Here is a 57671-nt window from a genome sequence, read left to right on the forward strand (position 1 = left end):
GTTTCTGGTTTCTCTGGATCCGTTGTTTCTGGTTTCTCTGGATCCGTTGTTTCTGGTTTCTCTGGATCCGTTGTTTCTGGTTTCTCTGGGCCTGGTGGTGCTAAAGAAGTCAATTTGTTTAATACTTCTAATTGAACTGGACTTATCATTCCTTTTGTAATTTCAAATGGAATTGGATTAGTTAATTTTTCATAACCCTTTGGTGCTTCTACTTCTACAAGTGTGTAGTGACCTACAGATAAGTCTGAGACTTTCGCTTTTCCTTCTTTATCTGTTGTTACTTTCGTTACTACTTTTCCTTTTTCATCATGAACTTCAAACACTGCCCCTGATAATACATTCTTACTTTCAGCAGCCATTTTTGTAATTTCTACTGAACCTTTATCTAACTGTTCATTCTCTACTTTTAGTAATAAAACTTCTGTCATACCCTTTTTGATTTCAAATAATACTGGTTTTTCTAGCTTTTTATAACCTGGTAAACTTTCTACCTCTACTAATTTGTAACTCCCTACAGATAGATCTGAAACTTTCGCTTTTCCTTCTTTATCTGTCGTTACTTTCGTTACTACTTTTCCTTTTTCATCTTGCACTTCGAAGACTACGCCTTCTAATGCTTTTTGACTGTCTTTATCTACTTTTGCGATTTCTACTGAACCTTTATCTAACTGTTCATTCTCTACTTTTAGTGATAAAACTTCTGTCATACCTTTTTTGATTTCGAATGATACTGGCTCTGTTAGTTTTTTGTAGCCTGGTAAATTTTCTACTTCTACTAATTTGTAACTCCCTACAGATAGGTCTGAAACGTTTGCTTTTCCATCTTTATCTGTTGTTACTTTCGTTACCACTTTGCCTTTTTCATCTTGCACTTCGAAGACTACGCCTTCTAATGCTTTCTGACTGTCTTTATCTACTTTTGTAATTTCTACTGAACCTTTATCTAACTGTTCATTCTCTACTTTTAGTGATAAAACTTCTGTCATACCCTTTTTGATTTCAAATGATACTGGCTCTGTTAGTTTTTTGTAGCCTGGTAAATTTTCTACTTCTACTAATTTGTAACTCCCTACAGATAGGTCTGAAACGTTTGCTTTTCCATCTTTATCTGTTGTTACTTTCGTTACCACTTTGCCTTTTTCATCTTGCACTTCGAAGACTACGCCTTCTAATGCTTTCTGACTGTCTTTATCTACTTTTGTAATTTCTACATTACCCTTGTCTAACATTTCATTTTCGACTGTTAAAGCAAGAGATTTTGTCATACCTTTTTTGATTTGGAAAATAATTGGATCTACTAATTTCTTATATCCTTTTGGTGCTTTCACTTCTACTAACTTATATGCTCCAACTGATAAATTAGTAACTTGTGCTTGTCCTTTTTTATCTGTCGTCATTTTAGCCACTACTTGTCCGGCTTCATCTTGAATGTCAAATACTGCATCAGCTAAAACATCTTTATTTTCTTTGTCTACTTTTGTAATTTCTACATTTCCTGTATCCACTAATTCATTTTCGACTGTTAGCTTTAACGCTGTTACTCTACCCTTTTCAATTTCGAATGAAATTGGTTTTTCAAGTGGTTTGTATCCTGCTGGTGTTTCTACCTCCACCAACTCATACTTCCCAATAGATAAATCTGAAACGTTTGCTTTTCCATCTTTATCTGTTGTTACTTTCGTTACTACTTTTCCTTTTGAATCACGTACTTCAAATACAACATCTTTTAACGGTGCTTTACTATCTTTATCTATTTTTGTTATCTCTACATTCCCTGTATCCATCATTTCATTTTCTACTTTTAATGATAGAATCTCGGTCATACCTTTTTTAATTTCAAATGATACTGGTTCTTTTAGTTTTTTGTAACCTGGTAAACTTTCTACCTCTACCAATCCATACTTGCCTACAGGTAAATCTGAAACATTTGCTTTTCCATCTTTATCTGTTGTTACTTTTTTAACTTCGTTACCTTTCTCGTCTTGGACAACGAACGTTACTCCCGCTAACGGTGCTTTATTATCTTTGTCTACCTTTGTTATCTCTACATTCCCCGTATCTACCATTTCATTTTCTATTTTTAATGATAAGACCTCGGTCATGCCTTTTGTAATTTCAAACGATATCGGCTCTATTAATTTCTTATAACCTGGTAAGCTTTTCGTCTCTACTAATTTGTACTTTCCTACTGATAGATCTGAAACGGTTGCTTTTCCTTCTTTATCTGTCGTTACTTCCTTTACTACTGTTCCAACTTCATCTTGCACTTCAAAGACTACGCCTTTTAATGCTTTTTTGCTGTCTTTATCTACTTTTGTAATTTCTACTGAACCTTTATCTAACTGTTCATTTTCTACTTTCAATGATTGGACTGTTGTCATACCTTTTGTAATTTCGAATAATACTGGATCTGTTAGCTTTTTGTAGCCTGGTAAACTTTTCGTCTCTACTAATTTGTACTTCCCTACTGATAAATCAGAGATTTTTGCTTTACCATCTTTATCTGTTTTTACTTCTGTTACTACTTTGCCTTGCTCATCTTGCACTTCGAAGACTACGCCTTCTAATACTTTTTGACTATCTTTATCTATTTTTGTAATTTCTACTGAGCCTTTGTCTAACTGCTCATTTTCTACTTTTATTGCTAAAGCTTTTGTCATACCTTTTTTTATTTCAAATGGTACTGGTTCTGTTAGCTTTTTATAACCCGGTAAGCTTTTCGTCTCTACTAATTTGTACTTTCCTACTGATAGATCTGAAACGTTTGCTTTTCCATCTTTATCTGTTACTACTTTTCTTACTACTTCATCTTTCTCATCTTGGACTTCAAATTCGACACCCGCTAATACTGCCCCGTTTTCTTTGTCCACTTTTGTGATTTCTATATTACCTTTGTCAACCATTGCATTTTCCACTTGTATTGGGAATATGCCGTCCCCTGTTACATTTACTTCGAACTCTGTTTCTTTTAATTGATAGCCTTCAGGTGCTTTCGTTTCTTTTAAAATATATTTCCCTGGTGCTAACGGTTTAGAGATTGCCTTACCATCTTTATCTGTAACAATATGTTCGACTACTACACCGTCTTTTACTATATCAAACTCTGCATTTGCTAATGGTTTTTCACCATTTTCCGAATCAATTTTCTTTACTTCAATTTGACCCTTTTGCATAGTATTTTTAATTTCAATTGTTTTTGTTTCTCCAGCTTGAAGTGTAACCTCTACTGGGCTTGTTAATTTTTGATATCCTTCTGGTGCTACTGTTTCATAAACTTTATACGTCCCAGGAGCTAAAGTTTGAGGTACTGAAAAGCCTTTTTCGTCCGTTTTCAGTTTTGCAACAACTTCATTTGCACTATTTCGAACTTCAAATTCGGCACCTTTTAACCCTTTATTTGGATTCTCAGAATCTGTTTTATGAAGCGATACTGTACCATCTTTTGGAGCTTCAGGCGGCGTAATAGTTACTTCTTTTGATGTTAATGTTTTATCATCAAAATGTAATTCCGCTTTATTAGGAATCTTCTTATCTACGTAAGAAGATAAGTCTGCATTATTTTTGATTTTCGCCTTGATACTGAGATTAATTATCTGGTCTTCATATGACTTATAGTCAAAACTCTCACCAAACGTAAATGTTACTTCACTTCTTTGTTTATCTATATTTAACGTTCCTTTAGAAGTAATATCTTGGCCATTTTGATCATACACTTTTGCCTCTAATACTTCTAAAACATCTTCTAAATCATCACTAATTACCATAGATGTGTATTTAGGAGGATCGTTCGGTATATGTGTACCAACTTGGTATTGAATAACTTGATCCATTTGTGTTAACTGCTCATTCTCTACAAGCTTGCCATTCTCATCAACTATATTTTTTTCAATGCTAGGTGGATTATCGTCACCTGAACCGGATCCTCCCCCACCACTTACAAATACTTGTCCTACTTTTTCTTCAGTTTTAATATTTTTCCCTTCTAATTTCACTGTATTTTTATGAGGCTTTGCAGCGGGATTTGTCACCTTTGTTTTATATCTTAAAATATAGCCTTTTGAACTGTCTGGAAATTCAATTGTAAATCCAGCCTTTGTTGCATTTATTTTAATGTTAGATAAATCTGCTGGCTTAACATTTGTTGGTGCATAACCATCTTCAAATACAGCCTCTTCTAATACTACACTGTCGGTAATTAACTCATGCCCCGGTCCTAATGTATCTGTTAATTTAAGATCTTGCATTTCTGTTCCAGTTGCATTTACATATACAAGCCAATCAGCAATGGACGGATTTTCTTGATTATAAGAACCCCATTTCAATAGATTATCTGTATTGGGCTGTGGCTTCGGTCTCTCTGTCGTATTACTTACATTTACTTCTTTATTTACGATTTGACCATCAACGTTAAATTCTAATGGAATTTCTTTAACACCATCATATGCTTCTAGACCAAAGTAGAATTCTACGAATAAAGAACCTTTAATGTTATTCTTTCCTTCTACGTAATCACCCATAGTACACGTTAATAGACCCTTTTTCATCTCACATGTACCAACTGTTTTTCCTTCAGCATCTTTTAAAGGAAAACTCATATTCATAAGGTCTTTTCGAAACTCTTTTGGCATATCAATTGTGAATTGATCTCCACTTTTTATTTTTTCTTTAGCTGACCACTTCACTTCTACTTTCATACCATCTGAGGCTTGATATGGTTCAGATGTCGTGCCATCAGTACGGGAAATATTAATTTCGTCCACTGGACTTTTCATCACAGCAGCTTGAATAACTGGAGCCCACACATTTAGCACTGAAAATAATACTAGAAAAACTAATGAAACCATCGAAATATGCCTTTTAGTACTTTTCATTTGCATAATTCCCTCCTATTTTTTATATTTATATAACAAAAAAAGACCGTCCGGTTGCATCAAAAATGTGCAACCAGACGATCTTAGTAACCAATATGTATTACCGTAGACTCTAAGCTTTGCGGCCTATCCTTTCGAATAGTGTGCTAAAAATATTTTTTATTCTTTTTTTGTTTCATTTTCCTCTTAATCCAAATATTACTATACCGTCTGGACGGTTATAATTCAATACTCTATAAAATTGTTCTATTTTTCTAATAAAAAAAATAATTCACCAGTGCATTAAATAAGCAATGGTGAATTATTTTACATTATATAGTTCGTATATTCTATTTATATGAATTACAAATAAGAGCTTGAATTACTTTTTCTCTTAATTCGGGGCTTAGTCTTCCAACCCCTAAATATTCCGAATACCATAATCCATCTGCCGCTAATCTAATAATTGTGGCACAAACTGAATCTATCTCATCATTTTCTATTTTATTTTGCAGTTGCTGAAATGATTGTTGTAACGGTTCAAGTAATTCAGGTTTTAGCATTAATGCTGCCATCATACTACTACCCAGCTCTTCTACTCTTCTCTCATTACTTAATCTTTCCTCTACAAAAGAACGTACCCACCTTCCTTTCTTCTCTAAGTCTTCCGCAACCTTATTGTGAATAGCGTCTTGATACTCCTCCGTCCCTTTGAGTATCATGCCCTCTATTAAAGCTTCTTTAGTTGAAAAGTGATACAACAATCCACCTTTACTTATCCCCGCCTCTTTTGCTACCGCTTCTAAAGTTAACTTAGCAACCCCTTTACATTGCACAATTTGAGAAGCGGCTGCTAAAATCTTTTTCCTTGTTATACTTATACTCATTCCTTTTTAAAACCCCCATTTCTACTAAATTTATATAAATATGTATCTTATTTTTAATATCGCTGAGTAATAATAAATATTTTCTTTATACCACAAAGGCTTCATTACCTTTGAATTGTTCGTTGCTTCTTCTATTAAAAATTTCCATATCATTCAATATGATAACATTAAATACTCAAAGTTGACTATACATCTATACTTTTATATTCATTGAAAATATATCCATAAACACGAAATGTATAAAATTGATTATCCTTATATGTCTAATTTATAATTTAAAGAGGTTTATATTTTCATAAAAATAAAGTGAAATTTTATAAGGATGATTCCATTGAAAAAATTTTCTATTAGTTATTTAATATGCTTACTGGTTTTTTCTATCATTGTGAACGTTTTACAGTATACACTAGTTCCAAATTATGCTGACTCCTGGGGACCGATTTGGGTATCTATTATTATGTTTTCAATTCTTGGAAGCATCCCTGTTCTTATCGGTTGTTTATTTGGTGAATTTTGTTATAGAAAAATAAAAAGAAGTCACGAATTAAAAATTGGGATTCCTTTATTTATATTGTTAGGTATTTCCTACAATCATGTATTCTTTATGTGGTTTAACGACAGAGATTTTCTATCCTTTACTTTAGAAACCTTTCTGAATACTGGCCTTCCTATTACTGTATCATCTTTACTGTTTTATCTTATAAGACGGCGTTAATTCTTTCATCATTGCATAAAAAAATGTTATTACTCCTGTTACATTGATTAATAACATTTTTATTTTAAGCTATTTAACAAATTTGCTTCCAACTAGCATCCTTCACATCTTCACTAGTCGGTTTTCTAACTGATTTCACAAAACACTCCTCGCAAGCACCAAATGCAATGAAGTTTTTCTGTGCTTGTCTTAACGAGACTTCATTCGTCCCGCCTTCAAAGTCAGGATCGTTAAACTGGACCTCATCATCTTCCCAATAACATATATTACAAATTCCATATGTACCTGGTGGTTCTTCTTCTAATGTTTTATACCCGCAGCATGGACATGTGTATTTCATTCTGTCACTCCATTATTCATTTCTTTTTTCTCCCATATATTCCGGCCCACAAAGAATGTAACAGCGCAAATCATAGTTATTCCCATGAAAAAAATATTAGAAGCTTCATATGTAGTTGGAATTCCAACCGTTACGGAAACAATAGTAAAAGCTAAAAGTAAATATAATAATAAAGATATAATATAGCTTAGTTTAAATCGTAAAATGATAAATCTAAACAATAGCTCACCAAGTAGACAGCCGCCTAAAATAATAGGTACTCCGAAATACAATGTAAGGACTCCCATTTGCGCAGTAGATTGAATTATCTTACCAATTATGTTCGGCGAAGTCATCTCATCATTTCTTCCCACCCTATCAAATAAATCAAGTGCCGTTGCTGAAATAAAGAAACTTAATATAGAAAATGAATACGGTATTAAAAATTTGCTCACTCTCATTCACCTCGCTTTTCCTTCCACATATATTATTCATTATTTTCACATAAAAAAATAGCCCGCCTTCCGCAAAAGACGAGCCATTCTATTTAATTCTCACTTAATTTCTTCTTATACCAATCCTGCATTCTCTCCGCATCTTCTACTCTCGTATGCTCTAATTTATAATTCGATGATGCGTTAGAGAACTTATACGTACATAAATTTGCACGGCGCTGGAAATATGATTGTGTCTTTTCCATTGATTGGACGTGTCTTCTTCTAACAAGTCCTGTATATTTGCCGACGCTGCGATATACAAGCGTAATTTGCTCCCCGTTTACACCATAACCATTTGTTTTAAATGTTGCGTATCCAAGTGTAAAGATGAGAATCGCGAGCGGAATTAATGCCCACATGATAAAGTGCTTTTCAGAGTATATACTTATTCCAATAAGCGGGATTGCTAGCATTGCGAAAAAGATGAAACTATCAATGAGATAGCGGCGTAATGCTGCTTTTGGTAATGAAATAATGTTTGTATTCAGTTCGTATGGTAATTGTAAATGCGCGAGTAACTGTTGTACGCGATCTTTTCGAATGATAGGATGCAGTGTAACTTTTTCTTTCTCGTCACCCAGTCCTTTACTTTGAATGACTTCTACTTGCACAGCACAATAACCGAATGGCTGACGTAAAATACTTTCTTTTATCGTAATACCTTGAATACGATGCAATTTTAGTACGAGTTCTTTTTTCTCAAGTAACCCTTGCGAAATGCGGACTTCATCATTTCTTCGATTCACTGTGAAATCTCCATGTTTTAACGCGTAACCAATTGTCGATATAACCCACGAAAGGACGAGCAAAATAGCTATCATAAAAATCCAGCCATATATATCATGTTCCATTACATAAGACTTTACGCCATTCTCTATCCATTTCGGAATGTACTCATCTACTTGGTGATACACAAAAAAGATTAATGAGAATAATAGTCCAAACTGACCAGATGTAACAGAAGCTAATAAAATCTCTTTCCAAGTTAATTTGTACTCTGTCGCTTGCTTTTCTTCTGTAACGATTTCTTTTTCTACTGCATTTTCCGTTGCTTCGCCTAACGTTTCTTCTGCTTTCACTTCTGGAGTTGGCTCATTTAGCATTGCAATAAGCTCTGTTGCTTCTTCTACTGTAATTCCAGCTAAGCTTACTTCTGCATCGTCGCCTCCGCCAGCTGTTTCGATTTGAATTTTCTTTAAGCCAAGCATTTGATATAACACGTTAGAACTTGTATGAATCGTTTGCACACGTTCTTTATTTAAATAGCTCTCCTTCTTCACAAAGAGCCCTTGTTTCACATGTAATACGTTATTTTCAACCCAATATGTTGTGTAATACCACTTTTCAAACGCTGAAAAGACGGTGAGTAAACCGAATCCAGCAGGAATTAAATACCAAAACGGGAACTTTCCGTTTAAACTAAACATGAAAATAATGAGTGGTATAAAATCTGTTATTTTTAATTCTAATAACATCGTGATTGGATGCTGCCTCTTATACATCCTCATCACTCACTTTCGCTAATTCTGCGATTTTCGTTTTCAACATTTCTGCTTCATACATCGTTAAGCCTGGGATGCTGTGAGAAGTTGCCGCTGTTGAAATGTGTAATTCTGCTAATCCATATTTTCTCATAATCGGCCCTTGTTCAATCGTAACGTGCTGTACACGAATCATCGGTACTAATACGCGCTTTACGACGAAAAGACCATGCTGAATTTCAAGTTCTTCTTCATTTAGTTGGTAGCTGTAATAACGCTGACGAAGTTTTGGGAATACAAAGTACGAAAACGGTGCTAGCGCAACTGTTAACCCAACCATCACATACAAAATCCACGCCCACCAATCAAACTTTATCATGAGGAAAAGGTAAGCTAAAATGACAAGAATACCGATCCCTTCTTCAATTACAGCACGAACTTTCCACACCTTGACCATGTCAGGGTGAATTTTATTTTTCAATGGATCCATGTAACCACTCCAAATCTAGTAATCTAATATATGAATACTCTCAATCTATATTTTACATAACTTTACAGAAAATTGTAATTTAATTATCTTTCTTCTCAGGAATAAAATATCCGAACCAAAGTAACCAAATGAAACCGATTAACTTAAGCCAACTTCCATCCGCTTGAAAAGCTTCAATCATACCTGGTATTTTATAAATCCCAATGAATCCGAGAAAACCGAGCCACCAGTTTTTTTGCATTTTCACTTTTATTCCTCCTTCATTACGTTTTTCACATTTCGAATCCAAATTTCTTTATACTTTAACTCGAATCCCATGAGCATGTAATTACTCATATTATCGATCACGAGCGCTAACGTATGAGCATTTTCTTCCGTTGCATGTTGTGACACAACGTCAAGTTCCACACCTTTCTTCAATAAATCGTGGAAACCATTTAAGAAATCTTCTTGTATTTCAAATAAGCGTTTCTGATACTTTTCATTTCGCGATGCAGTTACGATGAATTCATTTATGACGCGTAGTATGCCTTCTTGTCCTTCATACTCAGACAGCATATGTAAACCATCGGCAATTAATTTTTCTGCAAAGTTCTCTTTCGTATATTGCTCTTTATCGAAGTAACTTGCAAAATGGTACCCAGAAAAAATTTCTTCAAATAAAAAATCAACTAACGCTTCTTTAGAAGAAAAATGATAATAAATAGCCGGTTTTGAAATACCTACCTCTTTCGCGATCATGGAAAGGCTCATCTTCTCAATACCGTGCTCTGCCATGAGTTTAAATGATGCCTCGACAATGTTTTGCGATGTTTGTAAATTCTTTGTCATACTGTACCTCACTTATTTTTACTTACCGGTCGGTAAATAAATTATAAAATGAAACGAAATGATTTGCAAGTTAGTTAACGCTGCAGAAGGAATTTATTGGTAAATATAGAAAAGTATAAAGTAAAAGCAACATATAACAATAAGGAGGACATTCCTATGGGACTTGGCGGTAAAGGCGGTAGTGGTGGCACTGGCGGCGGTGAAGCTGGACAAGATGGTAAGAGCGGATTTCCATTCATCATTGTACTCTTTGTCGTATTGATTATAGTCGGAGTTAGCTATATCGGAATTAACTTCTAAAGAAAGCATCCTAAATTACACATTTAGGATGCTTTCTTTTTAATTTCTATTCAGCAATCGCATACGATAACAATTCATCGTCACTTCTCCGAGTCTTTGCAGTAATTGATAGTTCGCATATGCGCCGACCGGGGCACCGATTATTGGTACGAGCTGAAGCATTTTTGCTAAATCGATATAGTCTCGGTACTCTGTTTGGAACTTTTCCCAGTCCATATGATTTTCTTCTTCTGTATCCCACGTTTCAATTGCTTTCCATATTTCTTTTCGGTGGTCGTCACTTGAAAAGGCAAGTTGAAAAACGTGAAGGATAAAAAGGCGCTCCTCTTTGTTACTCGTATCAAATCCGTACAACGTTGCTGCATCGAATAAAAATTTAATTTTAATGCCGAGTAAAAGCGGAAAGTCGGCAAGGCCAAGGAGAATACCACCTGCTCCCGTTCCAGCCCCTTCTGCCGCTGCTATTTTTTTGTACTCATCCATTTTTTTACGTACTTCGTCGTCTCTTCTTTGCAATGACCAGTTCGTCTCTTTTAATTTCGGCTTTATAAAGTTTGATCCGGCACTAATCGTTTGCACCATCATCCGAATCGTTTCCGTTAATACTTTTTGCACTTTCGCCGGAATAAGCTGTTGTACTTTCGTCTGCACTTTCTTAGAGAACCGTGTCATCATAGAAGAATCTTTCATGAATGTAGCTTTCCACTGCTCCAATTCTTTTATAACCTTCTCTTCGTATGTAATCATAGGTTCATTCCCTTCAATTTAAACGCTCAATACGTTTCGCCCCGTATTGATAAACGAAACCGATACTAAATACTATGCTTACGACTAGTAAAATTCCCGTCATCATGAAATCTTTCGTCGCAAGGGCGAATATAACTGTAAATACAACGCTGCCGGTAATAAGGATCGCATTTAATAAGACAAGAAAATCTTTCTTCTTCTCTTCTCCCCCTACCGGATACAAATCAAGCCAAATCTTCATGCGGTTATGTTTCCATAAAGTTAATAACTGATAACCGATTAAGTATAGGAAAATAAGGCTTACGATAAATCGTCCATATAAAAACGGAATGAAGTAAAGAATAACTCCTCCAAGAGCGAGCAAACGCACATATAAGCCGAAATAGTTACCAGATCGTAAAAACGTTCTCGTATATAAGTATAAATATGTACGCTTTTCACCGATCATCGAAAGAATGAAATCAAGCCATTTTCTACGTGCTACTCTTTCTTTTAATGCTGGTACATCAATGAACATATTCGCGATGCGGTACAACAGCATCATTTTCTTACCTTCTTCAGAAATTAAATACTCCCAGTTTAGCGGCTTTCCCTTCACCATTTGATGCAGTACTACGAGGTATAACACCATGAGAAGGACGATTCCGCCAACAAAAATAATGGAAGTACGCTCTACAAGGAAGTACACAAATAAGCCGTTTAAAATAAAACGAATGAACCAATCAGCTCTTTGTATATTTTGATCTGTTAAAAATGATTTTTCCCATGCTACGAATAAGTTCCACGCTTTTACAATGACAAACGCGAGTACAATCCATATGTAAGCCGCTCCTGTTTGCTTCATTTGCTGGAAGTATAACGGAGCAAGCGCTGCCGCTACGATTGCGATTATGTATAACTGAATCATAAACGTAAAGAGAAATGCCTTTGTAAAGTAAGGTTTTAACTTTTCTTCAACTGGCAGTAAGTAAACGAGATCCGCTTCTTTTAATAACGTTTGAATGGATCCGGCCGTTAATACGAGACCGAGCAACACTGCCATAACGAGCGCTGTCGGAAACGAAGGTGTTAACGTTTGTAACCATTGCTGGTAATAATACGCTCCTGCGCCGATGATGAATACGAAAATAAATTTCAAATGATCATTAAATACGTATTTACTATATGTACGAACTTCTTTTAGAAAGTGACGAAATCGTTCTTTCCATAATGCTGTGCTATTCATAATCTTCTTCCTTCGTTAATGCAATATAAATATCATCTAGCGTTGCACCTGGCATATTAAAATCGGATTGCAGCTCAGATAATGTTCCTTTCGCTCTTACTTCGCCTTGATGCAAAATAATAAACGAATCACAATAACGCTCTGCCGTCGCTAAAATATGTGTACTCATTAAGATTCCTGCACCGCTCTTTTTCATTTGATCCATCATTTGAAGTAGGGATTGAATCGCTAACGGATCCAGCCCAACGAACGGTTCGTCCACAATGTACAGAGATGGTTCCACTAAAAACGCACTCATAATCATTACTTTTTGTTTCATCCCTTTTGAGAAATGAGACGGAAACCATTTTAAACGATTTTTCATGCGAAATTCTTGTAATAGTTGTCCTACACGTTCTTCATATTGTTGTTCATCGACACCGTACGCCATCGCCGTTAACTTCAAATGTTCTTCTAGCGTTAGCTCGTCATATAATACTGGTGTTTCTGGGATGAACGAAAAACTAGAACGGTACGCTGTCATATCATCACGAATTGTTTTCCCATTAATCGTGACAGTTCCTTTTTTCGGTTCCATTAAACCGATAATATGTTTAATCGTCGTACTCTTCCCGGCTCCATTTAAACCGATTAAGCCGACAAGTTCGCCTTTATTCACAGAGAACGAAACATCTTTTAGTACAGGTCGTTTCGTATATCCTCCTGTAACATTTTCTACACGCAATAACTCGCTCATACGACACCACTTTCTTCATTAGTATTCATTCTATATTCATCTTACCAAAAATGGCGCTGTACTACATAGTATCGATGCCCTTAAAAAAAATTTAAATTTGTTAGCATATATTTTTACGAAAGCGGACATCATAATTAGTGAAGAAGGAACACATTGAAAAAGCAACCACCAATTGATGAGTACAACAACATAGTGAAGTCATCATGAAATGGGGTGTCCATGTTGGACAAAGAAATTTACACATAACCAGATCATTTGTTTCATTTTAGAAACGGGGTGTCTCCGAAAGAGCATATACTGTTTTAAAAAATAAACAATTTCCTTTTATAAAGATTGCAATTCATTTCACTTGAAAATGGGGTGTCTACGGCAGAAACTTTAGCCGATTTACCGTGCATTTCTTAAATAAATGAGGTGTCTGCGAAACGTAAATTACGATAATGCTTTTTCAATCCCTCTTCAGAAAACAGGAAGCTGAGTCAGCTTCCTGTTTTTCGTGTTTGTTCTCTTATATAATTATGGTAAAATACGGCTAAGGCTACTCGAAAGGATGAGATCAATGAACCATACAGCGGACAATTGTATTTTTTGTAAAATTATTGACGGGCAAATCCCTTGCTCAAAAGTATACGAAGATGAACATGTGCTTGCATTTTTAGATATTAGTCAAGTAACAAAAGGACATACTCTTGTTATTCCAAAAGTTCACAAACAAGACATTTTTGCGTTAACGCCAGAAATCGCATCACACATTTTTTCTGTCGTTCCGAAAATCGCAAATGCGATTAAAGCAGAGTTTAATCCAGTTGGCTTTAACCTACTTAACAATAACGGTGAAAAAGCTGGACAAACTGTGTTCCACTTCCACCTTCATTTAATTCCACGCTACGGTGAAAACGATGGTTTCGGTGCTGTTTGGAAATCACATCAAAATGAATACACAATGGAAAATTTACAAAACATCGCAAGTACAATTGCAAATAGTGTGAAATAATGACACTATAATAAGAAGTAATACATAACAAGCCAATTCCCTAAAGTAATTACATATTGCACGGCTTGTTTCTCCATTCAAGATGCCGGGGACTGTGCACTGCACACTTTTCTTTCCCTTGTCTTAAAGATATGCATATTTCTTCACATCATGAATACGAACAAAAAATAAGGAGGTTTCCTTTTATGTCAAAAGCTAAATCCTTTATTACAGGTGTCATTTGCGGCGGAGCAGTTGCTGGATTAGCCGTTCTTTTCTCTACTCCTTCTTCTGGTAAAGCTATGCGCGGTAAGCTGAAAGAAAAAGGAACTGATATTAAAAAGACTTTAGCTGATATTACAGCTGATACAAAATTATTAAAACGTCAAATCGTTGAAACTGCTTCAGAAGGTAAAGAAGTGTTTCAAGAATTAAAAGACGATATGCAAGACACGCTTTCGAACTGGAAGCAAGATATTTCTCAAAACAAGCGCCATATTGAGAAAGAAATTTTGGACATTCAAAAATCAATTGAGAAACTACAAGAAGCTGTTCCGGAAAAAGCGTAAACAAATTCCTGCTTAGTTTTTTGCATATAACAAATATTTTTTATATAAATTGACCTTAACACGGCATATCACATAGATATGCCGTGTTTTTATGCATTTACAATATATGTTATCACTTAACATGTAAGGACAACACATGTATTCACGACTCATAAAACGCTTCCATAGTTATGCATGATTTGTATAGAATGTCATTTTTCCGAAAAATTTTCACAATTCTCACAAAAAGACTTTATTAATTTTTACTTTACTGGCATAATAGATAGTAATGAAAAAGAATGTTAAAGTGGGTGAGTAAATGAAAAGTGGAGAAAAAGATTACTCGGTAAAAGAAGCGATGATTTTCAGCCAACGCATTGCTCAATTATCGAAAGCGTTATGGAAATGCGTAGAGAAAGATTGGCAACAGTGGATTAAGCCTTACGATTTAAACATTAATGAGCATCATATTTTGTCAATCGCTTATCATTTAAAAGGGGCTTCTATTTCTGAGATTGCTAAGTTTGGAGTTATGCACGTATCAACGGCGTTTAACTTCTCGAAAAAGCTGGAAGAACGCGGCTATCTTGTATTTTCGAAAAAAGAAGATGATAAACGAAATACGTACATTGAGATTACAGACAAAGGGGAAGAATTACTACTTCGCTTAATGGAGGAGTATGATCCTGAAAATAACTCTGTGTTTAATGGGGCTCTTGCACTTCGTAATTTTTACGGTAAGTTCCCAGAAAATATCGAACTTATCGCTATCTTGCGCAACATTTACGGACAAGACTTCATCGATATTTTTGAGAAATCATTAGAGAATATTGAGGAGAATTTTACGGAATCCGATCAGAAGTTAGTTAAGAAGTAATCTATTTATTTTTTCGCAATCATGCTTAAGAATTCATTCATAAGCGGGTTAAATAAACCTTGTTTTGCTAGCGCTTCCGCAGTTTCGTGTACTTCGAGCTGATGTGGAAGCGCTTTTTCAAATTGATCTAACAGCGCATCGAACAAAAGAAGCCCTTCTGCTTTCTCCACTACATATTGCTCGTTCAATATTTCACAAAGATGTAGTATACGTTCAATGTCTTTTTTACGAGCTTTTTTCTTTATGATCAAAGAATAAAATGGACACTTTTCTTCATCAATCATTTTAAATAGTAGGTCTACGTAGTATTCAGCTTGTTCTAATCTTCTAACAACGTCCATTTTCTCCCTCTCTTTCTAACACAAAGTCTTCTATTTCTGAATTTTATAACACGAACAAAATATCGTATGATACAATATATAAAGTATATGTATTTTAGCCAAAAGGAGGTCTCGCCTCATGACACTTATAACAGTTGTTTTTGTCGCATTCGCACTTCTTGTTATATTTTACACGAATTTCATGACACATACACTGTGTGAACGAAAACAAATAGCTGCGAGCCGCCAACCCGGTGTCTTTCGGGTTATTAATGTATGTATAACAATTTTATTAATTTCTAGTTATATAGAAATTATATTTCATGGAAAGTGAGGAAGGAAGCCCCTTCCTCACTTTTTTCCTCTATAAGCAAATTATACCTACTATAACCAATAAAATAAACAGTACAAGTAATAAAATAAGTTGAGAATTCATCCCCATCCCCTCCTCTTTTCTGTATATGCGACATGCGCCCAATATGGAACACCTTCAAAATCTGACACGTACTGGTTAATTTTTCTTTATCAATATGAAATCGAGTCGAAATATGATATATTAAATTTTGTACATATTGCTTATACTATGAAATAAATGACACGCATCTTAACTTTATCCTCAGCCTCGGTAAGCCCTGTTAAGCGCGCTTTACCAATATACAAAGCAAAAGTATCAGTGAGACTTAATCGGGCTCTTATGAACTAAAATTCATTGGTGTAGGATAAATTAAAAATACATAATAGTAGGAGTGTTTATTGAATGAAGAAAGCTATGCTTGCCTTAGCCGCAACAAGTGTAATCGCATTATCAGCATGTGGAACAGGATCATCATCAGACAAAATCGTTACATCTAAAGCTGGTGACATTACAAAAGACGAGTTCTACAATCAAATGAAGACACAAGCTGGTAAACAAGTACTAAACAACATGGTTATGGAAAAAGTACTTATTAAAAACTACAAAGTTGAAGACAAAGAAGTAGACAAAAAGTTCGATGAAATGAAAAAACAATACGGTGATCAATTCGATACACTATTAAAACAACAAGGTATTAAAGAAGAAACTTTAAAAACTGGTGTGCGTGCTCAATTAGCTCAAGAAAAAGCTATCGAAAAAACAATCACTGATAAAGAATTAAAAGATAGCTACAAGCCTGAAATTAAAGCAAGCCACATTCTTGTAAAAGATGAAGCAACTGCTAAAAAGGTGAAAGAAGAACTTGGACAAGGTAAATCTTTCGAAGAGTTAGCGAAACAATACTCTGAAGATACTGGTTCAAAAGAAAAAGGTGGCGACTTAGGATTCTTCGAACGTGGTAAAATGGTTAAAGAATTCGAAGATGCTGCTTATAAACTGAAAAAAGATGAAGTAAGCGAGCCTGTAAAAACACAATTTGGTTACCACATCATTAAAGTAACAGACATTAAAGAACCAGAAAAATCATTTGAGCAATCAAAAGCTGACCTGAAAAAAGAGTTAGTTGCGAAGAAAGCACAAGACGGCGAATTCATGAACGATCTTATGATGAAAGAAATCAAAAAAGCTGACGTAAAAGTTGACGATAAAGATTTAAAAGATCTTTTCAAAGAGCAAAAAGCTGACGCTAAAAAAGACGAAAAGAAATAATGAAAAGCTCGGGATTAGCCCGAGCTTTTTTGTTTGCCCTCTCTTCGTGATACTTTGCGTCTAGATTTGATAAATGAAATTATATGGTTAGTTCCCCTATTTTACAGAATAGATAATGTCTCGTTTTATGGATCGTGTACAATCTTAGTTAACAGAAGTTGATTTTGTCATTCATTTAACTAAAACCATCTTTTATGCATTTCACTTAAAAACTTTTCTGTTATTTTAAATCCAGAACTTTCTCCGATAATAGAGTCAATCCCACAATGCGGACAAACTGCTGTGTTATCATCATCCCACCACTCTGTAATTTTTTCTGGATGGAAAATTTCTAAACAATAGAAACAACCACATATAACATCCTTTTCTAAGTGCTTTCTATTACGAGAACAAAAACGATGTGCTTCCTCAAAATATTTTTCCATCAGTATCCCCTATTCCTGATTTTCTTCTTTGGTTTACTTACATTCTCCTCAATAAAATTACAATTCTCCCTTAAAGAAAAACACAAAAAAACCTTGATTCACGCTACACAGAACCAAGGTTTATCTTATTATCATTGATTAAATTAAAAAACTATGTTAAATTAGTACAGAAACACGTTTTCAAAAATATACAGAGCGTATTTATCCGTATCTTAATTGTACACCAAAATACATCTTCAGTCAACCTCTATTTTTCACTTTTAAAGGAGTGCTTACGTATGAACAAAAAACTTGATTTAGAGCAAAAACGATTGGATACCGTAATAGAAACGATTACGGCGCAAATTGATAAACTGGAAAACGAAACTGGCAGACGCCGGGCAGAAGTAATCCATATTCGTAAACATTTCTGGGATGACGTGAAAGTGAATACTGATACTTTCGATGATTATCTTGAAACAGTTATCAACTTAAGACAACAAGCTCAGTCACTAGCTGTCACACAAATTACCCATAAGCACACCTTTAATCGACTTGCTGCACTAAGACGCATGCATAAAGCACCTTACTTTGGGCGAATTGATTTCAAAGAAGAAGGAGAATCTGCTGCGGAGCAAATTTATATCGGCGTAGCTACACTTACTGATGCAAGCGGAGAAAACTTTCTTATATATGACTGGCGTGCACCCATTTCGAGTGTGTACTACGATTATCCACCAGGACCGGCTGAATACAGTACACCAGGCGGCGTAATTCACGGTAATGTGGAGAAAAAATTACAATACATTATTCAAAATGGCGAGATTGATTCTATGTTCGATACGAGCCTTACAATTGGCGATGAAATTTTGCAACAAGCGCTCGGAAAAGGTACGAACAAACATATGCAAAGCATCGTCGCTACAATTCAGCGCGAGCAAAATGAAATTATCCGTCACGATGAAGGTCGACTACTTATCGTGCAAGGAGCTGCTGGTAGCGGCAAAACGTCAGCTGCCCTGCAACGAATCGCCTACTTACTATATAAATATCGCGAATGGCTAAAAGCTGATCAAATTATTCTCTTCTCCCCTAACTCTATGTTCAACAGCTACGTATCTAACGTACTACCTGAACTCGGTGAAGAAAATATGCAGCAAGTGACATTCCAAGAATATTTAAACCATAGACTAAGCAAGTCATTTGATGTTGAAGACCCTTATGAACAATTAGAATATATGTTAACTGAAACGAATAGCCCTACCTATAAAACGAGAAATGCGAGCATTCGATTTAAAGCTTCTACCCAATTTTTCGAGATGATTAGGGCGTACAGACAATCTCTTGAATCTTCGGGCATGCTATTTAGAGGTATGAAATTTAGAGGAAAATTAATTGTCTCTGCTAAAGAAATTACAGAGCAATTTTACAATACCGACTCCTCCCTCCGTTTCCATAATCGAATTGAAAAGTTAACAGATTGGCTAAATAAACAAATAGATGCAATTGAAAAAACAGAACTGAAAAAGCCTTGGGTAGAAGAGGAAATTGAATTACTGAGTAAAGATGAATACCAAAAGGCTTATAAATATTTACAGAAAAAAGGCGAGTTTGAAGACAACTCCTTTCATGATTTTGAGAAAGAAACGAAAGTACTTGGACGTATGATTGTCCGTAAAAAATTGAAGCCGCTTCGTAAAGGCGTTCAAACATTGCGCTTCATCAATTTCACAGGCATATATAAACAACTCTTCACAGATGCATCATGGGTTACTGAGGAAAAACCGAAAGAATGGGATGACATTTGCTCATTAACAGTAAACACGCTCGATGAAGGAAAGCTATATTACGAAGATGCGACTCCATTTTTACTTTTAAAAGAATTAATTGAAGGCTTCCAAACGAATAGATCGATTAAACATGTACTCGTAGACGAAGCACAAGATTATTCCCCGTTTCAGTTCGAGTTTCTAAAACGTCTCTTCCCTGCCGCAAGAATGACGGTACTCGGAGACTTTAACCAAGCGATATTTGCACATGCGAGTGAAGCAGTGAATTTCAATACACTTACTAGTTTATACGGACCAGATGAAACGAACGGTATTAACTTAACTCGTAGCTATCGCTCAACAAAACCAATTATTGAATTTACACGCGCTCTCGTACCAGAAGGAAAAAATATTCACGCCTTTGAACGTGACGGCGAGAAACCTACAGTGACGAAAGTATCGAATGACAGCGAACTGCACGAGCATATTACTGCCAAAGTTGCTGCACTACAAAAACAACAGCACAATACGATCGCAATTATATGTAAATCTGCAGCTGAAAGCGCCGCTGCCTACGAAGCACTTCGTCATATCGACAATATTAAACTTGTGAAAAGTAACTCAGCCGAGTATGAGCAAGGCATTGTCGTGATTCCTGCTTACTTAGCGAAAGGTATCGAATTTGACGCTGTTATTATTTACGATGCTTCTAAAGATGTGTACAGTGATGAGAGCGTACGTAGATTGTTCTACACTGCTTGTACGCGCGCGATGCATGAGTTACAACTTTATAGCGTTGGCGAGGTTAGTCCTTTTATACTTGGGGCTGATTCGGAGAGTTTTGAGCTTATAACGAAAACACCTTGATGATTCAAGGTGTTTCTTTTTTTGCGCAGGGTTTACACCTTTAAAATAGAATATATCAGTTTAGAAAAAGCTAAGGAGTGACAAGATGAACCATTATTTTATTGCTATTTATGACGGCGTGTTTCCTACCGAAAAATTACATACCATTTTACAATCTACTCCTACTTTTACCGACTTAAACGTCCGCCCTCTCGAAATCTCATCACCAAGACCTTTCACATTATTAGTTGGCGCAGAACACGATGCACTCACAACTGGTCTTACAGATACATACCATTTATTAACGAAAGAATTGCAAAAACTAGAAGAACAAGAAAAGTACTATTACGTATACGATTATAAAATTAGAAAGACTATCGACAATCCTACTGAAAAATGCTTTCCATTAGCCAAAATTAATATAAGTGTTACGAAATTCCATAAGATGATTCAAAAAGTAAAAGACTTAAAACGGCCTGTGTTTGCAGGTTATCACATCATTTCTCATGATGCAGACACACTTACAATTGATGTACTTCTATCTTCACCTTTATTAGATCCTAGTACTTCCGAAAAAAACGCGGAAGAATACGCCTATTTACAGCAACTAGCTGAATCAATTTCTCGTTCTGAATTATGTACTTCTATTAAAGCAAGTTCACTTATTTAAACATAAAAAAGAGGGTTATTTATCATAGCCCTCTTCTACTATCTATTTACGTTTGTACTTGATCATAATAATGAATTCTTTTATACACAACTTATATAATCATCAAAGTGTTTCTTTCCTTCTAAACGAAATATCTTTACGCCGATATACACTCAGCACAATCCCCATTATAAGCGCATGAAATACAGTCGGCGTTAATCCGTAGCTAATAAAAGGTAAGGATATAGCAGCATGCGGCAATAATCCTAGTATCATTCCGACATTATAAATGAACTGGAATACAAAAAGAGTCACTCCACCAACGAGCAGCAATTTACCGTACCGATCATTTATTTTATAGGATATGACTATTAATCTTGCTGCAAAAAGAGAAAAAACGAAGACAAGAATTAGCGCAAGCCAATACCCATAATAGTAAGTCAAACTTGCAAATACAAAATCAGTATCCGGATTAGGGATGGACTTTACATCCCCATATGTCCCAAACCAACCCGCTGACGACATTTTCTCTTTTAAACGTATATACATAAACCCTGTGCCACGTGCATCACTCTCTGGATTTATATACCCTAAAAATCTCTCCAAGTAGTATGTTTTTGCTGAGGTCACGGAAAAGGATACCTTAATAATAAATAAACAAATGGGTACAACCGTAATAATCAATGCCTTTTTCTTTCCTAATTTACTCCACCAAAGCATAACGAATACCATCGTGATATAAATAAACATTGTTGCAATAGCTGATCCAATTAAGAATAAATACAAAGAAAATAAATATAAAACCACAAAGTATCTAACTTTCAACCTACTATTATTGAAAAAAGAAGCCCAAGCTAGAAAGAAGAAAGGTATCGCCATTAAGCGACTAATTGCAACGGGACCAATTTTTATTAACGGTTCTCCAGCCACCGAAACGCTCGGAAAACAATATAATATTAACAAAGTAAGTACACCAATTGTGTAAAACAGCCACCCGAATCTCTCTAACTTCCGGTAATCAGTCAGCATCATCACTGCAACTGTTGCAATACCGAGAATAACAGATATCACCTTATTCATTAGTAAATCATTCATATATCCAAAAGCTATAACCGGCAAAAATCCTAATCCCATCGCAATCACTAATAAACTAATTAAGAACCAATCCACCTTTGGCTTATGAAGTTTATTAAGTTCTTGCCCTAGTTTAATCGGACTCCCCATTTGTTCCACAGCTTTATTTTCAGCAATTTCCTCACTTAATCCTTTTTCTATCCATGTTTTCTTTGCCTGTTTTAAGTGAAAATCTAGTTCAGTTGCTACAAAGCTCTTTGCTTCTTTTGATTTAATATGGTTCGTAACTTCTTTTAAAAAATGCTCCCCTTTTTTGTTCAATTTTTTCTCACTCCTGTACTAAGCCTTTTAATATAAATCGTGCCTTCGTAGCATTTTTTTCTGCCTTTCGCAGCATCTTTCTTCCTTTATCATTTAGTTGATAATATTTCGCTCCTGCCTGATCCCAGCTGGATTGGATAAATCGGTTCTGTTCTAGACGATGTAATACGGTATATAAAAAACCTTCATTTCCTTCGAATTTTCGAATCCCTCTCCCTCGTAGTAGCTGTGACAATTCGTATCCTGTTTTTTCATTACTAAGGAGTTGTAAAATTGCTAACGAGATGTCCTCTTCCTTTTCATTTGAAGCATTGATTTTTTCGCGCACCTGCTTTCGATGTTGATCAGAAAAACTCAAATGTTTAAACGTTGTATTCTCCATTGATTTTCGCAGGCCTTTTAATCGATCTTCCATTTGATTATTCCTCCAATCCTTTCTTCAAAAGCTCCTTCGCTTTTTTCAATCTCGTTTTTATCGTATTTTCCTTCACTTCTATTACCGTAGCAATCTCTTTAATTGATAATTCTTCATAATAAAATAGATAAATGACTTCTCGATATTTTATCGGTAAATTCATTACTGCAGAAGCGAGCTCACGGTCCTCCGCTTTTTGAATGACCGTTTGTTCGACACTATCATTTTGAACCCCGATATAAGCCGATTCATCCTCTGTCACGATCACCTTTTTGTTATACCAACTTTTTATATAGTCCTTACATTGATTTATCGCAATTCTCCATAACCACGTTTTCACATTCGACTTCCCTTTGTATGTATGAAGAGATTTATAACATTTCACAAATATATCTTGCGTTACATCCTCAGCAACCTCTTTATTGTTTACATATGAATACACAAGTTGCAGGACTTCTTGTCCATACTTGTTCATAATTTCATCGATAAGGTCCTCCTTATCTTCTATTTCAAACATCTCTACTGTTAATTCATCCACACCACTTCCTCCTTCCCATATATTAGACGACGCAACCTATGGAAAAGTTTTATACATTCATAAAAAAATACGGCTAGCAATGTCCATACCGTTTTTTATGAATGTTTATTTGCTTATTGTCCCCACGCACTAATGCTCTGCTTAAAGACAGGAATTTTCATCCATATGTCTTGTTCCCTATTTTAAAACATAATACAATTAAAATGTAACTTAATAAGCAATAACTAGTAGGTGTGGTAATCATCTCTTCCATTTTGAAAAAAGGGGGGAGGTGATAAAATGATCGCAATGTTTGTAATCAAATTAGTGTATGGTATCCTAACCGGAGCTGGCGTTGTCATCGGTAGAAGATACGTCGGTCCTTGGCTAATTTTTGTATACAAAAAAGCGAGAACCACCCTGCTTCGTGGAAAAGGTAAGGGCGGTTCTCGGCTAAAACGTTAATGTAATTGTCTTATAACCGCACCTACTACCACCACAATAGCAAGTTAGGTTACACAAGGCAGAAGTTTCTCAGGCTTCTGTCTTCTTTATTTTATGCAAAATTCATACTATATACTCTATCATCATTGTAACACATTTTATTTATTTTTAGTCAAGATAAAAACCACCTAAAGGGCTCCCCTTCAGGTGGTTCTCTATTTTACGCTAACGACGCAGCTGCCTGCTCTTGTTGATCTAGACTTTTTCTAGTTCAGCTGTGCCGCTCTCATCATTTATAGCACCAATAAAGACGGATTATGTACCAGCTTCATAACAGTATGAGTAAACAATGAACAACACCTATTACGAATATAAAAAATCCTCTCACTATATAGTACCTATGTTTTCAGCAATACTCTATTACCATCAAACTAAATTTATATAATTTAAACTACAGAATAGCAAGCTAATTTTCAAATATCTTCTTGCGCATTATCCTAAATTTATTATCTATTTGTATCATGCTTATAAATAAAAGATATCCTACCGACGCACCGAGCATATTTATAGCAATCCGCCACACATCAAAAACATCAGACAAAGTTAGTAAATGTAATATCTCCCAAACAAGAAAGGTCATAACATACCACTTACGAGCTTTCTTATAGTTAGTCACTTTATTAATCAGCACTGGAACGAAAAATCCGAATGGAACTACTAATATTATATGTTGTAAAACGTTTAACCAATAAGTTGAGTTTCCCCAAGGACCTGGATGCGCAATAAAATCTTTAACTTGCCAAAGTGTTATTCCAAAAAGTTGTAATAACGTTTCTAAATCAGATATATGTAAAAATTGCCGCCAAAATTCAATGGGATGATAGACAGTCCCACCTGTCAAACTGCGAACAGAGTCAAATGTAGAAGTTGAAATAAATGTTCCTAAAAAGACAATAAAACAAATGATTATATAAGGAATACATAAAATTTTTGATAATACCTTTAATGGCCTAGGAACTTCGTATACCGATTTATTAATCTCTACGCCAATAACTTTTGATTCTCCAAAACTTTGAATCGCTTTATAAATCGCTTCTTTTTCATTCATACCTTGTTCCATATATTCTTCTTTCAAGCTGTTCAAGTGATCATACATTTCTAGAAATAACTCATCCTGTTCAATATCACTAAGTTCTGAGTAAGCTAAAATAGACTTAATATACTCATCAAATTCACTCATAAATAACTCCTTTCTGACAAGATTGAATTAATGATGTTACACGCTCCCAAGAGTTCACTTTCTTCTGCAATTCTTTTTTCCCTTTATCTGTAATAGTATAGAATTTCCTTTTCATCCCATTCTCAGATTCATTCCAATAAGATTCAAGAAACTCCTTTTTCTCTAATCTCTTTAAAGCAGGATACAAAGTTCCCTGCCCCATACTATACAAATCTTCACTTGCATCCTTTAAACTTTGAGCTATTTCATATCCATATGTATCACGTTTTGCAATGATAGAAAGTAATAAAATATCTATACTTCCCTTCAAGATTTCTTTGTCCAACAATACCACCTCCTTACATACATCGTATAACAACATATATCGTTATGCAACATAGTTAGAAAAATAACCCATAAAAAAACACCTGAAGGGCTTCCCTTCAGGTGTTTCTCTATTTTACGCTAACGCAGCTGCTTGCTCTTGTTGATCTACAGGAATTACAGCATCTGTTAATGCTTTTTCTAGTTCTGCTGTGTATTTCATTTCAACACTGTTATCATTAATAACGCTATAAAGACATATACAGTGGTGAAAGCCTTCTTAGATCTGGAGAATTTTGAGTATGATAAATAATACCTTAATTCGTTCAAAACTTACAATAATGATGGCCTATTATTTATTATCTTGATTTAATTCTATAGAAACCTTTCTTTTCCCTATTCGATTTGCAAAAGGAACAAAAATAATAAACGCCATTCCTAACATAACTCCTACAATAGTATTCACAAAAATGAAATCAATATATACTTTCCCATGATCAATTAAACTAATAGCATATGTTAATAGAATCCCGGCAAAAGTACCGAGTATTAATCCTATAAGGATATATAGAATAACTTGTGTCATTATGACCCTTATGATCCCTCTTTTATCAATACATATCGTCCTTAAAACAGCAAATTCTTTTCTTTTTGAATTTATATTATTAACAAGAGTATTAAATACTCCTAACATAACACTAAACACCATTACTATCATCACTACAATAAAGATGGACCATCTTTCATAAAACATTTGTTTTGCCTTTTTGACCGACTGTTCATAGCTATTGATTTGTAATTCTGGATACTGTTTTTTTAATTCTTCTAATTGTTTCAAGGTATATTGTTCATCGTTGGAGCTAATAAATAAACGACTAAATACAGTGAAATCTGTATTAAATTCTTTATTTCTCCAATCCATATACATTTCTACATTTGAGCCAGATAATTTTTGAACGATTCCCCCCACAACAACTCTTCCATTCTCTTCTATTTTTTGTGAGGATTCTGAGTACATACCAAGAACAATACTATCCCCTACATGAAGATCATGTTGTAGCGCAAAATCTTTAGTAATAACAACCTTATTTTCCACATTTGTAGAAAGAAGTGGAAGTAAATTTTGTTTCTCCATCTCCTTTAAATCAGCTAATGCATAATTAAAAGAAACATATTGATCGCCTTTCTTCAATTCTGCAGAAACAAAATTACTTAGCGTGCTTACTTCCTTAACACTTTTTATTTTTTTTATCTCCGCTTGCAATTCTGCATGCTTAATTGTTGAATTTTTACTCAAATGACTTTTCACAATAATATTTGTTGGATATTCTTGTTTTAAATATGCTTCTTCATTCTTTTGAATAGTTTTTAATAGTGCCGATCCAAAAACAGCAATAATCATCATTGTACTAATAGTCAAAACAACAAATGTATTCTTTTTTACTTGTGGTATAAGATTCTTAATTGCTACAAATGATGTATTACCAATAAGAAATTTAATGATAGGTAAAGTGCGCGTTAATAACGTTGGAAGATAAATAGGAAACAATATAAATATCCCTAATATTAATAACAGTGATCCAATTAATACAAACGCTACTCTTGTATCTTCTCCATAAGTTACAAACCTTCCTATAAGAATTAGAGCTACACTGATAAAAGTTATGAATTTCCCAAATTTCAAATACTTATTTTTATTAGAAAAATCGACTTTTTCATTGTCCTGCATAATTTTAAATGGCAACACTTTTGCACTCTTATAAGAGGGAAACAGCATGAATATTTCAATCAATATTGCGCCAAAAATCATGACCATTACTGCTATTTTATAATCAAATCCTAACGAACTAATTTGAAAAGAAAATAATTTTTCCAGCCATTTTTGCAAGAATTGATTACTTATCACAGCTAGCACAAAGCCCAAGATAGTACCAATAATATTAATCAAGCTACATTGAAATAACACAACTTTAAATATTTGTTTTGTTGTCGCTCCAATAGATCTCATAATAGAAATTTGATTTTTATATTTATATAAAAACAATTCAAAATTAGAAATAATCATCAATGAAGTAACAACAAGCATGAGTACCGACAAAATAATCATAAATATATTTAATGAGGCTAGATTACTCTTTAAAAATTCATCTTCTTCTGTTACATCAATTCGTAAGTCCGAATCAATTTCTCTAATTTGATTAGCTAATGTTAGTATATCTTCATTTTCTTTCATCTTAATTAAAACATAAGTGGCTTCAATATTTTTACTATTCTTTTCCTGCATAAGTCGTTGAACTGTATCTTTAGATAACATAATTATATCAGGAGGCATCCCCGTTGCATCTAAATCTGTCAATAACTCTTTTATCTTATATTGTTTATTTTCTATTAAAATACTATCCCCTATTCGAACCTTCAATACTTGAGCTAATTCTTTATTAATTATCACCTCATTGGATTCTATATTCTCATTAAAATGATATTTACTTTTTGTTAGTACATCATTTTGAACCCCAACTGTATACATATTTGCGTTTAAACTATCTACTTTTAAACGTGTAACCAAGGCACTCGATGATTGTTTAATACTTTTTGAGGATGTAATTTTATCTAATAGGGACTTATCCATGACTTTTGTTTGATCACTACTGTAACCAACTGATAAATCCATATCTCCATATATCTGTTTAACTTTATTTTCTATTGAATGTCTAGCATTTACCGAGAAAGTTCCCATTGTGATAATTAAAGAAATGGACAACATCACACTAACAATTGATGACAATGCAATAAATTTATTCGCTCTAAAAAAACGTAATGCTATTCCCCTAATAGATCTAATCATTGCACTTTCTCCATCAACGCTTTAAACTTCTCTAAAATATTTTCCATATCGATCGGTCCATTATCACATACATAATTGTCCACAATTTTTCCATCATGGAAAAAAATCACGCGATCTGCGTATGTTGCTACATTGGGATCATGTGTAACTAAAACCATACTTTGATTTAATTTTTTTTTCATCTCTACTAACATTTTTAAAAGTTCTGTAGTTCTATTAAAGTCTAAATTCCCAGTTGGTTCATCAGCTAATACGATAGGTGGTGATGTAATTAATGCTCTTCCGATAGCAACACGTTGCTGTTGCCCCCCTGAAAGTTGAACTGGTCGATGATTAGACCAGTTTTCCAAACCAACTAGTTCTATCATCTGCTGTACCTCAGTGTCTATTTCCTCTTTTTTTATATCTTTTAAAATAAGCGGTAATGCAATATTTTCTTTAACTGATAAATCTTTCAATAAATTAAATGATTGAAACACAAACCCTATATTCTCACTCCGGTATTTTGTCGCATATGGTTCAGTAAACATATTATTTTTCACTTCCCCATTTAACAAAATAGTGCCTTCATCTGGACTATCTAAAGCACCTAATATGTTAAGTAATGTACTCTTTCCTGAACCACTTGTTCCCATAACTGCAAGTAACTCACCTCTATATAAATCAAAGGATACATTTTTTAGCGCTTTAACTTCATAGCCAACGCCCTTATAAGTTTTACACAAATTTTTCACAGATAATAAAAACTGACTCTTGTCCATAATACACCTCAATGTCTTAAATCGAATTTTGCGTTATTTGTTCCTCATACCATTTTGCTTGTGATAAATACATTTCATAATACACTCCACGTTTATTCATCAACTCATCGTAGTTTCCCTCTTCAACTATATTCCCATTGTCCATTACAATAATCTCAATTACCCCTGCCTTCTCTAAATTAAAAATAAAATCCATTATTTCATTCTTAATAACTTCTCTTTCGCCATCAAACTCTTGAAATATAGAGTCAATTACCTTTGTTACTTCTGATAGAAGTTCGATTTTCTTCCAAATCTCAGATCCTGTGTGATCTAATGCATAGAAATTATTTTTAATCATATTCACTAGAATAATTTCATTATTTTCTTCATATACAATTACATCTTTATTTACCGAAATATCCAATTAATCAACTCCATTTTCCTGCCATTTATATTTCACAACACAAAACATATTTTTACAAAAAATATGTTTTTTTACTTTTTTATTAGCAACATCTTGATATTACAATACGAACCAAAATTCGCATATAAGTTCCACATAATTTCCAATATGTAATTTTGCATATCGGGATAAATACATTTAAATTCCCTTTAGGGATACATCTATCTAAAGATTCCGACACAAGAGAATACGAATACTCCTACTTAATTATAATTTCCAAATATAAAAATTGTCCTAATCATCTAGTACAAAATAGAAGAGTGTTCTTTGATGGGAATTTATTTAATTTTAACTGTCCCTGTTTGAAACATATGTTTCCTTCTTGTTCTTTGTTACTTCACATATCGTTTTAATGATTTCGTGCGGTACAAAAAGTGAAAAACACCCTGCTTGCGAAAAAGGTAAGGGCGGTTCTCAGTTAAATTGTTGATTTGATTGTTCAATAACCACACCTATTACCACAATAGAAGTTAGATTGTACAAGACAGAAATTTCTCAGGGTTCTGTCTTTTTTATTTTATGCAAAAAAGCTTATAAACCCATTAGAAACCTTAATATTCAAAATAAAATTAATACACTCTATTTACTTATAATCACGGTTTTAGTGCGTGCATAATAAAACAAAAACCACCTGAAGGGCTCCCCTTCAGGTGGTTTTCTATTTTACGCTAACGCAGCTGCCTGTTCTTGTTGATCTACAGGAATTACAGCGTCTGTTAATGCTTTTTCTAGTTCTGCTGTGTATTTCATTTGCTCTTCTTTGCTCCAGCCTAGTTTCGCAGCCATGTAGTTGATTACTGCTTCTTTCCACTCGTATACCCAGTGGATGTTGAAGAATACAGCGCCTCTGCGGCGTACGAAGAAGTCAACTGGTTTTGCTGTCATTTCGTAATCCATTGCGTATACAAGTGGGATTAGAACGTCTAGCGGCATGTTGTATTCTTTCGCTTCGTCTTTATGTTTTTTCGCTAAGTCGAACAGTACGTCAACGTTAGAGCCATAGAATTTCGCAAATTCTTCTGCTTGTGCTTTCGTTAAACCAGATTTCGTGCCTTCGTCTACTTTTTTCGCAACGAATGCTGGGAATCCGTGTGAACCACTTACATGTCCACCAGAGATTGGCATGTGTTTCGTGTCGCTCTTCGGATATGCACTATGACCTTCTTTTTGTAATAGGTTTGTTACGTAGTCTACTACCATTTCAGCCATTTTACGGTATCCTGTTAATTTACCACCCGCGATTGTAATTAAACCAGATTCAGAAGTCCAAATTTCATCTTTACGAGAAATTTCAGATGCATTCTTACCTTCTTCGTAAATTAACGGACGTACACCAGCCCAGCTTGACTCCACATCTTTTTCTGTAATTTTCACACTTGGGAACATGTAGTTAATCGCATTAATGATGTATGTGCGATCTTCTGTTGTCATGTGTGGTACAGCTGCGTCTTTATCATAGAACGTATCTGTTGTACCTACGTATGTTTTTCCGCCGCGAGGAATCGCGAACACCATACGTTTATCTGGTGTATCAAAGTAAATAGCTTGCCCTAACGGGAAACGTTTTTGGTCAATTACTAAATGCACACCTTTTGATAACTGAAGTACTTTCCCTTTTTTCGAGTTATCTTTTTCACGAAGTGTATCTACCCAAGGGCCAGCTGCGTTTACAATTTTCTTACCGTACACTTCATATACTTCGCCATCTAGTAAATCGATTACACGTACACCGCATACTTTTCCATCTTTATATAAGAAACCGTCTACTTTTGCGTAGTTAACAGCTTTCGCACCGTGTTCAATTGCTTCTTTCATTACTTCAATTGTAAGACGCGCATCGTCTGTACGATATTCTACGTAGTAACCGCCGCCTTTTAATCCTTCTTTTTTTACAAGAGGCTCTTTGTTTAATGTTTCTTCACGGTTAAACATTTTTCTGCGCTCGCTTCGTTTTACACCTGCTAAGAAGTCGTATACACGAAGACCAATTGATGTACTGAATGATCCGAACGTACCGCCTGTATGGAACGGAAGTAACATCCACTCTGGTGTTGTTACATGGGGACCGTTCTCATATACGATCGCACGCTCTTTCCCCACCTCTGCTACCATTTTCACTTCAAGTTGTTTTAAATAACGTAGACCACCGTGTACAAGTTTCGTAGAACGACTTGATGTACCTGCTGCAAAGTCCTGCATTTCAAACACAATTGTGGATAACCCGCGTGTTGCCCCATCTAATGCAATACCAGAACCAGTAATACCTCCACCAATTACGATCACATCTAACTCTTGTTTATTTACTCCGTTTAATACGTCTTTACGTTGTTTACTTGAAAATTTCATGGTAATTCCTCCCTTTGATAACGAAAAAAGAGACCACGAACTCCGCTATAGATTTCGCCTCTATAGCGTGTTGTGGTCTCTCCAAATCTCCTACCGAATTATTAACTTGTCACCATTATAACACTGTTTATGATTATTTGAAAGCTTTTGTTGCTTCAATTGCTTTTTTCCATCCAACATATAGCTCTTCGCTTGTTTCCGCTTCCATCGTTGGTTCAAAGCGTTTGTCCATATGCCACTGTTCTTTAATTTCATCTTGGTTTTTCCAATATCCAACCGCAAGACCAGCTAAGTACGCTGCACCTAAAGCTGTCGTTTCGTTGATCACTGGACGCTCTACAGGAACATCTAAAATATCACTTTGGAACTTCATTAAGAAGTTATTTTTAACAGCTCCGCCATCAACGCGTAATGTGTTCAGTTCAATACCTGAATCTGCTTCCATTGCGCATAATACATCTTTCGTTTGGTATGCTAAAGATTCTAGTGTTGCACGAATGAAATGCTCTTTCGTCGTACCGCGCGTTACACCAAACATAGCGCCGCGTACTTCACTATCCCAGTACGGTGTACCTAAACCTACGAATGCTGGTACAACGTATACACCTTCAGTTGATGCAACGCGTGATGCGTACACTTCACTCTCACTTGCATCTTTAAACATGCGCATTCCGTCACGTAACCACTGAATTGCAGAACCTGCTACGAAAATACTTCCTTCTAATGCGTAGTTTACTTTACCATCTATACCCCATGCAATTGTTGTTAATAGGCCATGCTCAGAAGCTACTGCTTTTTCTCCTGTGTTCATTAACATGAAGCAACCAGTTCCGTACGTGTTCTTCGCCATACCTTCACCGAAACAAGCTTGTCCAAATAATGCTGCTTGTTGGTCACCAGCTACACCTGCAATCGGTATATTTTGACCGAAGAAGTGATAGTCAATTGTTTCTCCATATATTTCAGATGATGGACGTACTTCTGGAAGCATGCTCTTTGGTACTGTTAACATGTCTAGAAGCTCATCATCCCACTGTAAGTCATGAATGTTAAACATTAATGTACGTGATGCATTTGAGTAGTCAGTTACGTGCGCTTTACCGCCAGACAGTTTCCATACAAGCCACGTATCAATCGTTCCGAATAATAGATCGCCGTTTTCTGCTTTTTCTCTTGCACCTTCAACGTTATCTAAAATCCATTTTACTTTCGTACCAGAGAAGTATGCGTCAATTAAAAGACCTGTTTTTTCGCGAACCATTTCGCTATACCCTTTTTCTTTTAACTCATCACAAATGTCAACTGTTTGACGAGATTGCCATACGATTGCGTTATAAATTGGTTTTCCAGTCGTTTTATCCCAAACAACTGCTGTTTCACGTTGGTTCGTAATACCGATACCAGCGATTTGTTCTGGTTTTACATCTGCTTCGCTTAAGCAAGTTGCGATAACTGCTAAAATAGATCCCCAAATCTCTTGTGCATTATGCTCTACCCAACCTGGCTTTGGAAAATGTTGTGTAAACTCTTTTTGAGCTGAATGAACAATTTCACCTTTTTTATTGAACAGAATTGCGCGTGAGCTAGTTGTTCCTTGGTCTAAAGAAAGAATATATTTTTTCATATCGGTTTCCCCCTATGCTACTTTTCTACTATTTGTATTGCTTTCACTTTTTTTACTTGTCATATAAGAGATTGCTAGTACAACCACAGTTGCAATAATCACATAAATAAGTGCTGCATTTTGTTTTCCTTCAAATACAACTTGATGGAATAATCCTGCAAGTGATCCACCTAAAATTGGACCAACTACTGGAATCCATGCATACTTCCAGTTTGAACCGCCTTTTCCTGCAATCGGAAGGAAGAAGTGTGCGATACGCGGACCTAAATCACGAGCCGGGTTAATCGCGTATCCTGTTGTTCCACCTAATGATAAACCAATACTTACAATTAAGAAACCTACGATAAATGGATTTAATCCATCTGCAAATTTATTTGCTCCAATTGCTAATATACCAAATACTAAAACGAATGTTCCAATCATTTCACTTAAAAGGTTTGTAAATGTGTTCGGAATTGCTGGACCTGTTGCAAATACACCTAATTTTGTTCCTGGATCTTCTGTTTCTTTCCAGTGTGGTAAGTAATGTAAATATACAAGAACTGCCCCGATAATTGCCCCAATCATTTGTGCTGCGATATAACCTGGTACGTCACTCCATGGGAACGCTCCCTTAAATGCTAATCCTATCGTTAAAGCCGGATTCAAATGTGCCCCACTAATTGATCCAACTGCATACGCTGCCATAGCAACCGCTAAGCCCCAGCCCATTGTAATAACAATCCAACCAGAATCTTTCGCAAACGATTTCTTTAAACTTACACCAGCGCAAACGCCGCCACCAAGTAAGATTAACAACGCAGTCCCTACTAACTCTCCTAAAAATGCTGACATAGTATCCCTCCACAATCAATTTAAACGCTTCCAAATGTGATAGAGGTAAAATGAATGGCCATTCGTTTTTGTCAAAAGAAAAAGACCCACAGCTTTGCACGCTTCTATATAAATTTATATAGAAACAATGAAATGTGGATCTCTTCTTTTCTCCGTCACGTTTATTAACTTGTCTATAATGTTAACCTTTCATGAAAGCGGTGTCAACAGAATTTTTTCACATTTTCGTCACTTTTTTTGGTAATGTTTCCATAGTTCTTTTTTTGATGTCGTAATTGCCGTCGCACCAGCATTTAACGCTTTCTCCACATCATCAACTGTGCGAATGAAACCACCCGCCAAAATCGGTACACCAGTACGCTCTTTCACTTCAGCAATCACATCCGTTAACGCACCAGGAAGCACCTCTATATAATCCGGCTTCGTCTTTTCTAACAAATTACAGCTCTTTTCCATCGCGCTAGAATCAATTAAAAAGATGCGTTGAATGGAGACGACACCCTTTTGCTTCGCCTTCATAATCACGCTCGCCTTTGTCGAAAGTAACCCGTACGGTTTATATTCTTGGCATAAAAACTCCGTCGCATGCCCATCACTTTGTAATCCATGGATCAAATCCACATGTAAAAACACCTTTTTACTATGCTGCTTCGCAAGTGACACAACACTCTTCAATTGACCAACATGAATATCTAAAATAACGATATACTCATACGAACTATGTAATAGCTTCTCCAAATCTTTAATTTGCCTCACTGCCGGCAAAATCTTCTGTTCATGAAATTCCATTCTAAATATCCCCTTCTCTATGTCATCCTATCCTTTATAGTACACAATTTAAGTGAAAAGAACAGCTAGTGTCAGGGATTTCTTTCATTATCTATATATTTTCTTCAACTTATCAGAAGCCGTGCCGCCTATGATCATTAATATAAGAGGTAGAAAGTTCATTACATACGGTGCATCCGCTATAATAGTAATGCTCGCTCCGGCAAACTTATTTAACATCCATACAACGATTTTTGTAAGAAACAAAAATACTCCTAGCATGAATAGACTATCGAAAAACACCTTCCATTTTGGATATGCTAACTGTTTACTATCTTCAATTACTTTTTGCGTCAACTCTTCATCGCTCCTTAGCAGTTCATCAATCGTAATACCGAACAAATCGCTTAAATGAATAATAATTTCAATGCTCGGATAGTTCTTTCCCGTCTCCCATTTTGAAACAGACTGCCTACTTACATGAATTTTTTCAGCCAAATCATGTTGCGACCAATTTCGTTTTTCTCGTTCTTGTTTTAAACGTTCACTAAAAATCATACTGTGTTTATCACCTCTCTATGCCTAGTATGGGCAAATAACTGATGAAGAGTAAAGCGAGTTACCGTTGCGTAGGTGGTGCAACTTGTGCGTTACAGGTTGTAATGGGGCTATGTAGTGTGTCGATTTCATATATTTTTCTTCTATACTAATTTCCCGAACAATAATATAACGAACAGATACTATTTAAAACTAGATTAAGCATAAAAAAATACGCCATCCTTTCTTATCATTCTCCAGAAAAGATAACGCAAAGTTTCATTTTCAAACATTTTCATCAAAAAGAAAAGAAGCTAGCAATACATTGTTAACTTCTCAACTGAAAGTAAAATATTATCTTTCCTTATCTTCTAATATCTAGGTTGGGATTGAATATTTGTAAGATGAACATCAAACATATCAATTATTTCAAGAAATCTATCAGCTTCACGGAAAACATGGTCTGCTAATAATGGATGAATGATACTCTTTATTTTACATTGCTCAATTAAATCACGTGCTGTTTTCTTAAAATCCCGAAGAGATGTAACTGACACACGATTTTGATCTAAAAATTGATCTAAAAGAGGGACTGTTTGGGCTTGTGGTTTCATAGATTCTAAGTCAATTGCTTGATACATCAATTCATCAAAATCATTGCTAAAATTCCGTGCTGTGTCTACAAGCTTTCTTTCCGATGGATCAAGAAGATGACCAATAAATTTAGCATGGTCTGCCATAATCCTTAAAAAGAAAACATTTTCTTTAATAATAGCATCAGGAAGGGCATCTAATTTCCCTTCATTTAATTGTATTAAACGTTTTCTAAAATAGTCAGCTTCCCTACTTGTATGGTCAACTAACAGTGGAAAGTTATTTTGTCCAGGCAATTTACATGTGAGAATCAATCCTAAAATTTTTCGTTTAAATCCCCAAATATTAGTTGCGGCTTGTTGTACTTCTGAATTAAATCTTTTTATTTGCTCAGGATCTGTTTCATTTGTATAGGAATGCGCTATTTGTTCGATATGTTCAAACAATCGATAAAATTGATTAGCCTCTTCGATTAGTTGCGTATCCTCACATCTAAACCCTAAGCGAAGAAAAAAAGAATGCTCCTTCATGATTCTAGACCAAAAACGAATTTCATTTAATGAACGCTCAACAAACATTACAGATGTAACACCTGTATCAGGATGTAATGATGTTTCATCCCTATGCATTGTTAATCCCCCCAGTAAATACTGCGCTAGTTCCATTCTTATGAGTGAACATATATATAAATACCATCAATAAAAGTTCATGATGAATCTCGTATACATGTAAAGTTAAACTTATATAACCTGCTCCCCAGAAGAAAAAGGCTACCACCTAGATGCAAACTTCTACTAGATGGTAGCCTTTCAAAATTTCTATTAAAGTAACACCGAATCTTTATCACTATCCTGATTCCGCTTCTCTCGCTCTTCTTCCAAACGCTTCATATACACTTCGCCTTCTTTTTCAATAAACTCATTATCCATATCTTGCTCTTTTTTTGAAGTATATAAAACCATGTAGCCACTTAATACGATCCCGACGATTACAAGATACACCCACCATGGTAAAGTTTCCACTGTACTTCATTCCTTTCCTTAGACAAGCCTTATTAGTTTCACTGTATGAGGAAAGAAGTGGATTTATGCTTAAAATTTATTGTGGATTCTTCGCGAAGAACGCTTGTACATATTCCATAAACTCTATTGGTTCCTGGCGAAACGGTGCGTGGTATCCTTTTTCAATGATATGGAACGTACTATTTGCAAATAGCTCATGATACAGTTCACCATTTTTCCAAGAAACGCTCTTATCGTGTCGTCCCCATATAATTAAAGTCGGTACCTTAATTTTATCGGCTTCCATCGCAATGCGGCGCTCTCTCATTTTCGTAAGCTGATCATAATGCTCTTTATCGTCGCGACTATTTTTCACTGCATTTTTATTATAATCCGTAATCTCTGTTACAGTTTGTAAGTCCGTTGATAACGGCGGCACTTCATAACTTTCTTTTTGCTGGAAAGACTCAATCCCTGTAGAATCCGCTAAAACGAGATGCGTTACTGCATCCGGATATAAATACGCTAAATTTAGAGACATCTCTCCGCCCATTGAATGACCAAGTACTGCAAATTGATCGTATCCGAGTTTCTTCATTAACTTATAATATAAATTCACTTGCGCAGGAAACGAATACTGAAAATCAACCGGCTTAGAAGAACGTCCAAATCCTAAAATATCAACCGCTATAATCGTGTGATCTCGCGCAAGTTCCGGATAAATATCACTAAATCCATCTGAAGAACCACCAAACCCGTGAAGCATAAGTAAAGGCGGCTTCCCCTCACCAATTTGCTTAAAATAAATCGTCTGTCCATCAATTTGCGCCATACTCTCTTTCGTATTCAGCTTCATCATAACAGTATCTTTCACTTCTTCAACCTTCGCAATCGGCTTATCAACGAAGTTACATACGATTAATAAAACAAGTACAATACCGCTAATCAAATAAAACTTAAACCGTTTCAAAATTCCCGTCTCCTTTCTCAAGTTGCTATTTAAAGTTTTTACATTATTTGGTTGTTTTATGATTAATTTTAATTGTAACCAAAGTGGTTACAATTATATTAAAAAAATATTACTTACTTCTATTAGTGATGGGTATCCTGTAACTATTATAGTTACACATTTAAAGTAAGTCAATTCTTTTCTCTACATGTCCTAATAACAAAGAAAGGGACTTCATGTTGAAGTCCCTTTCTTTGTTATTATAGTTGGCTTACTCCGCCGTCCCCTCTATTATCTGCTGGTGCTCCGCCATCGCCTTTATTGAAATTGGCTGGCGCTCCTCCACCGTCCCCAACACTTACATAGTCTGGTCTTGCTGGTGCTCCTCCGTCACCAATATTAACTGCTTGCTGTGTAGTAGTAGAAAAATTAAATCCAAATGAAAGAACCCCTGCAAAAATTAACCCTTTTGCTATTACGCCTACTTTTTTCATTATTTCAACGCCCCTTTTTTTAAATGTTTTTTCTGTGCTTGGTTATTTATATAAAAATATTTACTTGCCTTTACATGGTTTTCTTCTTTATAAAATTGCATAGCTAAAATCTCAGTATATTCTTGAATACAATCCAACAAGCCTTCTTTCTCAAAATATGAAATCCCATTTAAAATAGTGGATTCTAATGATACACTAGACGTCTTTTGATTCATTTCCTTTAAAATTACAAAACGGTGCTGAAATTCTTTATTTTGTATCTTATTACATATATCTAATCCTTCTTCAATTAATTCAGCGGCAGTATCGATTTGTCCAATTTTGTAATATTCACGTGCTAATACAAACATTGCTTTGAAATGTTTTGGATTACTTTTTATTACTTCTACTAAATGGCGAATTGCTAAACTCGAAAGGTTTTGATTTGCATATAACCATGCTAAATTATGACGAACCATTGTAATAAATCTTTTATTATCTATCTTTTGAAATACATCTAATGCCAAATCAAACTTCTCTTCGGCTTGCTCAAATTGTCGTAAGTCAATACAAGCCATTGCAAAAATATTCTCACATAAAGCGATACAAACTTCATAACCAGGATGTTTTTCATATTCATCTTTTGCTAAACGTATTTGATCAATTGCCATCAATGGTTTATAAGTTTGATAAGACAGATATGCAAATCTATAATTAAATTCAGCATGTTCCAACGAAGATGTTATATGTTTAAGTAATTTCCCAGCCGCTTCAAAGTGGTTTTGTGACTCAATGTAATTTGATATATACATTGCATGAATGCCTTTGAATAGGTGATAATAATGTGTTAAAAGTGCGTCATCAGGAATTATAAGAGCATCAATTTCATCAAAACTATTCTTTGTAATACTCAAACTATCAATTAGCACATGATAACGGAATTTTAATAATGCGTGATAAAATGTTGCATACTGATCTTCTTTAATATAAATAACCTTGGACTCTACTTCTTCATTTAGCGCTTTTGCTTTAACCACATCTTGTTTTAACATTGAATGATACCAATCATCCAATAAGTGTTTCATTTGCTCCCTTGTTACTACATCTACTCCCATACACTCGCATCCCCTTTTCTCCAAACTTACAAAATTAGGATATTTATACAATTATCCAAATTGTATATTACCACCTCTTTTCTATGTATTGAAAAATAATTGTCAGAAAATTTATAATTTAAATGAATTATACCAAATATTTCTATTTAAAAAACTTGAGAAACATTTTTCAGAAAATTTTATAGCCCAAATAAAAAAGCAAGCAGTTCCAGCGTTCCGCTAAAACTACTTGCTCTCCTACCTACTATCTCTACTTTTACTCTTTAATAAATTCCTTCGTACTTCTCACTGTATCAATTGGGCGAACTAATTTTTCGATTTCTTCACGTTTTGGCTCTAGGAATGGAGGTAAAGATAATTTTTCACCAAGTGTTTCGTATGGCTCATCTCCCATAAATCCTGGGCCGTCTGTTGCAAATTCAAATAAGATTTGTGGTGCAACTCTTGCGTATAATGACTCGAAGAAGTGACGATTTACATAACCAGATGACGGAAGTTGGGCGCTACCGATTCTCTCAATCCACTCTTCTAATACAGCGCGATCTTCTACGCGGAATGCTGCATGGTGCACTGTACCAAAACCTTGTTGTGCTTCAGGAAGAACCGTATTATGTTCTACAATAACTGATGCACCGTTTCCACCTTCGTTCACTTCAAATAAATAGAATTCTCCTTCTTGCGCAATCTCTTTAAATAATAGAACTTTTTCTAACACTTCTTTAAAGAAACTAAAGTTTGCGATACGGATAAATACAGGTCCTAAACCAGTGATTGCATATTCTAATGGAACTGGACCGTTTTGCCACGGTGTACCTGATTCCACACCTTTATCAAGCTCATCTGAAATTAATTGATAGTGTTGATCATCGAAATCAACGAAAGATAGAGTTTTCTTACCAAATTGTTCTATAATGCCTGTATGCTCTACTTCAAGACGATCAAAACGTTTCACCCAGTATGCTAATGCTGCATCAGTTGGCACTCGGAATGAAGTTTTTGAAATTTCATTTGTACCGTGTACTCCTTTTGGAACACCTGGGAAGTCAAAGAATGTCATATCTGTTCCTGCACTACCTTTATCATCTGCAAAGAATAAATGGTACGTTTGAATATCATCTTGGTTTACTGTTTTTTTAACTAAACGCATTCCTAAAACGTGAGTGAAAAACTCATAGTTCTTTTCTGCACTACTTGTAATTGCTGTAACGTGGTGAATTCCTTTTAATTGGTTCATTTTATATTCCTCCAATGGTTTTTAAATTTATATTTTCTCTTCTATTATTTCTCTTCAATAGGTGCTAATTTCGCTTCAATTTCTGCTCGCTGATCTTCTAAGAACGGCGGTAAATCAAGTTTTTCTCCTAAATGTTCTACATCGCCATCAACTGTAAATCCTGGTCCATCTGTCGCAATTTCAAATAGGATTCCGTTTGATTCACGGAAATATAAGCTTTTAAAATAGAAACGGTCGATGATTCCTGAAGACTGGAAGCCTCTTTGTATCACCTGTTCTTCCCAATAAGCAAGCTCTGCATCATTTTTCACACGAATTGCTAAATGGTGAATGCTACCGCGGCCTGGCTTTTCAGAAGGACCATCTAAATATTTCACAACGATTTCTCCAAAAGCCTCTCCTTTAATGGACTGAAAAATTGCTTCCTCTTCATTTCGGCTAATCTCTGTATAACCAAATATGTCCGTTAGTGTACTCGCCAGTTTATCAAGTCTGCGCACCGTCATTTCTACAGAACCCATTCCTTGAATTTGATGCTTTGCAGGAACTTCTGATTTCTCCCAAGTTTCCCAGTGCTCCATTTTTTCTCCGTTTGAAACGAGTAGCACTAAGCGAAGACCTTCAGCATCCTCAAATTGTAAAGCAGGACGATTTGCATATGTTGTCATTTCACTATGTTTCACATCAAATTTCTCAAATCGTTCTTTCCAGTAATGTAAGCTTTCCTCTGACGGAACGAGTAATCCGATTCGCGTAATTGCATTCGTACCACGGTACGTTTTTCCTACTAAAGGCATTTCAAAAAATGATAGTTCCGTACCCGGACTTCCTGTTCTATCTCCGTAAAATAAGTGATACATGGACGGATCATCTTGGTTTACCGTCATTTTCACACGGCGTAAACCAAGCACGTTTTTATAAAAATGGTTATTCTCACTTCCGTTTTTTGTAACCATTGAAATGTGATGATGCCCTTTAATTTCATACATTAGTAATTCCTCCGTTTCATTTTACTAGTCAAGTGATACTTAAAAAATAATATGCTTCTTAGCTTTTCAATTTATGCTCATTATGTTTTTGTAAATTCATCTTAGTTTTTACTGAATAAGTTACTTTGTTTTGTAAATCGAAAGCAAGTGAGTAAGTGTATGTTTTTCATATGACTCAATCGCTTTCGTTACTATCACTTTACAACTCAAGTGATTAAAAAGCAAGTGATTTATCTCAAATTCGAGATATTTTTTTATTGCATAACATTTTGGACTGGAGAATGGTTTGGTAAATATTAAAAACATTAGTGGAGGAAAGAAACTTCAATATTATCGAAAACTGTAATGTCGAGAATAGCAGGATAACTTTTTCCTTCTTCAATTTTATATGAACAAACAGTGGAGAATCCCGTAAACACTACACCGTTAATATTTATTGTAACTTCCTCTTCGATTAACTTATTGACTTTTTCTACATACGCCATATATTTCATGTTTCTTCCTCCCTTTCCTAATTGAAATTATGAGATAAAAAATGTAAACATATAAAATAAAACTTGTCTAACAGAAAATGAAGCCAATTTATATGTGAAATAAAGTTAGTAAAATAAAAGAGCATCCCCAAACGGAAATGCCCTTTTATTTCAGGTTTAAATTACACCCATTTCTTTTAACATATCAATTAAACTAGTATAGAAGTATTCACATGCTTCTGTCTCAGAATTAAATATCTTAATATTACTCTTTATTACTCGCTTACTATAATATTTTACATTCTTTTCGAAGATATTTAATGAATTCACACTTGGTAAATTTACATCTCCTCGAACCATTTTACCTTGTTGTCTTTAGATTTCCGTATTCTCATCAAACTTCTTTACCAGTTAAATTATCAACAAATCTTATTTTTCCATTTTCAGAAACTAATTGTAAATCACTACCTATTGGTAGTTCGTATATTCCCAGAATGGCCGGTTCAATATTTGCTACAGTATTAAAATCACATACTACTAAATTATCAGGATTATTAATGTAATCATCATCATCAATTTCTGAAAAAAATCTCCAACCATTATCTACCGCATCTATTGATTGCTCTCTCAATATCCATTTCAATTTTCCTGTTTCATTTATTATATTTTTTGAAACAATACAGGCCCCAGCTTTTTCAATAAATTCAATAGGCTCTTTTTGATTCATATTTTTCCATCCTTTCAATTAAACTTGATCTATACGGGAATTTTCTAGCGTATTCAATAGCTGAAAATCCTGCACTATCTTTAGAAGTTAAATCTAAGTTTGGTTGAGAAAACCACAAATTATATAACTGTTCTAATTCTTCATCTGATTTGTTCAATCGAATTATATAAATTAGTGCAACTTGACCCTTTCCATCTTTTTCATTAATATTAACACCTTTTTCTATGAGTCTTTCACATAATCTATAAGTTTTTTCAATATCATTTTTTCGTTGCCCTAATAAAACATGCAATACGGTTTCATCTTCCCTATTTTTACATAATACATCAATATTTTTATCTAATAAAAAATTACTGATTTCATAGCGTGAAGATAAGTCAGTATTTGACAACGAAAAGAATATCAAACTTTTTCCATCAAATACATTTTTTTCATCACCATCTTTGTATACTTTCATAAATTCACTTGTATTTTTTAATTTTGCAATTAAATCAATTTTTATTGTCAACACCCCTTTTAATTATTCTAATTTATGGCTTCTATTAGTACTAGGTAATTCAGGACGATAGTTATCTGGATTATTGAACCAATCCCTGAACTCTTTTGGTGTTAACTCACCGTTTAAATATCTCTTATGCATATCAGAATATTTGTGTTCTGGAAGGTGCCCCATGTCCCAAACATTTTTTCTAGGTTGACCAGGTTTCCACTCGATTATTTTTTCTGGATAGAGTGGATCTCGCACCAATCCATCTGGCCCTTTTGCATTCTCAAAAGTTACTTCTGGTACTTTCTTTCTAAAGGATGGTCTATTTTTAGGTTCTAAATAAGGTCTATTATCTATAACTTCAGTAATATCCCCTTCACCTTTAATAGTAACAGATCCATCTTTTGCAATGACCTTTTTGGCAACATCTTTATCCGTACCCTTAACTACATTGGCTCCTCCAGCAGGTACTTTTTTAGCTGTATTTACAGCCTCAGTAGCCTTAGCAGTCATTTTAACTCCTTTTCCTACTTTAGCTATCTTTCCAAAGGGTGTAAGGCCGGCTACAGCTATGACACCTGCCCCAGCACGTTCCCACCCCGAAAGTTTTTCGCCAGTAGATGGATCAATACCATCCCAAACACGACGAACATCATACTCACCACTTATTTCCCCAGCTATATCCCTGGCTAATTTTCCACCATCAAATCCTTTTCCCTCCGAAGAAGGTTTACCACACATTGCCCCTTCTTCCATTGTAACATCTTGATTATCTGTGTTACGGAATTTTTCGGCAATTCGTTTCAAATCTTCTTCTACTTGTATAATTGAATTGATAGATGTAAAAGCTTTTGGTCTCGCATCATTGAACATTTGAACGAATTGTTGATTAGAGGCACCAATCCATTGGGAACACAAATGATCAATTTCATTACATAAATTATTATGTATAGATTCTAATGCGATTCTGGTATTACTTGCACGATTAGCAACTTCTTCTAGCATTTCAGGTGTCACTTTGATTTGAACCATTTCTTTCCTCCCTTTCCCCAATTAAAATTATGAGATAAAAAGAAAAAAATGTAAATACAGAAACTTTAGATTAATATAATAATGTGTATATAAAATAAAAGAGCACCCCCAAACGGAAATGCCCTTTTATTTCAGTATTAAATTACACCCATTCCTTTTAACATCTCAATTAAACTAGTATAGAAGTATTCACATGCTTCTGTCTCAGAATTAAATGTCTTAAGGTTACTCTTTGTTCCTCGCTCACTATAATATACTTTCCATACTCCATTCTGTTCATTAAAACAATACGATTCGTTTGGTAATCCACCCTTTAAACTATATAAATCCTTTGGCACCTCTTCTTGTAATAATTTCTGTTCTAACTCATTTTTTCGCATGTTTAGAACCTACCCTTTTCAATGCTTCTTCTTCAATTATTTCATTTTAACTATTTCATTTTTAATAAAGAAAACAGCCTCACTAAGCTTTTAACACTTAATGAGGCCATTTGATTCACATTATTAATTATGGAACGTCGGTTTATAGAACGAACGATTATCAAGTGCAAATACACGCTCTGTGTATTCACCTGGTTTTGTGCGTCCTAATGCGCGGTCCATCATGTTCATTTTTGCATCTAAGTTATCGATGTAGTGCAGAATTTCTGCTTCTTTTACTAATGGTGGTTTTGGGCTACCCCATTCTGCTTTTCCGTGGTGAGAAAGAACGATGTGTTGAAGAATTAATACTTCTTCTGCATCGATTTGTAGCTCGTCTGCTGCTTTACCAATTTCGTTCACCATAATAGAAATGTGGCCTAGTAAATTTCCTTCTAACGTGTACGTTGTAGAAATTGGGCCAGATAATTCGATTACTTTACCAAGGTCATGTAAAATAACGCCTGCATATAGTAAGTCTTTATCTAATGATGGGTATAGAGCCGCAATAGCTTTCGCTAAATCAAGCATCGATACAACGTGATAAGCTAGTCCAGATACGAACTCGTGATGATTTTTCGTCGCTGCTGGATATTCTAAAAATTCATTTTGATGCTTATTTAACAAATGTCTTGTTAGACGCTGAATGTTCGGGTTTCTCATTTCAAATATGTATTGCGTAATTTTTTCAACCATATCTTCTTTTTTCACTGGTGCTTTTTCTACGAAGTCTGAGATGTCCGTTACTTCATTTTCATTCGCAACACGGATTTGTTTCACACGTAATTGAATACGTCCTTTGTAGTTTAAAATATCACCAGCTACTTTAACGATTGTTTCTGCTACATATTGTTTCTCAACTTCTGGCGATACGTCCCATAGCTTCGCTTCAATATCTCCACTTGGATCTTGTAAAATTACTGTTAAAAATGGTTTTCCATTGCTTGCTAAACCTTTTGTCGCTGTTTTAATTAACAAGAAAACATCGACTTGTTCACCAACTTCATATTCTGCAATTTTCTTTTTCATTCGAATTCCTCCACCATATCAATTACTTTTAGTATAGCACACTACAACTCATTTTCTTTACGCTTATGCGTTAATTTTATAATCTGTTTTTCTGTAAAATACATTAATAAATGCGCATGGCATGTAAAGAAGATGACTTGTCTATCTTTCGCAATTTCCTTTATTAGTTCAATCGTACGATTCGTCCTTATCGCATCAAAATGCACGAAACTATCATCAATAATAAATGGGTAATCATGCTCAAACGTTTTTGCTAACGTAAATCGTAACGATAAATATAACTGCTCTGCTGTCGCTTGACTTAGTTCATGACTGTAAAAACGAATACCATCATTACGTTCCACAATGAACGGTTCCGCCTCTGACGGTGAAAAGATTTTACTATATCGTCCGCCTGTTAAATAGACGAAATACTCTTCTGATTTTTGTAAAATACGAGGAAGATGTACTTCATGATAATATTGCTTCGTTTTCGTTAATACTGTCTTCGCGGCCGCATAAGCAGCCCACTTCTTCACTTGTTCACGCACTTGCGCTTTTTTCATTTCCCATTCGTGCAGTAAATCACCGTACGTACTACCTTCTTCTAAATTCGCGATTTCCATACGATGTTTCGCAATACGCTCTGTCAGTTCTTTCTCTTTCGTAAGACAATTTTGCGCAGCTGTCAGTTCTTGCTTTAATTTTTCATCATAACCGTCAGCCTCATAATGTTCAGCTAATGATAAACTCGTTAAACGCTGTTCTAACAGATCAATTTGCGGTAATAAACGCCCTACTTGCTTCTCAGCATCTTCACGTTTTTCTGCCAGCTTACCTGCTTCTAAAAACATCTCTTCATCTGTAGAATGTGCGATATGCCATAAACTATCTCGTTCTACTAACAGTTGTTTCAATTGCTCTTGCATGAACTCATATTCTTCTTGCCATTCCGCAAGCTTCTCTTTTAACTGCTTACAAGTTTGACGTTTTTCTTTCTCATTTTGCATACGACTTTGCGCCTCGTGCAGTTTACTATACTCCGCACTACCGATAACAGTTTCTAGTTTATGTTCAAATTGCGAAATCATTTCATATAATGAAGATTTCCGCTCACTTTGTTTCTCAAACTCGCGATATAATTGCTGCATTTTTTCCATACGCTCAAACGCCGGCAATATGTGTGCATACGTATAAAATTCAGGGAACATAAAGCGCACTTTATACACATTTACTTGTTCGCTAATGCGGAACGTTTCTCTCTCCCATTCCTCATACGATGAAACGACTTTATCATACGCTCGCTCCATTTGCTGTAACTTATATGACTCACGCTCAAATAATTTACGTATCTCTTCATCTTTTTCTAATTGATAGCGCACAGACATCGCTTCTTCACTTTGTCTCCCGCCAGCACTTTGCTGAAGAGTAAGAAGCTCTTCTTGTAATCCACTTGACGGATCTTTATATAAAACGAGGGCAAGAACGATCCCTACAAAAATAATGACACTAATAAATAAGAGTAAGCGGTTATCTATAAATAAACTCGTGAATAAAACAAGCGTGTTAATAATAAGTAACAGAAGACAAACTCTTTGCCACTGCTTTTTCTTTTGCACTGCCGCTCCTGCTTTTTCCTCATACTTACGCTTCATTCTCTCTGCACCCATACCGATAAACGCTGCATCTTGGAATGACTTCTCTTTCTCCGCTAACGCATTTCGCTCTTCATCCGCTAACATTTGTTGCTTAATCTGTCTTATGTTTTCTTCTTGTTCTTCTAATTGCTCCTGCGCTACTTTAAAACGATCATCAAGCTGTGCTTTTTGCGTTTCTAATTCACGCGCCTTTTGCACTGTTTGCGTAATTAACTCTTTCGTTGCCAAACTCATATCAAACGAAAGAACTGTTTCTTTTTCAAAAGTAGCACCGATTTGTTGCTCTAGTTCTGTCAGTTCTTCTTTTATATTCGTAATCATTCCTGTCATATCACGCATTTCTTGGCGTGCATTTTCGTAAGACATATGCTGCATACGAAGTTCTTCTACATAACTTTCTTTTTGTAAAAACGCTTCATCTATTTGAATCGATTCAATTTCCGATTGCACATTCTCTATTTTTTTATGGAGCGAATCAACTTGTAATTGGAGCGGCTCCATCTTCGCCTTAATCGCTTCATAACGTGCCATCCCGTTTACAGGAAATTGCCCGCTCTCGTTTTGTAACACTTTCTCATGCGCACGCTTTTCAATAACGAGAGGCTCAAGCGCTGCTAATATTTCATAATCTTGCTTTCGCTTTTCTGCATTCTCTTTTTCCACGCGAACAAAAGCTAGCTTCTCTTCACTTTCTTTTAACTGCTCCACTTGCTTTTCATACGTACCAATTTTCCCTTGCCACTCTTTCATCTTCTCTTCAAGCTTCTTCATCTCTTGCAGTGACACGTTAATTTCTGGTTTACGACCGCTCGGCTTAAAGCGCTGATCCATTTCTTTTTCTAGCTTTTTATCTAGCTGCAACAACGCATCGCTTCCGACTGCGCTTGCCGAAAATAAATAATTTCCGATATCCGCTTCGCCGAGCTGATGAATATTTTGAAGGCCGTGCATATCAAATGAAAAGACTGATTCAAATAAACTTTCATTCATCCCGCTTAATATATCGTGTAAAATTTCCTCGTTGCCCGTTTTCCCGTCTTCAAAATAAACGGTCACCTCACCAGCTGCCGTCTTTGGCAACCGTTCAATTTTCAAACGGCCGTACTTCTCTGTTTCCACAGTCATCGCACCGCCATACTTGCCGCCTTCTTTCGGCTCATAACGGCGCTGTCCTCTCGTCGGAAAACCGAATAAAATACTTTTCATAAACGAGCGAATTGTCGATTTCCCCGCTTCATTTTCACCGTATAACACTGTCAACATTGACAGATCCATTTCCACATTTTCTAATTTTCCGTACCCATAAATATGGAGTTTTTCAATTCTCATTTCTTATCCCTCTCTTGCTGGAATAATTGCTCTAAAATAATATTTTCCGCTTCCTTTTGAATCTCTTTCTTCTCTTCTTCAGTAAAAGATTCAATACTATTACGCGCTACAGGAGATGTCCAAATCGTGCGCAACACGTCGTCCATATTGGTGAAAGCTTCTAACTCTTTTAGCACACTACCGACGAAATGATTTTCCTCTTTCAAACGCTCGATTTCCGCAAACGAAACCGTCTCATTTTTCCACTTCATCGCATATACGAAATCTTTTCGCTCTTCGCCAGCTGCTAAAATATGAAAAATCTCTTCCACGCGCTTGTCATCACGTAAATAAGGAGAAAGTGGGCCCTGCCCTGTAAATACGACAGTAAGTAGCGTCCCTTCCTCTTCTCTTCGGCACTCATTCATCGTACTTGATATCACAGTCATAAGTTCGTCAACTGTTTCCAGTCCATCAATATTCACTTCTATCTCATCCCACACAACATCTGCCGTATGGAAAAATGAACATTGCGTTCCTTGTTTCGTAAGTTCAATCAGGTACGCACCTTTCTCGCCCATTTCCTTACGATGACGCCCTTGTATGTTCCCAGGATAAATAATATATGGCTCTTCTGATAAAATTTCACGTTTATGTATATGGCCAAGAGCCCAATAATCAAACTGCTTTTCTTTCAGCTCACGAATTTGAAACGGTGCGTAGCGATTATGCTCTGCATCCCCTTCCACACTTCCGTGAAGCATACCAATATGAAAAGGCGCATCACTCATTTTCGTATACTGCGCTGTCATATTATCCGTTACCGCTTGCTGCAAATAACTAAACCCGTAAATAGAAGCTAATAACTCACCATTTTTATAAAATGATTTCTCTTCTACATAAGGCTCCGTAAACACATGAACATTTCCCGGAAACTCAATTGCTGCCCAGCTTCCCCCTAAATGATCGTGGTTACCGTGAATAATAAAAACAGGGATATCGTACTGCGACAGTCTCTTCATTTGCTCGCGCACAAACACTTGCGCTCTCAAACTTCTCGTCTCCGCATCATACAAATCCCCGGCTAGTAATACGAAATCAACGCGCTCTTGAATCGCTTTATCAATAATACGTTCGAACGATTCAAACGTACTCTGCTTCATTCTCTCCCAAACAGACTGCGCAACATTCATTTCCATCCCTTTAAACGGACTATCCAAATGCAAATCAGCCGCATGTATAAACTTCACTTGTTTCACAAATAACGATCCTTTCTATCTTTCAAAAGTTTCATTTTATCAAAATTAAAATTGCTGAAAACTAATAATCATCAGGAATGAATAACTCCCCGATGATTAAAGTTTCACCTTATTGTAACACGCAATGTCATATATTTCTTTGCATATTCTAGTGATTTATGCCAAAATAGTTATAAGATTCTGATTTTTATTATTGGAGGGAATTTCCATGGGAGTATACGTTCTAACAGTCTTTGAAAAAGATGGTTCAAAAGCATTAGACGAATCATTCGAGGCGGCAACTGAAAAAGAAGCGAAAGCAAAAGGTGAATCTATTTTACAAGAAAAAGGATTGCACGAAAAAACACATCGCTGCACATCTTCTGCAGGTAAGCTCGTTTTATTCCAGCGCTAAAAAAAGAAGCGTCATCCGCTTCTTTTTACTCTACTATATCTTCGTCACACCACGTAAACACCACATCTAGAATGCGATTACCGATACGTACGCGCTTATTCCATTTTCCTGTTTGGATCTGATGTTGCAATTCTGCTTTCATCTTTTCCGTCCAGTCGTGAATCGTTTCACTACCGGCGTACGGATATACGCTCGGAAACTCTTCCTGCAGTAGATGCAAGCTCTCTGCATCAAAATGAAAATGGAAGAAGTAATTTGCTGTAAGCGATGGTTCTTGTAATCGTAAAAAATGATCATCAACTTGCTTTCTATTCCTATAGAAAGTAAAGATATTCACTTTACCGCTCGTAATTTGGTCAATTTGAATTTCGTGCTTCTCTATAATCACGTCTTGCCCACCTCGTTATATACTATCCTTAGTATATATGTCTTTTGCAACAAAGTTAACCATTTTCGCGCGAAATTCATTTCCTTCATTATATTACCTGTACCTCCATATGCAATCAGAACAAATAAAAACAAAGTTGAAGGGGAGCGATCACATGTATTTCGGAAGCAAAGGTTGGTATGTAAAAGAACTTAAAAAATTAGGTATTCGTACTTACGAAGGTAAAAAACTAGAATCATATCGTACGCATGTGTTATCTAGTTTACTTGAGAGAATGAAGAAAGCTTCGGCTTAATAGATGTAGGAAGCGACTACGGTTGCTTCCTTTTTATTTAGCTGAAAAAAGAAATAATCCTATCTTATTTACCATTATACTCTCTTGATAAAAACCACCCATTATCAACTGAATCTCTATTATCAAATCCCCTTCCAGATAATCTTTCGTATATATTTTAAATTCTCCATGCTTATTAACCCGTCCGCTTCCAACATACATATCAGCACTTGTTATGACAATTGTTGAATGAGGTTCTGCACAGCCCAATATAAAATCATCACTATATTCCACAGAACCTATAGTTATTTTTTGATGAATATTATTATCTGAATCTATACATTTATTTTTAAACAAATTAACATTGCTTTCTTCCGCCCTCAAAAGCGCTCGATTCCTGCTAGTCTTTTCTGAAGCGAAAGCAACAGTCCCCAGCCAACTAAACCTATCAAATATAGTAATAGGTAGAAACATCTATGTTAACTCCCCCATTCTTTCAATAATTCCTTCTCATTTTTTATCAACTACAGTCTTTTAATGAACTGACAGCAATACGTTTTATGTTGGGATAAAAGAAAACAGCTTTGATTTCCCATTCAATTTCGCACTGTTAATTTGTACAGAACACATAGAATACTGGTTTTCACCCCAGATGTAATGACAACACTACACAAAAGAAACCAAGGTCCATTAAATGTAAATCCATCTTCAAATATATTAATAATAATTATGTTGCCAATTATTAAGAGAACCCATGAAATGGAAAACTGTTTTCCATTTGTAATATATAAAATTTCATCCTCATAACAGACTGTAATTCCCCCACCTTGCCAAACACCAATAGCGAAAGAAAAAAGCGTAACTGCCAGTAACTCTGCTTGTAAATCCCTAGTCATTGGTTGCGGCGCCATATAAGTAATAATCCCTATCATCATGAGAAAAGTTATAATATCTATCCAGTTTAATTTTCTTTGTTTGCTTTTCAGCCAAATAAAGAAAATTAATACAGAAATTAAAAGCAAAGTTTCCATTTACTTATTCTTCTTCCTTTCCTACATTAGAAACGCCTGTAATTGTAATACAATTACAATGTTCTTAAATCTCTCATACTTTCTGAAGCATAACACGAGAAAGAAATAAAAAAATCGTACAAAAGGGCAAGCCTATAATGTACGATTGGGCATATATAATGTTTTAAAAATGAATTAACTTCCTTTCAATAGATACAGCTACTGCTTCTGACCGTGAATTAACACCTAATTTATTGTATATATTTGTTAAATACGCTTTTACCGTTCGCTCAGCTATCCCCATATCGAATGCAATTTCTTTATTCTTATATCCGCGCGCAATGGCTTTTAACACAAACAATTCTTTTTCTGTTAAATTGTTTCCTTCAACCTTATCAGTATGTATTTCTTTCCTTTTATAGTTCACTATCTTTTCCATAACATTTGATTGTAGTAAAATCTCACCTCGAATAGCCGCTTCTAACGTTCGAAACAAATTCTCACGATCCGTATCTTTTAGCAAATATCCTTTTGCTCCTAACTCAATTCCCTTTAACATTAATTCATCTTCATTATAAGTAGTTAATATGATAATCGGGGTATGGTTTTGTTTTTTATTCAAAGCCTCAATTGTTTCTAAACCACTCATTTTAGGCATATTCAAATCCATTAAAATGACATCAGGTTCCTTTTTCTCTATGAAAGAAAGAGCTTCTTCTCCATTTGCAGCCTCACCTATAATTTGAAATGAATCACTCGTTTCTATTATTAATTTCAGACCTTCTCTTACAACGAAATGATCATCTACAATTAATACATTATGCTTCATGGCTATCTCCTTCTTTATTTATAGGCACTTGAATATACACTTTCGTACCTTTCATCTTTTCACTCAATATATGTATTTCTCCCTTAATCAATCGAACACGCTCATTTAGACCAATTAAACCATAATGTCCAGGATTCTTACCGATATATCTAGTGTCAAAACCAATTCCATTATCTTCAACTTCAATAGTAAGTTGTTCAAGATCACTGATATATTCAACTTTTAAATGTACATCTGTGGCCTGTGAATGTTTTGCGATATTCGTTAAACATTCACTAATTACATATAAACAGTGCTCTTTTACTAAGTTTGAAATATGTGGGGGACTTTGAATAGTAAATCTCACTTGTATAGATGTAGCCTCAGAAAAGCGTTGAATCTCTTCCTCTACTGCTTCATTAAATGAATTAGTAGTATGACGCAAATCATCAATAACCAACCTTGCATCATGTAAAGTTTGTCTCGCTCTTATCATAGTTTGTTTCATGATCTCTTGAGAGCGTCCTGTATTCCCTTTCTGCATATGGGCATCTATTGCTTCCAATTGCATAATTAAACTTGCTAGACCTTGCGCTAACGTATCATGTAAATCTCTTGCCATACGCTGCCTTTCATTAGCTAATGTCAATTCTTCCACTCTCATATATGCAGACTCTAACTCTTGAATATAGCTCTGTATACGATTACGTGCATCAAATTGCTGCTTATTAATATAAGAAAAAGGAATAATAATTGCTAACACTAAAAGAAACATAGAGATAAGAATAGCTAATTTATTCACACCATAATTAATACTAATTGCAGCACAGAATATTGCATACATAAGAGTAAAAACTGCCATTACTTTAAATATATTGTTATAAACATATAAACTTTGGGCGATTAAAATAGGAGTTAATCCAACAAAAATCGCTATCGAAGCATTTGTCGCAATAAACGCAGCCAAAAACACAATGAAAAGTTGTACAAAAAAGAAGTACAACAATTGCCTATTTTTTAATGAACTCGCATACCAATGAAAAATAGTATGAATAACAATGACTATTGTAAAGAAAAAACTATCCATAGAGAAAATATTATTACGAAATTCTAAAAGTATTGAAGCTATATATACGAGTGTAATCCATAAAATAATAAACCTTCTTGGAATAAATACCACTTCCAATACATTTGCATCCAAATCTATATTTAAACTTATTTTTTTCATATCTGACCTCCACCATTACATTATACAAGATGCAACTTACATTTTGATAAAGTGAAGGCTTTTACATACAGCCCGACTCCCACAAATAGCGGGATAAGTCACTTATTCCTCTTCATCCTCATTACCAAATACAAATATGAATTATTGCATATCGAAATTCATTGATGTTTATGTAAGATTATTATTCAGCAATCCATACAATGCTACATAATTAATGTATATTTTAAAAGTTTGCACAATCAAAATCTCCTCAAAGTATAAACGACGACTTTCTGTTCCCTTTTATTTAGTGCTAATGAAATAATCATTTAAACTGAAAATGCTATAATAAACCCAATCAAACTAAGGGGGAACATTTATCTTGCACGGAAAACACATTCAATTTCATGAGTTTGGGAACCCAAAAGATGTATTACAAGTTAAATATAAAAATATAGAACCATTAAAAGATAATGAAGTTTTCGTTCGTATGTTAGTTAGGCCGATTAATCCATCTGACTTAATTCCAATAACCGGAGCGTACGCTCATAGAATCCCTTTACCTAACATACCTGGTTATGAAGGTGTTGGTATTGTAGAAGATGTTGGCGCGGGCGTTACTAGAGACCTTATCGGTAAACGTGTTTTACCGTTACGAGGCGAAGGTACTTGGCAAGAGTATGTGAAGACATCAGCTGATTTTGTAGTCCCTATTCCTGATTCCATCGATAATTTCACAGCGGCACAAATGTATATTAATCCCCTTACGGCGTGGGTTACTTGTACAGAAACATTAAACTTACAGAGTAATGACATTTTATTAGTAAATGCTTGTGGATCCGCTATTGGTCATCTTTTTGCGCAGTTATCACAAATTTTAAACTTCCGATTAATTGCTATTACAAGAAATAATAAGCATACAGAAGAATTACTGCGCCTTGGTACTGCATATGTAATTGATACTTCCACTGCCCCTCTTTATGAAACTGTTATGGAATTAACAAACGGGCTCGGTGCGGATGCTGCGATTGATTCTATCGGAGGACCGGATGGAAATGCATTAGCTTTCTCCTTACGTCCAAACGGGCACTTTTTAACAATCGGTCTTCTATCAGGCATACAAGTGAACTGGGCAGAGATTGTCACGAAAGCAAAAGTGCACGCGAACATATTTCATTTACGACATTGGAATAAAGAAGTGTCACCATATAAATGGCAAGAAACGTTTCGTCACTTAATTCGCTTAGTGGAAAATAAGCAATTACGTTTTATGAAAGTACATTCAACATATGATTTAGCGGATGTGAAAACAGCGGTTGATGTCGTGCAGTCTGCTGAGAAAACGAAAGGAAAAGTGTTTTTGACGAGTTATTAAATGCAAAAGAAGAAGTCTTTTTGATTGACCTTTTAAATAGACTAAATAATACGTTTAGAAACATATAATTGTAAGTATCTGGTATAATTCTATTAAAAGGTAAAAGGAGATTTTCACATGTGGCTAATCACGGCAATCGCGCCTGTTGTAATAGTTGGTGGAATTGTAGTATTTGTAATTAAAAGATTAGAACATAAATACAATAATGGAAAATTAGGTAAGAAAAAACCTCAAAAAGCTCAACTGTTATTAGATAGTTTAATACCTATGGGAATGCTTGTTGGCTGTATGATTGGTTTGGTTTTCGGTATGTTTTTTCCGGATTTCTCACTGCTTTCCATTAGTTTAGGATCTGGAATAGGCTATTTATTTGGTTTTTTTGCCTATGAAATTTATTGCAAGACAGGAAACAACTTCTCATAATCCAAAAAGAATAAGCGGGACAGTACATAGTCGTCATATAAAATATGTACTGTCCTTTATTTTTGCATAAACGTTATCACCTTACCTTCCACATCCTATACACCTTTTTTATTGATTTTCCTCTCCTCCCTCTTTCGTATATCCACTTTTTTATTTTCATTGGATCTATACCCATAGTAAAGTAGAGCACATGTAATAACTGAACCTACAATATATCCTAAAAAACATCCTAACCAAAACATAATGTGACTGCCTCCATTCATTATAAATTTTATGTAATACAACTCTTTACATGCTCAATCATTTATTTCTATAAACTATACACCCTCTAAAGTTATTCATACCATTATTTCTCCCCTTACCTCAAATAACAATTTTATTATTTATCATAAAGTTAACACTCTCGTTAAACATATATAAAGATTGTTTTATTTCTTACTTTTCTCCTTGAAAACAATATATACTACATTTGAAATAAGCGGGTACGTCTGCTTATTATCTAAATTCCCGTGCAATACCCCCTCACGAAATGCTAGGAGCAATCCTAGCATTTTTTACAATAACGTTTTGCCCATTTTAAACATATGTACAATATAACTTTTCAGCTTATCATTTTAGCGAGTTAGTACATTCGCCATCATCTTATTTTTTGTACTTATAATACGCCATCCACTCTTCTTCATTTTAACTGTAGTCATGAAACAAAAAAATCCCCTCAAAGCATAAACTTCAAGGGGGAGCCTGTTTTTTATTTACTTATATACGTACAGCTGTACCACTTACAGCAACCATTAACATTCCATCACGAACAACTTCGTAATCTACGTCAATACCAACGATAGCGTTCGCACCTTTTTGTTTTGCAAGTTCTTTCATTTCATCCATTGCGATATCACGAGCTTCTTTTAGCTTGCTTTCATAAGAACCAGCACGACCACCGACAACATCACGAACGGAAGCGAATAAGTCGCGGACAATATTTGCACCCATAATAGCTTCACCATTTACAATATCGATATACTCAATAATTTCTTTACCTTGAATTCCAGACGTTGTTGTTACAATCATGACTGACACTCTCCTAATAAGTTGTAGTTTTAATTAGCTTTCTTATGTCTTTATTATGACATGGAAAAAGTAACTAATCTATTGAATTACCTTACAGGAATGTGACAGTTTTGTAAGAATAAAACGCGCATTATGTTTAATTTTAATAAAGAGCTTTAACATTCGGATACATAAACGATTCTCTATTTTCTTTCCAATCCTTTTCTACTTCTTTAAAAGTTGGTCGCCCTAACTCTTCCTTGTTTTTCTGTTTACGGAACCATTTCTTCACATACTGATCTCCATTTTCATTTTGAACCGTACAAAGGAAGCTATTACTACTATCCTTTACTATTTTTACAATCACGAAAAGACACCCCTTCCCTTTTAAATAACAGAATAGAACTTGATCTTTTACTATAAGCCCTTCCTCTCTTATAGTCATACGACTCCTCGG

The 57671-nt window shown here is 35.1% G+C and carries 63 protein-coding genes and 1 riboswitch; of the genes, 14 read left to right on the plus strand and 49 right to left on the minus strand.

Translation table 11 applies throughout. The features are described from left to right. Together MKO96_RS09125 and MKO96_RS09130 are read right to left on the minus strand one after the other, a co-directional pair. The coding region (locus MKO96_RS09125) for a SpaA isopeptide-forming pilin-related protein (protein ID WP_240587299.1) at positions 1-4877 on the minus strand (4877 nt) is incomplete at its 3' end. Between the two features lie 59 nt (positions 4878-4936). Continuing rightward, a riboswitch (cyclic di-GMP riboswitch) is annotated at positions 4937-5029 on the minus strand. A 171-nt stretch (positions 5030-5200) separates the two neighbouring features. Then, positions 5201-5737 carry a TetR/AcrR family transcriptional regulator gene (locus tag MKO96_RS09130; RefSeq protein WP_087979720.1) on the minus strand — a complete coding sequence of 179 codons (537 nt, stop codon included), beginning with the start codon at positions 5735-5737 and terminating at the stop codon, positions 5201-5203. 331 nt (positions 5738-6068) lie between these two features. Between MKO96_RS09130 and MKO96_RS09135 the strand changes: the two genes are divergently transcribed. After that, a complete protein-coding gene (locus MKO96_RS09135) occupies positions 6069-6452 on the plus strand; it encodes a hypothetical protein (protein WP_240587300.1) in 384 nt (127 codons plus the stop codon). A 73-nt stretch (positions 6453-6525) separates the two neighbouring features. Here the strand turns inward: MKO96_RS09135 and MKO96_RS09140 are convergent, their stop codons facing one another. The 6 genes from MKO96_RS09140 to MKO96_RS09165 all read right to left on the minus strand — a co-directional run bounded on the left by MKO96_RS09140 (position 6526) and on the right by MKO96_RS09165 (position 10070). Further along, entirely contained in the window at positions 6526-6792 is a 267-nt protein-coding gene (locus tag MKO96_RS09140; protein ID WP_240587301.1) for a CPCC family cysteine-rich protein, read from the minus strand. Next, the gene (locus tag MKO96_RS09145; protein ID WP_240587302.1) at positions 6789-7226 is read right to left on the minus strand and encodes a hypothetical protein; all 438 of its coding nucleotides are present in this window, start codon (positions 7224-7226) and stop codon (positions 6789-6791) included. The genes MKO96_RS09140 and MKO96_RS09145 overlap by 4 nt, the downstream gene beginning before the upstream one ends. 92 nt (positions 7227-7318) lie before the next feature. Continuing rightward, a complete protein-coding gene (locus MKO96_RS09150; protein ID WP_087979717.1) occupies positions 7319-8770 on the minus strand; it encodes a PH domain-containing protein in 1452 nt (483 codons plus the stop codon). Further along, positions 8763-9239 carry a PH domain-containing protein gene (locus tag MKO96_RS09155; RefSeq protein ID WP_240587303.1) on the minus strand — a complete coding sequence of 159 codons (477 nt, stop codon included), beginning with the start codon at positions 9237-9239 and terminating at the stop codon, positions 8763-8765. The genes MKO96_RS09150 and MKO96_RS09155 overlap by 8 nt, the downstream gene beginning before the upstream one ends. 79 nt (positions 9240-9318) lie before the next feature. Continuing rightward, positions 9319-9486, minus strand: coding sequence for a hypothetical protein (locus MKO96_RS09160; protein ID WP_063222392.1), 168 nt, complete (start codon positions 9484-9486; stop codon positions 9319-9321). 2 nt (positions 9487-9488) lie between these two features. Beyond that, positions 9489-10070, minus strand: coding sequence for a TetR/AcrR family transcriptional regulator (locus MKO96_RS09165; RefSeq protein WP_240587304.1), 582 nt, complete (start codon positions 10068-10070; stop codon positions 9489-9491). 156 nt (positions 10071-10226) lie between these two features. Here MKO96_RS09165 and MKO96_RS09170 point away from each other — a divergent pair, with 156 nt between their 5' ends. Beyond that, a complete protein-coding gene (locus MKO96_RS09170) occupies positions 10227-10370 on the plus strand; it encodes a YjcZ family sporulation protein (RefSeq protein ID WP_240587305.1) in 144 nt (47 codons plus the stop codon). Positions 10371-10409: 39 nt separating this feature from the next. Here MKO96_RS09170 and ecsC read toward each other — a convergent pair whose 3' ends face one another. From ecsC to ecsA, 3 genes are read right to left on the minus strand one after another with little or no spacing between them, the layout of a single operon-like run. Continuing rightward, positions 10410-11117 carry an ecs operon protein EcsC gene (ecsC, locus tag MKO96_RS09175; protein WP_000634133.1) on the minus strand — a complete coding sequence of 236 codons (708 nt, stop codon included), beginning with the start codon at positions 11115-11117 and terminating at the stop codon, positions 10410-10412. Between the two features lie 13 nt (positions 11118-11130). Then, positions 11131-12342, minus strand: coding sequence for an ABC transporter permease EcsB (gene ecsB / locus MKO96_RS09180; protein ID WP_240587306.1), 1212 nt, complete (start codon positions 12340-12342; stop codon positions 11131-11133). After that, the gene (gene ecsA, locus MKO96_RS09185) at positions 12335-13078 is read right to left on the minus strand and encodes an ABC transporter ATP-binding protein EcsA (RefSeq protein ID WP_001292606.1); all 744 of its coding nucleotides are present in this window, start codon (positions 13076-13078) and stop codon (positions 12335-12337) included. The genes ecsB and ecsA overlap by 8 nt, the downstream gene beginning before the upstream one ends. Before the next feature lie 559 nt (positions 13079-13637). On the opposite strand from ecsA, the gene MKO96_RS09190 reads away from it, so the two are divergent. The 3 genes from MKO96_RS09190 (at position 13638) to MKO96_RS09200 (ending at position 15476) form a co-directional block, all read left to right on the plus strand. Continuing rightward, positions 13638-14072 (plus strand): HIT family protein, encoded by a 435-nt coding sequence (locus MKO96_RS09190; RefSeq protein ID WP_001016840.1) that lies wholly within the window; start codon positions 13638-13640, stop codon positions 14070-14072. A 185-nt stretch (positions 14073-14257) separates the two neighbouring features. Then, a complete protein-coding gene (locus MKO96_RS09195; RefSeq protein WP_000030296.1) occupies positions 14258-14620 on the plus strand; it encodes a YtxH domain-containing protein in 363 nt (120 codons plus the stop codon). Between the two features lie 298 nt (positions 14621-14918). Next, entirely contained in the window at positions 14919-15476 is a 558-nt protein-coding gene (locus MKO96_RS09200; RefSeq protein ID WP_000834920.1) for an HTH-type transcriptional regulator Hpr, read from the plus strand. 5 nt (positions 15477-15481) lie between these two features. Here MKO96_RS09200 and MKO96_RS09205 read toward each other — a convergent pair whose 3' ends face one another. Further along, on the minus strand, positions 15482-15817 hold the full coding sequence (locus tag MKO96_RS09205; protein WP_087979707.1) for a DUF1878 family protein: 336 nt from the start codon (positions 15815-15817) through the stop codon (positions 15482-15484). A 118-nt stretch (positions 15818-15935) separates the two neighbouring features. On the opposite strand from MKO96_RS09205, the gene MKO96_RS09210 reads away from it, so the two are divergent. Beyond that, entirely contained in the window at positions 15936-16130 is a 195-nt protein-coding gene (locus MKO96_RS09210) for a hypothetical protein (RefSeq protein ID WP_000172690.1), read from the plus strand. Positions 16131-16160: 30 nt separating this feature from the next. Here the strand turns inward: MKO96_RS09210 and MKO96_RS29480 are convergent, their stop codons facing one another. Next, on the minus strand, positions 16161-16274 hold the full coding sequence (locus tag MKO96_RS29480) for a hypothetical protein (RefSeq protein WP_002007073.1): 114 nt from the start codon (positions 16272-16274) through the stop codon (positions 16161-16163). A gap of 279 nt (positions 16275-16553) precedes the next feature. On the opposite strand from MKO96_RS29480, the gene prsA reads away from it, so the two are divergent. After that, positions 16554-17420 (plus strand): peptidylprolyl isomerase PrsA, encoded by an 867-nt coding sequence (gene prsA / locus MKO96_RS09215; RefSeq protein ID WP_240587307.1) that lies wholly within the window; start codon positions 16554-16556, stop codon positions 17418-17420. Positions 17421-17599: 179 nt separating this feature from the next. On the opposite strand, the gene MKO96_RS09220 is transcribed toward prsA, so the two are convergent. After that, positions 17600-17845 carry a cytoplasmic protein gene (locus tag MKO96_RS09220; RefSeq protein ID WP_240587308.1) on the minus strand — a complete coding sequence of 82 codons (246 nt, stop codon included), beginning with the start codon at positions 17843-17845 and terminating at the stop codon, positions 17600-17602. Between the two features lie 278 nt (positions 17846-18123). On the opposite strand from MKO96_RS09220, the gene helD reads away from it, so the two are divergent. Continuing rightward, complete coding sequence (gene helD, locus MKO96_RS09225) at positions 18124-20460, plus strand: RNA polymerase recycling motor HelD (RefSeq protein ID WP_240587309.1); 2337 nt, start codon at positions 18124-18126, stop codon at positions 20458-20460. A gap of 85 nt (positions 20461-20545) precedes the next feature. Further along, positions 20546-21109, plus strand: coding sequence for a hypothetical protein (locus MKO96_RS09230; RefSeq protein ID WP_240587310.1), 564 nt, complete (start codon positions 20546-20548; stop codon positions 21107-21109). 102 nt (positions 21110-21211) lie between these two features. Here MKO96_RS09230 and MKO96_RS09235 read toward each other — a convergent pair whose 3' ends face one another. From MKO96_RS09235 to MKO96_RS09245, 3 genes are read right to left on the minus strand one after another with little or no spacing between them, the layout of a single operon-like run. After that, positions 21212-22483, minus strand: coding sequence for an FtsW/RodA/SpoVE family cell cycle protein (locus MKO96_RS09235; RefSeq protein ID WP_240587311.1), 1272 nt, complete (start codon positions 22481-22483; stop codon positions 21212-21214). A gap of 7 nt (positions 22484-22490) precedes the next feature. Next, positions 22491-22898 carry a PadR family transcriptional regulator gene (locus MKO96_RS09240; protein WP_240587312.1) on the minus strand — a complete coding sequence of 136 codons (408 nt, stop codon included), beginning with the start codon at positions 22896-22898 and terminating at the stop codon, positions 22491-22493. 4 nt (positions 22899-22902) lie between these two features. Next, positions 22903-23436: a sigma-70 family RNA polymerase sigma factor gene (locus MKO96_RS09245; protein WP_240587313.1), complete on the minus strand. Its 534-nt coding sequence runs from the start codon at positions 23434-23436 to the stop codon at positions 22903-22905. 279 nt (positions 23437-23715) lie between these two features. Here MKO96_RS09245 and MKO96_RS09250 point away from each other — a divergent pair, with 279 nt between their 5' ends. Then, positions 23716-23880 (plus strand): hypothetical protein, encoded by a 165-nt coding sequence (locus tag MKO96_RS09250; protein ID WP_187272101.1) that lies wholly within the window; start codon positions 23716-23718, stop codon positions 23878-23880. 445 nt (positions 23881-24325) lie between these two features. On the opposite strand, the gene MKO96_RS09255 is transcribed toward MKO96_RS09250, so the two are convergent. From MKO96_RS09255 to MKO96_RS09375, 25 genes are all read right to left on the minus strand, one after another. Beyond that, entirely contained in the window at positions 24326-25099 is a 774-nt protein-coding gene (locus MKO96_RS09255; RefSeq protein WP_097918414.1) for a VanZ family protein, read from the minus strand. Continuing rightward, positions 25092-25424: a PadR family transcriptional regulator gene (locus MKO96_RS09260; RefSeq protein ID WP_046957114.1), complete on the minus strand. Its 333-nt coding sequence runs from the start codon at positions 25422-25424 to the stop codon at positions 25092-25094. The genes MKO96_RS09255 and MKO96_RS09260 overlap by 8 nt, the downstream gene beginning before the upstream one ends. Positions 25425-25754: 330 nt before the next feature. Further along, positions 25755-28247: an ABC transporter permease gene (locus MKO96_RS09265; protein WP_240587314.1), complete on the minus strand. Its 2493-nt coding sequence runs from the start codon at positions 28245-28247 to the stop codon at positions 25755-25757. Then, positions 28244-29008 (minus strand): ABC transporter ATP-binding protein, encoded by a 765-nt coding sequence (locus MKO96_RS09270; protein ID WP_240587315.1) that lies wholly within the window; start codon positions 29006-29008, stop codon positions 28244-28246. The genes MKO96_RS09265 and MKO96_RS09270 overlap by 4 nt, the downstream gene beginning before the upstream one ends. A gap of 16 nt (positions 29009-29024) precedes the next feature. Continuing rightward, on the minus strand, positions 29025-29414 hold the full coding sequence (locus tag MKO96_RS09275) for a PqqD family protein (protein WP_240587316.1): 390 nt from the start codon (positions 29412-29414) through the stop codon (positions 29025-29027). 702 nt (positions 29415-30116) lie between these two features. Next, positions 30117-31799 (minus strand): aerobic glycerol-3-phosphate dehydrogenase, encoded by a 1683-nt coding sequence (gene glpD / locus MKO96_RS09280; RefSeq protein WP_240587317.1) that lies wholly within the window; start codon positions 31797-31799, stop codon positions 30117-30119. 133 nt (positions 31800-31932) lie between these two features. After that, positions 31933-33423, minus strand: coding sequence for a glycerol kinase GlpK (gene glpK / locus MKO96_RS09285; RefSeq protein ID WP_240587318.1), 1491 nt, complete (start codon positions 33421-33423; stop codon positions 31933-31935). Between the two features lie 12 nt (positions 33424-33435). Next, complete coding sequence (gene glpF / locus MKO96_RS09290) at positions 33436-34257, minus strand: glycerol uptake facilitator protein GlpF (RefSeq protein WP_240587319.1); 822 nt, start codon at positions 34255-34257, stop codon at positions 33436-33438. 228 nt (positions 34258-34485) lie between these two features. Beyond that, positions 34486-35046 carry a glycerol uptake operon antiterminator GlpP gene (gene glpP / locus MKO96_RS09295; protein ID WP_048561767.1) on the minus strand — a complete coding sequence of 187 codons (561 nt, stop codon included), beginning with the start codon at positions 35044-35046 and terminating at the stop codon, positions 34486-34488. A gap of 87 nt (positions 35047-35133) precedes the next feature. Then, complete coding sequence (locus tag MKO96_RS09300) at positions 35134-35583, minus strand: helix-turn-helix domain-containing protein (protein WP_240587320.1); 450 nt, start codon at positions 35581-35583, stop codon at positions 35134-35136. A gap of 350 nt (positions 35584-35933) precedes the next feature. Further along, entirely contained in the window at positions 35934-36785 is an 852-nt protein-coding gene (locus MKO96_RS09305) for a DUF2935 domain-containing protein (protein ID WP_240587321.1), read from the minus strand. A gap of 192 nt (positions 36786-36977) precedes the next feature. Continuing rightward, positions 36978-37178, minus strand: coding sequence for a sporulation YhaL family protein (locus tag MKO96_RS09310; RefSeq protein ID WP_000449223.1), 201 nt, complete (start codon positions 37176-37178; stop codon positions 36978-36980). A 76-nt stretch (positions 37179-37254) separates the two neighbouring features. After that, positions 37255-38127, minus strand: coding sequence for an alpha/beta fold hydrolase (locus tag MKO96_RS09315; RefSeq protein WP_240587322.1), 873 nt, complete (start codon positions 38125-38127; stop codon positions 37255-37257). 239 nt (positions 38128-38366) lie between these two features. Next, positions 38367-38600 carry a Phr family secreted Rap phosphatase inhibitor gene (locus MKO96_RS09320; protein WP_240587323.1) on the minus strand — a complete coding sequence of 78 codons (234 nt, stop codon included), beginning with the start codon at positions 38598-38600 and terminating at the stop codon, positions 38367-38369. Then, entirely contained in the window at positions 38600-39694 is a 1095-nt protein-coding gene (locus MKO96_RS09325; protein ID WP_240587324.1) for a response regulator aspartate phosphatase, read from the minus strand. The genes MKO96_RS09320 and MKO96_RS09325 overlap by 1 nt, the downstream gene beginning before the upstream one ends. A gap of 256 nt (positions 39695-39950) precedes the next feature. Further along, positions 39951-40928, minus strand: coding sequence for a ring-cleaving dioxygenase (locus MKO96_RS09330; RefSeq protein WP_240587325.1), 978 nt, complete (start codon positions 40926-40928; stop codon positions 39951-39953). 44 nt (positions 40929-40972) lie between these two features. Continuing rightward, entirely contained in the window at positions 40973-41917 is a 945-nt protein-coding gene (locus tag MKO96_RS09335) for a ring-cleaving dioxygenase (RefSeq protein WP_240587326.1), read from the minus strand. A gap of 305 nt (positions 41918-42222) precedes the next feature. Further along, positions 42223-42411 (minus strand): hypothetical protein, encoded by a 189-nt coding sequence (locus tag MKO96_RS09340; RefSeq protein WP_240587327.1) that lies wholly within the window; start codon positions 42409-42411, stop codon positions 42223-42225. 373 nt (positions 42412-42784) lie between these two features. Continuing rightward, a complete protein-coding gene (locus MKO96_RS09345) occupies positions 42785-43117 on the minus strand; it encodes a DUF2185 domain-containing protein (protein WP_001072112.1) in 333 nt (110 codons plus the stop codon). Next, a complete protein-coding gene (locus MKO96_RS09350) occupies positions 43095-43628 on the minus strand; it encodes an ankyrin repeat domain-containing protein (protein WP_240587328.1) in 534 nt (177 codons plus the stop codon). The genes MKO96_RS09345 and MKO96_RS09350 overlap by 23 nt, the downstream gene beginning before the upstream one ends. Before the next feature lie 9 nt (positions 43629-43637). After that, entirely contained in the window at positions 43638-44636 is a 999-nt protein-coding gene (locus MKO96_RS09355; protein ID WP_240587329.1) for a WXG100 family type VII secretion target, read from the minus strand. Between the two features lie 137 nt (positions 44637-44773). Continuing rightward, complete coding sequence (locus tag MKO96_RS09360; protein WP_215590863.1) at positions 44774-45016, minus strand: hypothetical protein; 243 nt, start codon at positions 45014-45016, stop codon at positions 44774-44776. A 123-nt stretch (positions 45017-45139) separates the two neighbouring features. Next, entirely contained in the window at positions 45140-46084 is a 945-nt protein-coding gene (yhaM, locus tag MKO96_RS09365) for a 3'-5' exoribonuclease YhaM (protein WP_000726645.1), read from the minus strand. A gap of 41 nt (positions 46085-46125) precedes the next feature. Further along, positions 46126-49050 carry an ATP-binding protein gene (locus tag MKO96_RS09370; RefSeq protein WP_240587330.1) on the minus strand — a complete coding sequence of 975 codons (2925 nt, stop codon included), beginning with the start codon at positions 49048-49050 and terminating at the stop codon, positions 46126-46128. Further along, entirely contained in the window at positions 49047-50288 is a 1242-nt protein-coding gene (locus tag MKO96_RS09375) for a metallophosphoesterase family protein (RefSeq protein WP_240587331.1), read from the minus strand. Before MKO96_RS09375 ends, MKO96_RS09370 begins: the two co-directional genes overlap by 4 nt. A gap of 208 nt (positions 50289-50496) precedes the next feature. Between MKO96_RS09375 and MKO96_RS09380 the strand changes: the two genes are divergently transcribed. Continuing rightward, positions 50497-50682, plus strand: coding sequence for a YhzD family protein (locus tag MKO96_RS09380; RefSeq protein WP_000539550.1), 186 nt, complete (start codon positions 50497-50499; stop codon positions 50680-50682). A gap of 25 nt (positions 50683-50707) precedes the next feature. On the opposite strand, the gene MKO96_RS09385 is transcribed toward MKO96_RS09380, so the two are convergent. Beyond that, positions 50708-51070 (minus strand): hypothetical protein, encoded by a 363-nt coding sequence (locus MKO96_RS09385; protein ID WP_000582796.1) that lies wholly within the window; start codon positions 51068-51070, stop codon positions 50708-50710. A 154-nt stretch (positions 51071-51224) separates the two neighbouring features. Here MKO96_RS09385 and MKO96_RS09390 point away from each other — a divergent pair, with 154 nt between their 5' ends. Beyond that, positions 51225-51365, plus strand: coding sequence for a YflJ family protein (locus tag MKO96_RS09390; protein WP_000273536.1), 141 nt, complete (start codon positions 51225-51227; stop codon positions 51363-51365). A 33-nt stretch (positions 51366-51398) separates the two neighbouring features. Here the strand turns inward: MKO96_RS09390 and MKO96_RS09395 are convergent, their stop codons facing one another. The 4 genes from MKO96_RS09395 to MKO96_RS09410 form a co-directional block, all read right to left on the minus strand. Then, positions 51399-51818, minus strand: coding sequence for a hypothetical protein (locus tag MKO96_RS09395; protein ID WP_240587332.1), 420 nt, complete (start codon positions 51816-51818; stop codon positions 51399-51401). Positions 51819-51940: 122 nt separating this feature from the next. Beyond that, on the minus strand, positions 51941-52375 hold the full coding sequence (locus MKO96_RS09400; protein ID WP_240587333.1) for a hypothetical protein: 435 nt from the start codon (positions 52373-52375) through the stop codon (positions 51941-51943). 163 nt (positions 52376-52538) lie between these two features. Next, a complete protein-coding gene (locus MKO96_RS09405) occupies positions 52539-53183 on the minus strand; it encodes a response regulator (protein WP_087979684.1) in 645 nt (214 codons plus the stop codon). Beyond that, on the minus strand, positions 53173-54390 hold the full coding sequence (locus tag MKO96_RS09410; protein WP_240587334.1) for a sensor histidine kinase: 1218 nt from the start codon (positions 54388-54390) through the stop codon (positions 53173-53175). The genes MKO96_RS09405 and MKO96_RS09410 overlap by 11 nt, the downstream gene beginning before the upstream one ends. Before the next feature lie 358 nt (positions 54391-54748). Between MKO96_RS09410 and MKO96_RS09415 the strand changes: the two genes are divergently transcribed. Both MKO96_RS09415 and MKO96_RS09420 read left to right on the plus strand, forming a co-directional pair. Further along, positions 54749-55744 (plus strand): zinc-dependent alcohol dehydrogenase family protein, encoded by a 996-nt coding sequence (locus MKO96_RS09415; protein WP_240587393.1) that lies wholly within the window; start codon positions 54749-54751, stop codon positions 55742-55744. Between the two features lie 117 nt (positions 55745-55861). Continuing rightward, positions 55862-56167: a hypothetical protein gene (locus MKO96_RS09420; RefSeq protein WP_240587335.1), complete on the plus strand. Its 306-nt coding sequence runs from the start codon at positions 55862-55864 to the stop codon at positions 56165-56167. Positions 56168-56923: 756 nt separating this feature from the next. On the opposite strand, the gene MKO96_RS09425 is transcribed toward MKO96_RS09420, so the two are convergent. After that, the gene (locus MKO96_RS09425) at positions 56924-57235 is read right to left on the minus strand and encodes a YbjQ family protein (protein ID WP_000637510.1); all 312 of its coding nucleotides are present in this window, start codon (positions 57233-57235) and stop codon (positions 56924-56926) included. Between the two features lie 142 nt (positions 57236-57377). Continuing rightward, positions 57378-57581, minus strand: a complete 204-nt coding sequence (locus MKO96_RS09430) for a DUF4028 family protein (protein ID WP_240587336.1) — start codon at positions 57579-57581, stop codon at positions 57378-57380. Positions 57582-57671: the final 90 nt, after the last annotated feature.

The sequence above is a fragment of the Bacillus sp. ES1-5 genome (assembly GCF_022487605.1).
GTDB lineage: Bacteria > Bacillota > Bacilli > Bacillales > Bacillaceae_G > Bacillus_A > Bacillus_A wiedmannii.

Coding starts and splice junctions, on each gene's coding strand:
- MKO96_RS09250 (WP_187272101.1), top strand. CDS start 23,716: ATGATCGCAATGTTTGTAATCAAATTAGTGTATGGTATCCTAACCGGA.
- MKO96_RS09405 (WP_087979684.1), bottom strand. CDS start 53,183: ATGAAGCATAATGTATTAATTGTAGATGATCATTTCGTTGTAAGAGAA.
- ecsA (WP_001292606.1), bottom strand. CDS start 13,078: ATGAGCGAGTTATTGCGTGTAGAAAATGTTACAGGAGGATATACGAAA.
- MKO96_RS09205 (WP_087979707.1), bottom strand. CDS start 15,817: ATGGACGTTGTTAGAAGATTAGAACAAGCTGAATACTACGTAGACCTA.
- MKO96_RS09320 (WP_240587323.1), bottom strand. CDS start 38,600: ATGAAAAAAGTAGGCGTAATAGCAAAAGGGTTAATTTTTGCAGGGGTT.
- MKO96_RS09340 (WP_240587327.1), bottom strand. CDS start 42,411: ATGAAATATATGGCGTATGTAGAAAAAGTCAATAAGTTAATCGAAGAG.
- glpP (WP_048561767.1), bottom strand. CDS start 35,046: ATGGAATTTCATGAACAGAAGATTTTGCCGGCAGTGAGGCAAATTAAA.
- MKO96_RS09390 (WP_000273536.1), top strand. CDS start 51,225: ATGTATTTCGGAAGCAAAGGTTGGTATGTAAAAGAACTTAAAAAATTA.
- MKO96_RS09220 (WP_240587308.1), bottom strand. CDS start 17,845: ATGGAAAAATATTTTGAGGAAGCACATCGTTTTTGTTCTCGTAATAGA.
- MKO96_RS09150 (WP_087979717.1), bottom strand. CDS start 8,770: ATGTATAAGAGGCAGCATCCAATCACGATGTTATTAGAATTAAAAATA.
- MKO96_RS09420 (WP_240587335.1), top strand. CDS start 55,862: ATGTGGCTAATCACGGCAATCGCGCCTGTTGTAATAGTTGGTGGAATT.
- MKO96_RS09140 (WP_240587301.1), bottom strand. CDS start 6,792: ATGAAATACACATGTCCATGCTGCGGGTATAAAACATTAGAAGAAGAA.
- glpD (WP_240587317.1), bottom strand. CDS start 31,799: ATGAAATTTTCAAGTAAACAACGTAAAGACGTATTAAACGGAGTAAAT.
- glpF (WP_240587319.1), bottom strand. CDS start 34,257: ATGTCAGCATTTTTAGGAGAGTTAGTAGGGACTGCGTTGTTAATCTTA.
- glpK (WP_240587318.1), bottom strand. CDS start 33,423: ATGAAAAAATATATTCTTTCTTTAGACCAAGGAACAACTAGCTCACGC.
- MKO96_RS09330 (WP_240587325.1), bottom strand. CDS start 40,928: ATGAACCAATTAAAAGGAATTCACCACGTTACAGCAATTACAAGTAGT.
- MKO96_RS09360 (WP_215590863.1), bottom strand. CDS start 45,016: ATGCGAAAAAATGAGTTAGAACAGAAATTATTACAAGAAGAGGTGCCA.
- MKO96_RS09230 (WP_240587310.1), top strand. CDS start 20,546: ATGAACCATTATTTTATTGCTATTTATGACGGCGTGTTTCCTACCGAA.
- helD (WP_240587309.1), top strand. CDS start 18,124: ATGAACAAAAAACTTGATTTAGAGCAAAAACGATTGGATACCGTAATA.
- MKO96_RS09380 (WP_000539550.1), top strand. CDS start 50,497: ATGGGAGTATACGTTCTAACAGTCTTTGAAAAAGATGGTTCAAAAGCA.
- ecsC (WP_000634133.1), bottom strand. CDS start 11,117: ATGATTACATACGAAGAGAAGGTTATAAAAGAATTGGAGCAGTGGAAA.
- yhaM (WP_000726645.1), bottom strand. CDS start 46,084: ATGAAAAAGAAAATTGCAGAATATGAAGTTGGTGAACAAGTCGATGTT.
- MKO96_RS09370 (WP_240587330.1), bottom strand. CDS start 49,050: ATGAGAATTGAAAAACTCCATATTTATGGGTACGGAAAATTAGAAAAT.
- prsA (WP_240587307.1), top strand. CDS start 16,554: ATGAAGAAAGCTATGCTTGCCTTAGCCGCAACAAGTGTAATCGCATTA.
- MKO96_RS09265 (WP_240587314.1), bottom strand. CDS start 28,247: ATGATTAGATCTATTAGGGGAATAGCATTACGTTTTTTTAGAGCGAAT.
- MKO96_RS09165 (WP_240587304.1), bottom strand. CDS start 10,070: ATGACAAAGAATTTACAAACATCGCAAAACATTGTCGAGGCATCATTT.
- MKO96_RS09400 (WP_240587333.1), bottom strand. CDS start 52,375: ATGGAAACTTTGCTTTTAATTTCTGTATTAATTTTCTTTATTTGGCTG.
- MKO96_RS09255 (WP_097918414.1), bottom strand. CDS start 25,099: ATGAGTGAATTTGATGAGTATATTAAGTCTATTTTAGCTTACTCAGAA.
- MKO96_RS09325 (WP_240587324.1), bottom strand. CDS start 39,694: ATGGGAGTAGATGTAGTAACAAGGGAGCAAATGAAACACTTATTGGAT.
- MKO96_RS09240 (WP_240587312.1), bottom strand. CDS start 22,898: ATGGAAGATCGATTAAAAGGCCTGCGAAAATCAATGGAGAATACAACG.
- MKO96_RS09395 (WP_240587332.1), bottom strand. CDS start 51,818: ATGTTTCTACCTATTACTATATTTGATAGGTTTAGTTGGCTGGGGACT.
- MKO96_RS09345 (WP_001072112.1), bottom strand. CDS start 43,117: ATGAATCAAAAAGAGCCTATTGAATTTATTGAAAAAGCTGGGGCCTGT.
- MKO96_RS09305 (WP_240587321.1), bottom strand. CDS start 36,785: ATGCATAGGGATGAAACATCATTACATCCTGATACAGGTGTTACATCT.
- MKO96_RS09190 (WP_001016840.1), top strand. CDS start 13,638: ATGAACCATACAGCGGACAATTGTATTTTTTGTAAAATTATTGACGGG.
- MKO96_RS09335 (WP_240587326.1), bottom strand. CDS start 41,917: ATGTATGAAATTAAAGGGCATCATCACATTTCAATGGTTACAAAAAAC.
- MKO96_RS09300 (WP_240587320.1), bottom strand. CDS start 35,583: ATGATTTTTAGTGAACGTTTAAAACAAGAACGAGAAAAACGAAATTGG.
- MKO96_RS09155 (WP_240587303.1), bottom strand. CDS start 9,239: ATGGATCCATTGAAAAATAAAATTCACCCTGACATGGTCAAGGTGTGG.
- MKO96_RS09210 (WP_000172690.1), top strand. CDS start 15,936: ATGACACTTATAACAGTTGTTTTTGTCGCATTCGCACTTCTTGTTATA.
- MKO96_RS09130 (WP_087979720.1), bottom strand. CDS start 5,737: ATGAGTATAAGTATAACAAGGAAAAAGATTTTAGCAGCCGCTTCTCAA.
- MKO96_RS09170 (WP_240587305.1), top strand. CDS start 10,227: ATGGGACTTGGCGGTAAAGGCGGTAGTGGTGGCACTGGCGGCGGTGAA.
- MKO96_RS09410 (WP_240587334.1), bottom strand. CDS start 54,390: ATGAAAAAAATAAGTTTAAATATAGATTTGGATGCAAATGTATTGGAA.
- MKO96_RS09200 (WP_000834920.1), top strand. CDS start 14,919: ATGAAAAGTGGAGAAAAAGATTACTCGGTAAAAGAAGCGATGATTTTC.
- MKO96_RS09425 (WP_000637510.1), bottom strand. CDS start 57,235: ATGATTGTAACAACAACGTCTGGAATTCAAGGTAAAGAAATTATTGAG.
- ecsB (WP_240587306.1), bottom strand. CDS start 12,342: ATGAATAGCACAGCATTATGGAAAGAACGATTTCGTCACTTTCTAAAA.
- MKO96_RS09270 (WP_240587315.1), bottom strand. CDS start 29,008: ATGGACAAGAGTCAGTTTTTATTATCTGTGAAAAATTTGTGTAAAACT.
- MKO96_RS09195 (WP_000030296.1), top strand. CDS start 14,258: ATGTCAAAAGCTAAATCCTTTATTACAGGTGTCATTTGCGGCGGAGCA.
- MKO96_RS09355 (WP_240587329.1), bottom strand. CDS start 44,636: ATGGTTCAAATCAAAGTGACACCTGAAATGCTAGAAGAAGTTGCTAAT.